Origin of the sequence: Pseudomonas nabeulensis, assembly GCF_004682045.1 — a bacterium.
In the GTDB taxonomy this organism is placed as follows: Bacteria; Pseudomonadota; Gammaproteobacteria; order Pseudomonadales; family Pseudomonadaceae; genus Aquipseudomonas; species Aquipseudomonas nabeulensis.
The window spans coordinates 1-55,023 of record NZ_QUZT01000030.1; the positions used below are offsets into that span (position 1 = coordinate 1).

Sequence of the window (55,023 nt, forward strand, 5' to 3'; positions counted from 1 at the left end):
CTAGCCTGCTTAAGGTGGGCATTGGATTTTGTCTCTATAGGCTTTGGGTGTAACGCCCAACTGCCGTTGGAATACCTTTCTCATGTGATCCTCCGAACCAAAACCACACGCTGCGGCGATGCGCTTCAACGCAGTGTCCCCGTCAACTAGCAACCGGCGGGCTTGCTCGAGACGTGCTCGCTCTATAAATTGAGACGGAGAGCTCTCTGTCTGTTGCTGAAAAACCCGCCTTAGGTTTCGACTACTCATATTCGCTTGGCGGGCGAGTACTTCGAGGCTGAGATCTTGTCTGAGATTCTGCAAGATCCATTTTTGTAGCTCTCTGATCCCGGAGTGTGGCGTCATCTGACTGTCGAGATGTTGGCTGAATTGAGATTGCCCCCCTGGTCGTTTCAGGTATACAACAAGCTCTCGGGCAATGTTCAGTGCTACTTCTTGACCAAGATCTTGTTCGACCAGGGCCAAGCTTAGGTCGATGGCAGCCGACATGCCGGCGCACGTCCAGATGCCTCCGTTCTGGATAAAGATGGCATCAGCATTGACATTGACAGCTGGAAATTCCGCCTCAAGCCTGTTGGCAACGCTCCAGTGAGTGGTTGCGTCCAAGCCATCTAATATGCCTGCTTGGGCTAAAAAGAAAGCTCCGGAACACACCCCTACTAACCTTTGAATTTTACTTCCCGAAGTCCTACACCAGTCGACAATTGTGCGGTTTTGTTTCACTGCGGTGTTGATGTCTCGAGCGCCCACGACTAGGGCGGTATGGGGTAGCCCTGTGTCGTGTAGTCGCTCAGCTGCCAGTTGGATAAATGTGTCAGACCGAACCAATCCCCCTTCGGGAGCTACGAGTTGAAGGGTGTACAGGGGCCGTTCCCCTTTTGCCCTCAATCGTGCGTTAGCGTAGTCAAATACTGTCAGTGCACCTACTGCTTCGAGCGACTTGAACCCTGGGTAGATGACGATGTGTACGCTTCGTCCACCGCTCTGGTCGTGGAGCCTCATTAGGAAATTCCTTACTGCGTCAATCGGACAGATTTCCGGTGGATCTGGCCAACCCGCCGAATACTGCCTGGCGGACGGCGACGTGTGATGTAGCATTGATATGTTATAACCTAACAGGTGACTATCATGAAAACACGTGCTGCTATCGCTTGGGGCCCCAATCAGCCCCTGCAGTTTGAGGAAATTGACCTTGAGGGGCCAAAGGATGGGGAGGTGCTTGTCAGGATCGTAACCACAAGCCTCTGCCATACCGATGTCTTTACCTTATCTGGGCGTGACCCTGAAGGTAAGTTTCCGTGCATCCTTGGTCACGAAGGTGTTGGGATCGTGGAGGACGTTGGCCGTGGCGTTACCTCCGTTAAGCCAGGTGATCATGTGATCCCTCTCTACACACCAGAAGATCCGAATTGCCCTTTCATTCAGTCAGGAAAAACCAATCTCTGCCAGTCGATTCGAAAGACTCAGGGTGAAGGACTCATGCCGGATGGCACCAGCCGTTTCTCCTACAAGGGGCAAACGATTTTCCACTACATGGGCACGTCGACATTCAGTGAGTACACGGTACTTCCAGAGATTGCGGTGGCGAAAATTGATCCTGCTGCTCCGTTGGCCAAGGCCTCGATCATGGGCTGCGCGATCCCGACTGGCATTGGAGCCGTGCGTAACACCGCAAAAGTCCGGCCAGGCGACACGGTGGCTGTTTTTGGCCTAGGTGCCGTTGGTATGGCTGTCATCCAAGGGGCGGTGCTCCAAGGCGCCGGACGTATCATCGGAATTGATGTGAATCCCAACAAATTTCCATTGGCTATGTCCTTGGGGGCGACGGAGTGCGTCAACCCGCGGGATTATCGTGAACCGCTTCAGAACGTCATCATCGACATGACTAATGGAGGAGTGGACTTCTCGTTCGAATGTGTCGGTAATGTTGATTTGATGCGTGCTGCTCTTGAGTGCTGCCACAAAGGCTGGGGTGAGAGCATCATCATCGGTGTAGCTGGGGCGGGGGAGGAGATTGCAACACGTCCATTCCAACTGGTCACCGGGCGTGTTTGGAAAGGTAGCGCGTTTGGTGGCGTGCTGGGGCGCTCGGAACTCCCAGGCATGGTTGACGAATGGCTTCGCGGGGAAATCAATGTGGATCCTTACATTACCCACAATATGGATCACGAAACCCTGAACCATGCGTTCGATTTGCTAAAGCGCGGGGAAGCGATTCGATCAGTAATTCACTATCAAGAAAGGGAAACCCTAAGTCACGACCTTCCAGGCGTAATACTCGATCGAGATGGACGGGTAATTCCTAGGCCTGACTCCACCCGTTACCCTGCATGAAAAAGTACTGGTAAGGCCTACTTGAACTGATCCAGTTGCACTATCCACTTGTGAGCCGAGTTCAGGTGTGGGTAGTGCACTTCAGATAATGGTCGCTGATTGATGAAAGAGCTCTAATAAAGTAGGACTGTTCTAGTGAGGTGTTTGATGACCGTGCAGGCACTGTGATGAGAATAATACTATGGCATTAAAAGAACTTTACTGGGCGAGCAGTCGTCCATTCATAGCGCCGCTTGTTTTGCAGGGTCGGCGTTTTGTCGGCATTTTAGTGTTCGTGATGGGGTGGGCGCTCATTGTGAGGGGGCTACTCATTCACCTGTTTTCCAAATAGTGTACTTTAGGGTTACACCTTTCAAGGGCGCGGGCTCATCTACTAATGGATGCTCGCAAAAGATTCCGTCGTCATAAGAGACAGAATAGGTAAGCATATGGGGCTTCCCACTGATACGCAGTCAGGGCGGAAAGATGAAAGCCGCACCCACCGAGGAATGAATAACACAACTATTAATTATATATTATACCGGGCGAATTGAACTCGCTTATTGCAACTCGCTTATTGAATTTAAACTGGAGCATCAGGATGCATTGCCATGGTTTTCTTCATCAATTCGTCTATGAATTCGATAGGACACTTAAGTCGAAGCGCTTACGCGGGCGCATATTCAGTGCAGATCGATGGTATTCAGCTGTTCCTGACTGTGTACCGATAGGTCTTTGCCCTTGGGCAGGTACTGGCGGATCAGGCCATTGATATTTTCGTTGCTGCCGCGTTGCCAAGGACTGTTCGGGTCACAGAAGTAGATCGCTATACCGGTTTTCTGGGTGATCTCGGCGTGTCGGGCCTTGGTCATAGTCTTGCGCATCGCCAGTGGCATGCTATGGAGTGCTGCACTGAAACCCTCCATTGCCGAGGTCGCCCTCGCGTCGTTCATCTTCTCAACCATCAGGTAGCCACTGGTGCGTTCCACCAGTGTGCCGACAGACGAGGCGTCGCCTTTACCCTTGATCAGGTTTGCCTTCCCAGTGTCCCGGCATCACTCGGTCTTCGATCTCCGGCGGGCGCACATGGAGGCTGACCATCTCAGGGATCTGGCCGCGCCGATCCACGCCGCCAGGGCGGCGTCTGCGCGTCGTCTTACCTTGGCGCAGACAGGTGTGATCAGTTCCTTGCTCAGTTCACCTACCGGCAGGGCGCAGATCGCGCTGTAGATCGTCTCGCGACTGACGTAGGCATCTCTGAGGCTGGGAATGTTCTGACCGCGCAGCTTGCCGGCAACCTGCTCGGGAGATAAACGCTTGCGCAGCATATGGGCCACCAACTCGAAGCGTTCGCTACCCGGCAACAGCTTTCGAATCGGTCGACAGGCCCGGCGGCAGGCCTGCATCTGCTGCTGGGCCGCGCGGGCCGAATAACCGCCACAGACATCTCGATTGCGGCGCAGCTCCCTGAAGGGAATCGGGTGATCAAGCCGGCAATCCTGTGCAGGCTGAAGCCTTGGGCATGACCGATTTGAGTGATGACGCGTTCTTCAACACTGAGTTCGGAATAAGACATAGAGGCAGCACCGTGTCGGAATGGTCAGGTGTTGCGCTCAGTTTTGCCGCCGCCCTGTGTCAATTTTCTGTGGTATTTTTCTCTCATGCATAAAAGAACGTGCAACTCGTTGCTTACAATCTCAGCGTGGTACCGAAGGATAGGTGCTGTGCTTGCTCTAGTCCGCCCTGGTTTGCCATCCGCTGGGCGGTGTCTCTGCCATGAGTAGCAATCCGGCTAGATGATCTCTCGGTTTCCTACGGCGCCAATGTTGCTATTTACCCAGTTTCAGAGGCGTTCAAGCAGGGAAGTTTCACTGCCATTGCCGGCCCAAACGGGCCGGTAAATCAACCCTTCTAAAAGCATTAATGGGCGAGTTTGTTACCACTGGCTCCATTGATCAGGGTGCTATACATACGCGAGACATAGGTTATCTCCCTCAATCCTCTCAATTGATCGTAGCTTTCAAATTACTGTGGCGGATGTCGTGGCTGAGCAGTGCGATGATTCCGCAAATAAGGGCAACAGTTGAAATAACGATGTTCTTCTTAATGATATCGCCATTCGTCGACTATGGCTCTATGCGACGTGCATTGGTTGCAACGCTCGCGCTTGGCTTGAGCTCCGAGCCTGTTGGCGTTAATGATCTGGTCAGCCCGGCACGGGAATCCCGGTAAATCTAGACTCACCGGGGTTCCAAATTTCGCTAAGGAGACTGCTAATGAACAGCTTGGTATTACTTGGTCTTGATTTTGGAAAAAGCACCTTTTACCTTAAAGGGTACGACATACGCGGCCATGAGCTTGGTCGCTGATGCTATGAGTCATGCGGTGATACCAGGAGCAGTTATCGGTTTCATGATTACTGGCGGGCTTTAATTGCCTGCTATGGGGTTTGGAGGGCTGATAGCAGGTTTGAGCGTTGCTATCAGGTTTGGTGAGACGGGTAACCTACACGTTGTAGCTTCGTGCGCCAAAAGCAGAATTTAAGGGCTAATCGTACGGCCTCAAAAAAACCGAAGGTACGGGTTGTTCGGCGGCACTTCATCAAACAGGTATTTGGGGTCTTCCAGCAGGTATCCGTGCAACCGGCGTGTCTTGCGCGGCCCGGTGACTTCGCAGGTCCAGATGTTCAACCCGCTGTTCTGCTTGCGATGCACCAGCAGTTTCTCGAAGCGTTTTTGTACCCACTGCCAGTCCGCCACGGCATCTTGCTTGGCAAGAGCTGCGGTTTGCGGATGCTCTTGTGCATAGCGCTGGAATACGCCAGGACTGACCAGGTAAACCGTGCCGTCTACGGTGTGCACCAGGGCCTTGGCATCGTTGATGATCAACTTTCGGCATGCAATGCCTTCCTTCAGCCAGACCATGAAGTGCTTGGCTGACGGGGTTGTCTGGGGTGACAGATTTTCCTCTGGCTCGGGTGCTGGTGTTGGCGTGCTGGTGGGCGCTGTCTCGCTTGTCATGAGGCCGGAAGCGGCCTCTTCGGCAACGGCCTCCATCGGTGGGGACGGGTTGCTAATCAACGACAGCAGATCCTCCATCGCATCGACTTGAACCGGTACGGATCCTGCTGGTGCGGGCTTGGCAATGGTTGCGTCAGGTGATGCAGTATGTGTGCCGCCCACGAACGGAGAGACGGAAGTCGATGAAGTGGTGGGGGAGGCGCCAGAATCCTCGGCTGCGTCGACGCCTGCTGCGTCTTCGGCCACGGTACCAGCGAAAGGCGCTGGTCGATCGGAAGGCTCCCAAATCAATGCTGGCGAGAGCTTGAGGAACGTGAAGCTGTGTGACCAGCCGGTGTCACTGGTGACAGTCGCCTTCCAAATGGCTTTGTCTTCAGGGGTGACTTGGAGCATGCCGTGGTCTTGCAACACATTGAATACTGCGGTGTTGCTGGACGGGATGCCATCAATACCCTGAGACAGCAAATACGCCCGCAACTTATCGGAGACGGTTTTGCTCACCAGCCATAAGGCGTTCTCCGTCAGCCAGCCATCCGACGCCTGGGGCTGGTTCAGCTTCAGTTCTTCCTTCAACAGATAGCGCAGGCCATCGAGCAGCTTGCGTTGCAAGGCGTGCCTGGGGGCTGCCATGGCCCGGCCGGGGTCTCCACCAAGCTCTTGGGCTACCGAGGCTCGGTCTGCCTTCACGACGAGTTCCCCCAGCACGCCGGCATGCTCATACTGCCCCGCCAATACATAGAGCAGCGAGGCCCATAGCGAAGGATATGCGCTGAGCCAGTCAAGGATCTCCCGGTCAAGGAGTTGGTGGTAAAGCACGCCAGCGGCCGCGCTGTGCAGGCGGTACTCGCGATCCTCGCGGTAGCGAAAGCGGTACGGGCGTGTCATTGGTCCATGCCAGGGATGCCAGATACTGCCATCTTCATACTCGACATGAAGGTCGACAACGATCTTGCCGATGTCGTGAATCAATGCCGCATAGGCTATCGCGGCTGTCCAGGCCTCAGCCTGCGCAGCCTGATCCTCGGGTGTGGTTCCAACTGGAAGCAAATGAGATTGCCGCAATTTGAGGGCATAGGCGACGATCTCAAGGCCGTGGTCGAGCATGCCCCCGTGGTATGCGTGGTGATGGCTTTCCGAGGCGGGAAATTGCTGGACCAGTGCTGCGTACCGTTCGAGCGGGGCAAGGTACAGGGCCTTGAATTGCGCGCGCGAGAGCGACGTGCGCTGCCATATGTACTCAAGCAGCTTTTTTCGACGAGGCGCGTCCAGCAAGGATGTGGCCGACTCCGGCCGAATCCACCCTTTGGAGATCTGTAGCGGGGGAGGCGTGACACTTGCTGAGGCTGAGACGGTCTTTTTGCGCTGGAACATTGAAAGCATGGAGTGCACCGATAGTTTCCAGGACGGTGGGCCTTTTCCTTTTCCTGATAGAGCCTTTCCCCTTACGCCCATTCCATTACCCTCTTTTAGGCCTTTTCCTTTATCAAAGCCTTTACATGTAGAACGACGGCCTAGTTCTGTCGATCAGGAATGTGGCATTGAGGCCGCCGTTTTGTTGGGCGATGGCCAGGTTCTTATTGAAACAATGCAGGAGGATATGCAATGCTCGCAGCGCGCCGCTCATCGGCGCCGGGTGTGAGAACCCGATTCAGGAGTCTGCGGGTCGCGTTATGGCGATCCGCAGGGCAGGCGTTCGCGCCTGGCCGGTGGACTCCTGCCGGTTTCTCACCCCTGCGGGTCGCCGCCATCCAACTGGGCGGCGGTGTAGGTAATGCGATCACAGGGGAAAGGCCGACATGGATCGTTTAGATGACCAAACACCTAGCATTTATGCCGAAACCGCATACCAACTCATCCTTTCAGGCGTGAATCAGTTCCAGTCCGAGCAAGATCAGCGAATGCTTTTAGACTCACTTCTGTGTCAATGCGTCGTGTTTGCCCGTGTGTTCGGCGGCAAACAGGCTTTTCAGGATTTATTGTGTCGGCTGAGAGAATTTGATTTTGACGCTGAGTTCGAAGAACCCGGTAGTCGAACACACTAAGCCTTCCTCAGACACTCGATGCCAAGGCCATGCTTTACAGTCTGGACGCAGAGGTCAACCAAGAAGGCGGAACGGGGCAAGCACAACGCCCTGAATTATCCCCAGGTCAGAACTCATCTTTGGTGGGGTTTACCGCATCTGGGCTTCCGTCGGGTGTGTGCTATCGAGTAGCCACACCCTCACCTGTTATCGGCCGGTAGTACTTCGGAGCGGGGGTGCGGATTTCCTGTGTCTTCGCTAGGGCTCATCCTGCCAACCCGCACCCAAGGCCTTGTATAGCGAGATGGCGCCGTGTACTTCTCCCAGTTGACTTAGCGCCAATGAATCTCTGGCCTGATTGGCGGTGCGTTGGGCGATGAGCACAGGAAGATATGCACTCAGGCCCGCTTGGTAGAGTCGGGTTGTGCGATCAACCGCCTGCTGGCTATCAGCGACTGCAGCAGCCAGCGAAACCTGCCTCTGACGTTCGCTGTTTAAGCTTGTCAACGCATCTTCTACGTCACGCAGCGCCAATCGCACGTCGCGTTGATACGCTAGCTCTGCTGCATTGGCGTTGGCTTGCGCGGCCGTGACACCAGCCCGTGCGTAACCACCGTCATAGAGCGTCTGGCTTGCTTGCATTCCTGCCGACCACGCCAGGCTTGCCCCCGAGAACAGGTCGCGTATCAGACTGGCAGTGGTGTCTATACCCAATGGAATGGTGAACCTGGGGAAGCGCGCCGCTTCGGCAACGCCGATTTGCGCCGTGGCGGCGGCCAAGCGGCGCTCGTCTGCCTGCAGGTCGGGACGCTTGCGAATGACTTCCGATGGCAATGAGGGCGGCAACGCGGGTGCGACAGGCAGTACTGGTGACGGCTCCGCCAAGGCTGCACGCCAATCGCCAGGAAAACCGCCCGCCAACACGCCGATGGCATGACTCAAGCGCGCAATGTCGGCCTCTAACACTGGCGGTTGTGCTTGGGCGGCTTCGCGCTCAGCCCGTGCCTGCATGACATCCGCGGTGGTGCCCAGACCGCGTTGCAATGCCCGCTGGGCCAAGGCCTCACTTTCACGCAAATTACGGATGTTGCCGTGCGCGATAGCTAGTCGCGCCTGCGCAGTCCGCAACTCGGCATAGCTGGTTGTCAATTCGGCCAGCAGGCTTACCTGCAAAGCCTGGCGGTCATGGGATAACGCCTCAATGCCCGCATCGGCTGATTCGACTGCGCGTCGGATTCCGCCGAACAAATCTAACTCCCAACTCGCATCAAAGCCTGCACGCCAAGTACGCGACCGACCACTCGATACATCGTCCAATCTTCCGCTGGCGCGGGAGGCTTCGCCGCCGCCCCCTGCGGCGACGATCGGCCCCTTGCCAGCCGCAATCTGAACACGCTCTGCGCGCGCCTGCTGCAGCCGTGCCAGGGCAATATCGAGATCCTGGTTTTTGGCCAGCGCCTGGGCAACCAATTGATCCAGCATCGGATCATTGAAAGAGCGCCACCAACTTTGCAGGCTTTCCTGGTTTGATGTTGGAAAACTCGGTTGTGGTTCATGCCAGCCGACAGGAAGATTGAGATCTTGCGCTCGATAGTCAGGCCCCACTGTTGTGCAGCCTACGAGGCAAGCAATCAGAAGGAGAGAAAGCATCGAGCGGGGATGGTTCCGTCCGATAGCGTATTGGAATGTGCGCATGTTTCCCCCTTACATCCAGCGATGTAGCAGCGTGATCAAACGCCCTTTGGGCACTGCGTCGTTTCCTTGCTGGCTGATCTCGATGCTACCGGTCATGCCAACAGCCAAGACGACATGGGCAGGCACTTGGTCGATTTCGATTCGCACGGGGATACGCTGTGCGAGACGAACCCAACTGAAACTCGGCTCTACATGCGGGAGGCCCTGAGCGTCGGCCTGTTGATTGGGGTCTGTGATGCCTCGACCGATGCTGGCCACGTGTCCCTGGATCAAATCGTCAAACCCCATCAGCCGGATTTGTGCCGCTGCACCAGGACGGATACCGCGCAGCTTGGTTTCCTCGAAATACCCTGTTATCCAGAAGCTGTTCGCCTTGAGTAGCGCGATGTTCTGCTGCCCGGCCACAGCATAGTCACCCTGATTCAACCGTACGTGTGTCACATATCCATCCGACGGAGCACGCAAGACAGTACGATCGAGATCCAATCGCGCCGCGTCCAGTGCGACCTGCGCGCGGCGCTGCTCCGCGCGGGCAATGGCAACGGCCCGGTTTGCCCGCTGAATGTCTTCGCCAGGCACAAGGTCATCCATGCCTCGGCGTCGTTTGGCATCCTCTATCTTCTGTTGCAGTGTCGCGGATGCGCCCGCCAATTCCGCCTCAGCCTGTGCGATGGCAAGTTGAAAGCGTGCGGGGTCGATGCGGTATAGCACGTCCCCACGTTTAACCTGCTGATCATCGGTCACGGCAACATCGACCACCGTTCCTGATACCTCCGGCGCGATTCGCACAACTTGAGCGCTCACGCGGCCATCGCGTGTCCAGAGTGCGACGACATAGGCACGCCAGAGCTCGCTCACTAAGATTGCTGCAGCGATGACAATGAGCAGCGTCAGCATTGCTTTCGCCGCGGGCTTTAATAAGGATGGAACATTAGCTTTAGACATAAAGTATCAGCATCGAAACCAGGCAAAGAGAAAGCGCGAACTCGAACAGCGCTGGATGCCAGACCCAGCGCAGCAGGCCGCTACGAGCCAGCAGGAAGCGCAAGCCCAGGAACAGCTGCAACGCGACGCAGGCATAGACAAAAAACGGTGGCAGGTAGACGCCCGCCACGGCCACTTCACTGAGCATGATTCCGGCTCCGAGATAGGTGGGAGAAATAGGCTGCGTGGCCTTCAAGCAATGCGGCGACGTCAAGCAGCGCCGCACTCAGACGCTGGCCGTCAGCCGTCCCGGTTTGCTGGACGGCGACCGTCCGCATCAGGGATCTGGCGCCACGGGACGCATGACGAGCGGCCTTCAATGGATCGTCCGCACGGTGAGCCATGCGCCGCAATGTAGTCGCCAATGGCAGATACAGCGGTGAGGTGCGTGGAGCCTGTCGCAGCCATTGTTGCAAGCGCAACAGCTCTCGCCCCAGATGCAGACTGGCCAGTGCATCGCCAATGGCGTGATCCATGGCGACAGGCTGGGCCTTCAGCAACGCGCCGAGCTGCGCCATGCGATGCTGCTGACGCAGTTGCCAGATGCGGCGATCTGCGCGCCCACCGCGCAAAACAGCCAGCGCATCGTCACGGATGCGCAGGCGTAGCCGATCAATATCCCGCGTCAGATTGCGCGGCAAGATGAGTCGAACACCAAGCAGCGTGAAGCATGTGCCCAGTATCCAAGCCACCGATGCATTCAAGAACACATTAAGGTCGTAATGCATGGGATTGGAAGCCGAAGCCAGCGTCGTAAATCCGACCAGATAGGTCACGCCTGCCAGACCGTACCGTGGAAAACTGGTTGCATAGATGCCGGGCAACCAGAACAGACCCAATACCACCAGCAGCAGCGGCAGGCCCTCGATATGTGGCAGAACCTGGAACGTGCAAAGAAATGCCATTAGCACGGCTGCCACCGTGCCCTTGATGAATTCAACGGCGCCGGCGGCTGGATTTGGGGCCGTCGCCAGCAGAGCGCAGCAGGCCGCAAGCGCAGCCAACATCATGTTGCCGTGTGGCCAGCCGGTGACGATCCAGAACGCACCGCCCAGCACCACGGTAAGCATCGCGCGCAATCCGTTCTGTATCGCAGCAGTCGTATCGCGGTAGAACGGCACGGGGGGCAACTTCGATTGCGGGCGTGGGCGATGTATCGCGCTGATGCCGTCCAGAGCCGCGAGATAATCGTCGATCTGCTCAACCAAGCGGTCACCCGTAATGAGCAGAGCAGCCTGCTCCCCCGGTTCGGGCAAGGACGTCCCGGCCAGCGTCTCGATCAGGCGCTCTCGTACCTCATGCAAACACTGCATCGCCTGCGCAATGCCTTGCGGACCACGCCCAATGGCTTGTCCAGCATCACGCCATGCCTGCTCGACTTCTGGCCGCAAGGCCCGCAGCGCGCGCATGCCAGCACTGTCTGGTTGACGCGGCGGCATGCCGCCAACCAGTGCGGCGAACAAAGAGGCCATCGCGTGCCGTACCGCCATTGCACGCTGCGCCAGATCCTCCGATTCCGCCTTTCCCAGCGCCAGTAAGTCATCCATGCCATAGACTTCAGTAATGAGGCTACGGCGAACCGGTGAAACGCGTGGAGAATCAGCATGCGCATCACCATCACTGATGGCATTGTGCTGTGTTGCCAGCGTTTCAGCAGTGGCTGCGGCCAGGCGCCTCAATTGCGCTTCGAGACGGGTGCGTACACTGCGGGTGCTGCATAGCGCAGAAACCAAACCGAGGCACGCCACGCCAACAAGCACGGACGTACCACGCCCCATCACGCTGTCGAAGGTCAATTGCGGGTGCTGCAGAGCGTCGTAAGCGGCCAGCCCCACGGTGTATCCGGCAAGCATGGCCCCATAGGCGCGGAAGTGACGCAACAACGTCATTCCCACCACACAAATGCCCAGCCAGAAGCCAAAGGCCAGAACGAAAAGCCATGGCATCTGTCCGAACGCACTCATTAGCACGAAGGCAGCCAACATGCCCACAAGCGTACCAAGCATGCGCCAAGTGCCTTTGCCAATCACCGCCCCCTGAACCGGGTTGATGACCAGCAGCACGCTAGATGCAGCCGCATAAGGCGCGTGCAGGTCGAGCAGGTAAGCCACGACCAGCGCCAAGCAGGCAGCAAGGACGGAGCGCAGTACGTAGGTGGCACGTGCCGTGGTGAGATCTATCTTCGACAGCCAGCGAATCAGCGCCGTGCGGAGGCGACTATTTGTTGGAGCAGGAGCACCAGGAGATGCTTGAGATGCCGACGGCACTGTCGCGGAACGCACGTTGAGACCCTCTTGCATTGACGATGTAGATCAATGTAAGAGCGGCACTCGATTCCGAAAAGTGAATTTATTGGAATCCAAGACTGCGTTTGACGCACTGATTGAAACTGACATTACACCTTGCTGCGCCTCTTAGCGGCGACCTCATCCTCATTGGCCAAGTCCCAGATCGTGCGCCGTAACCATTGGTGTGAAGGATCACCCTGCAAGCGAGGGTGCCAGGCTTGGGTCAATAACACTGTTTTTAGCGGTATGGGTAGCTCGAACAGGCGGACGCGCAACCCTGCAGTGATCGCGCTGTTCGCCAGATACTTGGGCAGCGGTAGCAGCAAGTCGGAATCCTGCAAGGCGAACAAGGCAGCATAAGGATTTGAGACCACAAGCGCGACGTGCCGGTGTAATCCCTGGGCTTCCATTGCCGCGTCGATGGGGCTGGTGGATTTGCCGCGTCGGGAGACATTGATGTGCTCCCAACGGGTAAGGCGTTCGAGCGTGATGTCGTCCTCGAAGACAGGATGATTCTGGCGAGCGACCCCAACAAAAGTCGTAGTGAAAAGCGACTGCACCCGGATCTCCGGGCCTAGCTTACGCGAAGCGCTGATGAACAGGTCGATGCGCCCACTGCGCAGCGCCTCATCGTCCACATCGTCTTCCTCGGGAGAAAAACGCAACGTGGCCCGCGGCATTTCTTTCGCCATTGCCTCCAGCAATCGGCCCAAGTGGAGACTCACGAATTCATCGGTGGCCCGCACATTGAAACGCCGTTGCAACGATTTGAGATCAACTTCTGCACTGGGTGCCAGCGCCTGTGTCGCCTGCTCAACCGCCGCTCGCACCTGCTCACGCATCGCCAGTGCTCTAGGCGTAGGCACAAGTTTGCGCCCCGCCTGCACGAAAACGGGATCTCCCAGCGTCTCCCTGATACGGCTCAACGTACGGCTCATTGCAGGCGGGCTCAAGTTCATGCGTCGCGCCGCACCAATGACGCTGCCTTCCTCCAGTAAAGCATCCAAGGCAAGTAACAAGTTGAGATCGGGTTGCGCCATAGCGCGTCTCCCATTGATTGCGTAAAGTGGAATCCTAACGCCATATTGATGGCGTGATAAGCAATCAAGGGCGGTATTTGTGCGGTACCGCCGAAGGGGGAGGCTGACATCCAGCAGATCCAAGAGCAACGTACCAGGCTCTTTGCAGCGTGACACCAGTTCTACTTGGTGCCGGCCTGGGACGATTTAATAAGCGGCATACGCAGATCTAGGCGCAGGTCGAGGCGACGTCGGCCTTGGTGGACATGCGTCGCGACCGGGTGGAGTAGCGCTACGCCACGAGTTGGGGGGCCGGACTGGCCACTGTAGTTGGCCGCTCATGGCGTAGCCGACGATGAGCGGGGCGAGCGGGGTGGCGCGTTCGAGGATGTCTTCCTGTCCTCGCCGAGTCGGTGTGCTCTCTTTATTGAATCAGTTTAGGACCGGCGTGGGCGCCATTGATTCTGTCGTGGCTGGGTAATCAGCGCATCTGCGATAGGAATCAGATTTCTCTAATTCCGAACATCAACCACCTTCACCGGTGTGTGACAGGGCATAGCGCGTGGGCCAGGGAATCGACCATCCTTTTTCATGTCACGGCGCGGGGCATCGGTCATGCGTGACAGATCAGCCCAGCACGTCACGCCTCATGAATAACTCTTTCTTGAACGAGCGCGCGCATCAGACCCGTGTGGCAAGATTGCAGTATTCCCCCTTGAAGTACAGCAAGGGCTGCGCAATGTCGGTTTGTTCTAGGTTCAACGCCTTGACCTCGCCAATCACTATCAGGTGATCGCCGGCGGCATGTTCGGCATGGATCTCGCAATCGAGCCAGTGCAGGCTGCCAGCAATAAGCGGATTGCCCAGCGGCGAATCCTGCCATTCGACGCCGTGCCATTTGTCCGCACCGCGCTGGGCGAACTGGTTGGAGATCCCCACCTGCTCGCCAGAGAGAATATTGACCGCGAAGCGACCAGCCTCGCGAATCCTCGGGTAGCTGCCCGAGCCGGACATCACGCTGAAGGACACCAGCGGCGGGTTCACCGATACGCTGTAGAACGACTGGCAGGTGAAGCCGACTGGGTCGTCGTCGATGCACGAAGTGATCACCGTGAGACCAGAAGCATAGTGCCCAAGCACCTCGCGAAAGCGCAGCGGCTCGATGGCAGTACTGGAAAGTGACATGGCAAGTCCCTACGGCATGGGTCAGTACTGGTTGAGAAGTTCGTTGCGGACGATCTCAGCCCCTGCACTCAACGCCTTCAGCTTGCCTCGTGCCACCTGGCGCGGCAGCGGGGTCATGCCGCAGTTGGTGCACGGATAGAGCTTGTCGGCATCGACGAACTGCAGTGCCTTGCGCAGGGTATCGGCGACTTCCTCCGGTGTTTCGATAACGTGGTTCGCTACGTCGATGGCGCCGACCATGACCTTCTTGCCGCGAATCAGCTCGATGAGCTCCATCGGGACATGGGAGTTGTGGCACTCCAGCGAGACAATATCAATGCTGGACTTCTGCAGCTTCGGGAACGTCTCTTCGTACTGGCGCCATTCCGAGCCCAGGCTCTTCTTCCAGTCGGTGTTGGCTTTGATGCCGTAGCCGTAGCAGATATGCACGGCGGTCTCGCATTTCAGGCCTTCGATGGCCCGCTCCAGGGTGGCGATGCCCCACTCGTTCACTTCATCGAAGAACACGTTGAACGCCGGTTCGTCGAATTGAATGATATCGACGCCTGCAGCCTCCAGCTCCCGGGCTTCCTGGTTGAGGATTTTGGCGAACTCCCAGGCGAGTTTTTCACGACTCTTGTAGTGGGCGTCGTAGAGTGTGTCGATCATGGTCATCGGGCCAGGCAGCGCCCACTTGATCGGCTGCCCGGTCTGCTGGCGCAGGAATTTTGCATCCTCGACGAACACCGGTTTTTTCCGGGCAACGGCACCCACCACTGTCGGCACGCTGGCGTCATAGCGATCACGGATACGCACGGTCTCACGCTTCTCGAAGTCGACGCCTTCGAGGTGTTCGATAAAGGTAGTGACGAAGTGCTGACGGGTTTGCTCACCATCGCTGACGATATCGATGCCTGCCTGTTGCTGTTCCTGCAAGGCCAGGCGCAGCGCATCCTGCTTGCCCTGGATCAGCTCTTCGCCTTCGAGTTTCCAGGGCGACCAGAGCGTCTCGGGCTGGGCCAGCCATGAAGGTTTTGGCAGGCTGCCGGCAGTCGAGGTGGGGAGCAGTTTTTTCATGAAAGGATGACCTTGTAGTTTCAATTATTCAAAAAGCGTGAGTGGCGGACCACTGCTGAAGAACAGCCTGGTAAGGCTTGATGAACTGTTCTTCGGCGAACTTACCCTGCTTTTTCGCTAGGCGGCTGCGCTCTTCCCGGTCATAGACGATCCGAGTCAATGAATAATCCTGGTGTTTAAGGCTTGGCTGGTAGGATGTACCTGCTGCGGAGTTCGCGTTGTAGATTTCCGGCCGGTAGATCTTCTGGAAGGTGTCCATGGTGGCGATGGTGCTGATCAGTTCGAGATTTGTGTAATCGCCGAGCAGTTCGCCGGAGAAGTAAAACGCCAGGGGCGCAACACTGTTTGGCGGCATGAAGTAGCGCACTTTTAGGCCCATCTTCCGGAAGTATTCGTCGGTCAGGGAGCACTCGTCCTGCTGATATTCGACACCCAACACCGGGTGCTGATTCTCGGTGCGGTGGTAGGTCTTGCTGCTCGACACGCTCAGGCAGATGACCGGCTGTTTGGCGAAATGCTCCTGGTAAGCGCTGGAGTTGACGAAGCACTTGAACAGCTTGCCGTGCAGGTCGCCGAAGTTTTCCGGGGTACTGAATCCGGACTGGTCTTTGTTATGCTCGGGCAACAGCACGCTGAAGTCGTAATCGCGCACATAGGAGGAGAAGTTGTTGCCAACGATGCCTTCGATACGCTCGCCGGTTTTCCGGTCGATGATATTGGTCTTCAGTATCTCGATCAGTGGCAGCGCACCACTACGGCTAGCTCCATCGATATTCATCTCGACGGAAATGATTTCAAGTTCGACCGTGTAGCGATCGCCTTTCGGATTGTCCCAGTGCGCTAGGGCATTGAAACGGTTGTCGATCATGCGCAGGGTATTGCGTAGGTTCTCTTGACGGTGGCTGCCACGGGCCAGGTTGGCAAAGTTAGTGGTGATGCGGGTACTGTCGGCGGGCCGATAGTTCTCGTCGAAATCAATACTCTTGATGGTGAAGCTGAATTCGTTGTACATCGCAATCCGGCGCCCTGTAACTTGAATAATTCCTGAACTTCGTGACCGGTCGGTCTTGATAGAGTGCATTTTAGAGTGGGAAGATCATGAGGAAAATTGAATTTATTTCAGCGTAATATTAGGTTGGCTCATGATTGGGGTGATCGCCCCATGCCCCTATTCCACTCTTCATGTCTAAAAATCGCTTCGGGGAAATCCACCCTAACTAGGTCGCTGGCGGCCGTACGCTCCGCCATCGTAATTAGCGAGGATCACTGGCTGGCCAGGCTGTATCGTCAGTCGAGCTTCTATAGTTCTTGTTGGTGCCGGTATTTGCAGGCATCAGGCTTTCCGGTACTTGCGAATGGTCTCCGCCTTAGATATACATTTGATTTTGTATATCCAAAGAGAGGTTATCTATGCAAGTCGCAAAATGGGGCAACAGCCTGGCCGTGCGCCTGCCCGCAACCTTGGTTGAGGCGCTTGAATTGCGCGAAGGGGACGACATCGAGATCATCGTGGACGATGCACGAACCTTCGCAGTGCGTAAGAAACCGGGCGCCGATACGTTGCTCGAACGTCTACGCGCTTTCCGGGGCAAGCTGCCAGCGGACTTCAAATTCAGCTGCGATGAGGCGAACGGGCGTGGCTGAAAAATATCAGACGTTTCTCGACAGCAACGTGGTGCTGTACCTGCTGTCGGCGGATTCGACCAAGGCAGACTGTGCCGAGAGCCTGTTAAAGACTCATCCGGTTATCAGTGTGCAGGTACTCAATGAAGTCACGCATGTATGCGTGCACAAGCTTCGTATGAGCTGGGATGAGATCGGGCAATTCCTGGAGCTGGTGCGCAGCTTCTGCAAGGTCGTGCCGCTAACTGAAGCGGCTCATGATCAGGCTCGGTTGATTGCTGAACGTCACCGCCTAGCCTTCCGTGATGCTTGCATCGTAGCAACTGCGACGGCAGCTGGTTGCCGCTCGCTCTATAGTGAGGACATGAGCCATGGTCAGATACTGGAAGAGAGTTTGGCCATCAGAAACCCGTTCGCTGCGGCTGGGTAAGTTCGGCAGATTGAAAGTCATACCGCTCTCTTGGTAGACAGGATCCCACCGAACGCTCTTGGTGGGAGTTCAGCAACTGGCGGAGGTGGTGGCTTAGAGACGTATACACACCCTCAGTGAGCTGCCGCATCCATTGCTTGAGTTGCCCTGCACGGATCCTTCCTAGTTGAGTAGAGGAACATCGGCTGCGACGGCCATCCATCGAGAGTACAATTTGTACAAAACGTACATGAGGATTCCATATGCGCGCCGTAACAGCAAGCGAAGCGAGGCAAGGATTTGCAGAGATCATTGAGGCCGCGCGGCGGGAACCGGTGGTCATTCGGCGCCAAAAGCGGGATGTGGCGGTATTGATGTCGATGGATGAGTATGAACGCCTAGTGCACCTGAACGTGGCTGAATTCCAGCGCTTCAGTGACCGTGTGGGTGCCAAGGCCAAGGACACCGGCATGACCCAGGACGTACTGCGAGGGCTCCTGAGCGGTGAGGACTGATCGTAAGCTGGTGAGTGATACCAACCTCTGGATCAGCCGCCTGCTCATGCCTGGTGGCACTGCGGCCTTGGCGGTGGATCATGGGCTAGCCTGGGGCATCCCGCTGATATCTGAGGAAACGCTGGCAGAGTTGAGCGAGATTCTAGGCCGGGACAAGTTCGACAAGTACATATCCCGTGAAGATCGTCAGCAGTTCCTGCGCCTGCTCGGCGGGATCGTACGGGTGGTGACCATCACCCAGCGGATTTCTGCGTGCCGCGATCCCAAGTATGACAAGTTCCTTGATGTGGCATTGAATGGCGAGGCGCATGTCATCCTTACCGGAGACCAGGATCTGCTGGAACTGCATCCTTTCCATGGCATCGAAATACTGAAGCCGGTCGATTTTCTGGACAGACCGATCGATTGAAAAATGCCGCGTTCAACGTTGACGGATCGGGGCAGAACCCGAATCTTGTGGAGCAATCAAGTGATACCGTAGGAGCAAGCCATGAACACGATAACTCGCAGCAGTACCGCAGAACGCTTTGGTCGTTGGCTCGGCCGTGGCTGGCGAGAGTACGTGCGCCGTGAGCGGGGCGTAGCTGGGTGGCTGGTCTCCAGGAGCGTGCCGGCTGGCGTTGTGACCACACTGCTGTGGATCACCAAGTTCGCCGTTCTGGCGGTGTTGCTCTACACGATGTTCTGGCTTGCGCTGCTGCTGGTATTTCTAATGTTTGTCGCCCGAGGCTACGATCCCGGCGATTTGACGATGCCCGAAGCGGAATGGCGGGACGGGTACGCCGGCTATGGTCTCTACTCCAGTGATGGATACCGTATTGACCAGCACGACCCCAATGATCCCCATAACACCTAGCTCTCTTGCCAAGCGCATGTGAGGAGGAGCTGCGGTAAGGGTATGCCCAAACCGCTATCGGATGGTGCGCTACTTCTTCTTGCTCGGCGTAGATGCCCACTTCATTGCATTGCCAAACGCCAGTTCTGCTCCCTTCCCGCCAGAGGCTTTCGCTCCCTCCGTTCCGCCAGTAAGCCCCTGCAATGCATTCCCGATGGAATGGCCCGCCCAACCCAGGGCAGTCACCCAGAACAAGGGCAGCACGATGAACATCGTCGCCATGACAAAATTCAGCAACATGTCGCCGAAAGCATTGTTCATGCCCATCACTGGATCAAAATTCGTGTGCGGCCGATTCCAGCCCCAACCCCAACCATAGAGCGCATCAAGGACAGTGCTGTCGATCCAGCGCGCGAGTTGGAACCAAAAGTCCACAAAAAATAACGCAAACTGCACCATGCTGACCGTCATAACCGTTTTGAGGTCGTAGGTACCGACCACAAGCACCAGCGGGATGCAAATGACCACAGCCATTTTCAATAGAGACAGCACCATTGGCAGCGCCTGGCGTACGGCATCCATGGCGGGGAAATAGGCAAGTGAACCCACCGCAAGCCCTACGTCGCTCGCCGCGCGGGTGATGATATTCGCGTCGGTCTTGTCGATCTGCCCACCATAATCCGTATAGACCGAACCCTGATTGAGCTTCTGCTGGCGCGGTGACGCGATCGCCCGAATCACCGAATCATCCACCTCGGCGCGACTCAGAAAACCAGCCCAGCCAGCCAACCGGGTCAGCAGGCTCGGATCAACTTGACCCAACAGGCGTGCACGCAGACCGTTGCCGGCATCGTTCCACCACTGGCGGCAGGTCGGATAGCCGGCACCGCTGGGCACTTGCGCAAGGCCGGCGTCCCGGTTGCTGTCATAGGCCCAGCCGTCGCGCGGCGTCTTGGCGCGATAGGTGTCGTAGTAGCCGCTGGTACCGACGAAGTAGTTTGAGCCGATCCAGGTCACGTCATGCATCTGCGCTTCATCGAGCTGCGGCCGCTGCATAAACAGCTTCGCGCGGGCCGGCCCGTAACAGTCGTGAGTGAAATCCGCGACTTCCTGCGCGAGAACCGGGTCGTCGATGCGTGTGGCGTTGATCTCCATCCTCATTTGCCTTAAGTCGGTACCGCAAGGGATGGCCGCCACCGAGGCGCCGGTGATCGCGCGCGACAACGCGTGCATGAAGGCCCACCATACCGGCACCTTGGCGCTCTGGTTGTTGAGGGTGCTGAAGGATTGCGACCAGCCGGTATCACTCGGTTGCGGCACGCTAACCTGGCATTGCGCCGAGCGCGCCTGGTCGTACCTGATGGTGTTGAGATCGACGTCGATGAACGGAATACCAGCGAACATGACGACGACGATGGCCACCCACACTCGATTCTCGATGCGCATCGAGCTCAGCACGCCTTTATTACCCTCGTCAGCACCCTCGGCGCGGGCCTTGAGCCACTCCTGAATGATCATCGCCACAAAGGGGATGGCGAACACGCCACTGGAGACGAGCACAGTCCAAATACCGTTGTGAACGACCCAGGCAACGAGTGTCAGGTAGTACTCCAGGTAATCCGTAGTGAAAAGCGTCATGATCCAGAGTTCCCCTACATGGACTGCGACAGCAGACTGGCTTCCAGCGCAACGATCGCGATGCAACCGGCTACTTCGGCCCGAATCACGCGGCGCCGAGCCTCTGTGCCGGGTTCACGGGCTAGTAACCGACGGCGCATCCATATCCAGCCATAGCCTGTTGCGCCGTAGAGGCAGAGACGCCACAGCATGAAGTAGCTGGCGGCGTCCGCAAGCCAGCGCTCCCAGCCAGCGATACTGCCGACGAAGTAGATGCCGACGACGTTCGCCGCGATGGCCAGGACAACACATAGCAGCGTCCACAGCAGCGCCCTCGCGACACGCAGGTTGAACAGCCATTGCAGCTGCAGTAAGACCCAGTTCATGGGGTACCTCCCGTGCTGGGCCGCTGCAGCTGGTTGAGGCGATCCGGCACCGGATCGCCTTCATAGACCCCGCGCGATCCTGCTGCGCGCGTGCCGTGCCGTTGGATAATCGCCATCGGGGAGTTGTTCGCCAACTCGCGCCTCAACTCCAGTTCAGTCTTGAGGTTGAGGATCTCGCGGTCCAATGTGTTGCTTTCCTGGTTCACCGCTTCGACGGCCAGTTGGTTGGCTGCGACATTGGGCTCCTTCTTCCCGGTCAGCAGGGTCCGCTGCAGCAGCAACGCCTTCTCCAGCACGCTCGCGAGCGCAACTTCTGAAGCCAGGCGCCGGGCGAGGACGTCTTGATCAGGCTCATCGCGCAGCGCTTCAATGACGCCGCGCGTAATCGGCAGCGAGACGCTGCCGGCCTCACCCAGGTTTGCCAAGGTCGTATGGCGCGTGCCACTGATCAACTCCTGCAGCACCTCCAATTTGGCGTCGTATTCTTCCTGGATTAGAGGCGTCAAGCCGACACCAGGCACTGTTTCGGTCTTGGTACAGCCCTCGCAAGTGCGTTGTTCCTGTTCACCCAGCACCCGGGTGGCCCAATCAGCCGCTTCATGGGGCGAGGTCCAGGTCTGGCAGGCTAGCGTTGTACAACTGGCTTGAGAAATGGACGAGGTATCGTTCACTCCGCGGCCATTAACCAAGTTGTAACCAGCCCGCGTTACGTCAGCTACCACTTTGATCGAACGTTGGCCAGCGCCACCCGCGTTATGGCCACCGACCCACGGCACGCCATCGTTGCCACGCCTGCTCTCTGCTTGCTCAATAGCCGAGACGGCATCCGTACTTGCCACGGCTTGGCGCAGCGCCATGCCCTCCGCAATTTGGTTCCAACCCATTTGGCCACCCGCAATATTGGCCATCCGCTCTGCCATTGACTGGCATGTGAGTTTAGAACGGTCGAAATCCAACCGGGCTTGCAGCACGCCGTTGCTGAGGAGGTTGTACAAACCTGGATCAGCCCTCTGAATGATCAGTGCCGGAAGCGAGGCAACCGCGCTGGTAGCGCTCTGGATCACGTTGCTCATGATGTTCTGGAATCCATTCGTCAGCCCATTGAGCTGGTTCTGAATCGTCGTGCTGATGCTCATATCGCCGCAGATCAGGTTGCTGTTCCAGCCAACCCCAACGCCGAGTGAGCGCATGCCAGCTGCACCACTCATGGAGACTGCATTGCCTCCACCGATCGAGTACATCACTTCGTCGCCGATCACGCTTCCGCTGTTCTGGAAGCCAGCGCTTTGGGCACATGCCAGACCGCTGGCCAACGCAAGCGCACAAGCCAATGCATGGAGACGCCAGGGGCTGCGCATGACGACGGAAAGATTCGTCAGATCAGGGTTTTTCATCGTTGCGCCCTCAGAAATCGACGCTGCCGAGGAACGTTTGTCCGCGGCGCTGGCAGCAGCTGTATGGCCGCCAAAGGGCCCACGCATAATCGCCCTGTTGCGCTTGAGTCAGCGGTTCGCTGTGGGGGAACACCGCGCAGGTGTTGGAGAGGCGCGGCGTCAGTTCCTGCCACTTGCCTGTAGAGGCGTCGTTCTCCACCAATGCTCCGGCTGGCCAGTAGCCATCGCGAGAGTTCGCGAGCAGCGGCTGATACACGTGCAGTTGCCCCCGCCGGGTGACGATGTCACCGGCGCGCTGGGCCACCACGGCGCTGGCCTTATGGTCGTCGACCTGGTGCAGGAAGCCGCCACGGGGGTATACAGCGCCCCACAAATTCAGTGAGGTGCGCGCGCCGATCTCGCGCAAACCAGGGATCAGTGCCTCGGGATACACGGCTTCTGGGATGTTGTAGCGCCACGCAATGGTATCGAGCGTGCTCAGCAGATAAGGCATGAACGCGGTGCCAGCGCCTTCGCAGATGTAGCCGGAAGCGGAGGCGAACTGGCTGAAGACGTAGCCGCCTGGGTGGCCGATCACATCGGCGTTGCGGAACTTGGCGAGGTTGTTCTCGTTGTCATGGTTGGTCGTGCCATCACCACCACCCTGGGCTGTCGTGTTGGGTGCGCTCATGGCCCGCACCTCGATCCATGGGTTTTCGCCCGTGTTGGCGTAGCTCGACACCACAGCATCGGGGATGTAATGCCTGACCTTGACCGACGTGCGCACCGAGCAGCCGAATTGGGTGCAGAACAGCCAGTAGCAGATCCCCGTGACCCGGTATTCGAGGCAATCGGGGGACAAGGTGGAGGAGATGATGGTGGCGGTGTTGAGGGCGAACGACGATCCAGTCGCCATCAGCAAGATGGTGGCGATGCCGGCGCGCAGGCGGCGTTGGAGTCTCATGGTTGAGCCCTCCGGTGCGCGTCGATGTGCGCGACCGCTTTGGCGACATCCGGCTCGCCATAAACCACATACCGTTGATCGACGATCACGGCCGGAATGGTGATGATGCCCATGCTCCAGGCATCAACGACCCCCTGATAGGCCTCGCCGATACGCTGCTGCAACGCCGGTCCGCCCTCTTTCAGGCGTTGTTGCACGATCGCTGCGGCGCGGACTGGATTTTTGGGAAGCTTGCCCGCCAACTCGGCCTCGATGCGCGAGGGGCGATCCAGTTCGATGACCCGGGCACTGCCCAGGTTCTGCATCGGGTGCCGGGCGTCGGTGACGACCAGGACGTCAGCGGCTTGTGCCAGCGGGCTCAGCAGCGCGGCGAGCAGGCCGGTGGCAAGCGTGTGCTGCCAGGGGGGAAAGGTAGGAGCAGGAACCAGCATGTCGGAGCACCACGAAGTTGATCATGGTGGTAGTCCACTCCAACAGCGGGCGGGAAACGACAAACAAACCGGAACTGGCGGTGACCGGTTTTATGGGAAGGTTCGGGATGGGCGGTGCGCCAATGTGAAAACGCCCCAGCCGAAGGGATGGGGCGCGTTGGCTCAAGCTGAGCCGGCGTGGCCGGCGACGGTGCTGGACTAAGGCCGTGACAGCCGTTCGAGCTGCTCGCTACGGCATATCATGCTCGACGTGGCTAAGACGAGGATATTCAGTTGATGGTTATGCAAAGGATTTCGTCAAGAAGGCATCGGGATGCCCTGTGCGGGTGGCCCGATGCCTGGCGAGAGTAGAAAGATCAGAGCAGTCCCATTTCGGCAAAAGAAAAAGGCTCTCCTTGGCCAATGATGACGTGATCGAGCACACGGACGTCAATAGCTGCCAGAACGGTCTTCAACTCAGCTGTCAGCACTTTGTCGACCTCGCTGGGCGTGGTCACGCCCGACGGGTGATTGTGAGAAAAAATGACCGAGGCCGCATTGTGCTCCAGTGCTTTGGCCAGCACGCCCCGTGGATAGACGACAGCCTGACTGACCGTGCCTTTGAACAGTTCCTCATAGGCGATCACTCTGTTCTGTGCGTCCATGAACAGCGCAACGAACACTTCATTGCGCTGCTCGGCCAGCTTGACACGCAGATAGTTTTTGGTCGCTTCCGAGTCGATCAACGAAAGGTCACGGCGAAAGACCCGCTGCTCTACGATCTCCATTGCACGGGCGACAATCCAGTCTTCGTGCTGGGTGCTTAGCATGTTGAACAGCTGAACGCTGTCTTGAATAGAAAGGGATGAGTTCATTTAGTTGCCTCCTTCGGTAGAGTTGGAGGCGCCCCTGGGAGGGCAAGCCCTCCAGGGTGATTGAAATGATGCATCCATCGCAATGCGATCGTCCGCGCATGGGACGCGAAGCGGACAGGTTTTCGGTCAGCCCGGCGTGTGCCGAACCGTAGCCTTGAAGACCAATGGCTACCTGGGCATGACGTCGATGGAATCGACGATCAGGACACGGTTGCTGCAGCAATGTCACCCCAATGGCGCATTTGCTGCCTGAGGGCCCATACGGCCCGATCGCGCCATGCTGGTGCCACGAGACATCCTTCGAGAAAGAGCAGACGATCGGCGATACGGTCCACGTGATCGCATCCCAGACGCTGCGCGGTCTCGCACTCGACCAGGTTGTCCTGGTGGATGAGCTCGACCGAGAGCCGCTCGATTTGCTGCGAGATGCTGCGCGCCTCCTTACGAGTGCGCGCAGGCATGCACCAATCCACCAGCTCGCCGAGCACGATGCCGCGTAGAATCAACGCTTCTTGGTCATCGAGGATATCCACATGCGTCGCCATGGCGACTGCGCTATCGGACTCGTATTGTTGCGCGTAGCGCCGCTCTGCCACGTAGCGTATCGACGCTTGCAAGGCGTCGGGGAGATGACCAAATCCCCCGATCTCCTCGGCGCAGGACAGCGTCCCATTCATAAAGTCGTGGGACGACGCGTCATCAACCAGACCATGGCAGATTGCGAGCAGCCTTGTCGGATTCGGTTGAGAGTGTGCACGTTTACTGGACATCGGGGTGATCCTCCTCTGCGATGGGGGATGAGAGCATGTCGATAGCCGATAGCAGCACATCGCCCGGAACCGGGCCTGGGAGCAGCAAGCTCTGGCCACTGTGGTTATCGATCAGGCGTAGCGAAGGTGTTGCTGTGATGCCTGATGTGATGGCTTCGTGCGCCTGTGTTTGTACAAGGCTCATGGCCTCGCCACTGCTCAGGCAGGTGTGGATGGCCTGGGATGCATCGGGAAAGGCCTCCAAGTCAGACACGCCCTGACCGCCAGTGCGGGTGTAGGTATAGATCCACTGAACGGCCGACCAAAACGCCTTATGCCCGCCAGCCTGGCCAACGCATTCCGCAAGCGATGCCTGGCGGCTTGCGGCCGGCTCATGCTTGGTCAATGGCAGGTGATGCCATTGCAGGTTGACGTCGGAGGTGGTGTCGATCCAGCGATACAGTTCCGGAAAATAGGCTTGGCAGTAAGGGCACTCAAGGTCGGCATACAGCACCACGGTGAAGCGCGCATTCGCCACCCCGTGGCGCCAGGGTGGGCCTTCGAGATGCTGCTGTACGGTAGAAGGTGTAGGCGGGCTGGTGGCATCACGCAGCGTGACGACAAGCAACGCCAACAGAAGCAGGATCAGGGTCATCACTGCGGACAGCAAACGCCGACGACGGTGCCACATGCGTTCGGGGGATGCGGGAGGTAGAGATCGTTGGGCAGTCATGTGAGGCTCCGTCGGTCAGGACAACACGTCGTCGAAAGCTAGTGGTGTGATGCCGCGGGCGCGGTCAATTTTTTCGGACACCTTGAACGCGGCTTCGAGCTCGCTAATGCCGAATTGCTGCATGAGTTGGTAGCGCTCGGCCTTCTCCTCGGGCTCGGTTTGCGCGAGTGCGAGGTAGAGGCTGGGTGGAACCGCCCGGAACAGCACTTCCATGCTCTTGGAAAGGATCACGCCTTCTGTGAATTTCCCGGATTCCTTACGAGCCGAGAGCATCAGCGCCTTTTGTGCGGGAGTGAGTTCCCTGAACCTAGCGATCTTCTCGACTTCGTCAGGGGGCATCGACAGACAGATCCACCATTCGATCATCGACAACATCGGCTCTGCGGCCTTCGGGAGATCGTCGACGTTTTGCGTAGCAAGCCAGAACCAAGCGCCCAATTTTCGCCACATTTTCGTGATCTTGACGATGTAAGGAGAAAGCAACGGGTTCTTCGTGATCACGTGCCCTTCATCGGTCACGTTGAGGATGGGGCGCCCCAAAAATTGATCACGCTCGGCGATATTGTTGACCGTGCTGATCAGCGAAATGTACGAGATGGAAAGCTGGGCGTTGTAGCCTTCGCGTGCGTACGTTGCCAGGTCGACGATGGTGATGTCGGCCTCCGGCCACGGCGTACCTGGGCGGTCGAACATCTCGCCATCGGTGCCTTGGCAGAACATATCCATCGCATCGGCCATTTCCAACAACCGTGCGCGGCGAGTCTCCGGCAGGGTCGCGTCGCGCCCGCGCTCGCGCAACGCATCACGAACGTCGCGGGTCAGTACGGTTCGGTCTTCGGCGACGCAGTGCTGAGCGGCATCGAGAATGCACTGGCGGATCAGCGAACGATCGGCGCGGGTCATGCGAGCTTCTTCGCGCTCTTCGCCCCCAGTGATCATTAGCCGAGCGGTGATTTCCAGCTCGCCAAGCACATCGCGCTGCTCGTCGGCTTCGCTGGTCTCGACCGGGATGGGCGGCTCGTCATCCAGCGCATCGGCATCAAGCGTCTGGACATCGCTGGGTGTTTCGATTAGACGGCGGGCGTCGGCAAAAGGAGCCAGGCTCACACCCGAACCAGGAGCCAGCTTGACCCGGTTGACTGTCATGCCAAGTTGCCGGGCAAACTCGGCAAACAGGCCAAACGAATTGCCTGCCTCGACGATGAAGATTCGCGGACGGTAGATGGCCGCGACTTGGTTCAACATGATGTTGAGCGTGGCTGACTTGCCTGAGCCTGTGGGGCCGAACAGGAAAAGATGAGCATTCATTTGCCTATCGAGGCGGTTGAACGGGTCGAAGGTGATGACGCCGCCGCCACGATTGAAGAAGGTGATGCCTGGGTTCCCTGTTCCCTCGCTGCGACCCCACACGGGACTAATGTTCGCTGCATGTTGGGCGAACATCAGTTGGGTGTACCACTGCTTGCGATCCTGAGCGGGGTTGTAGACGCCCGGCAACCAGCGTAGATAGCTATTGAGCGGGGCCACCTCGTCTTCTTCACGTACCGGCTGAAGGCCAGCGTTGAGCATCACGTTGGCCAGTTGCAAGCCGCGCCGATCGAGCTCGCTTTCATCGCGACCGCGCAGATAGAACGCGAGATTGCCGCGGTAAAGTTTGTGAGCGCTGCCGATCAGCGACCGGGCTTCGTTCACGTCGTTGAGCGTCTGCTCGGACGCCAGCGTGTCGCCAACCGCCTTCTTTGCCAGATGGTTGAGATGCGCCTCCAGCACGTCTTGCGGAGTCGCGACGAGTGTTAGGCACATGACCGTGTCTTCAGGCATTTGGTCGAACAGCGTGTTGATCGCGTCGCCTTTGCGAGTCTCCCCGGTCAAATGCCCGGTCGCTGGCGGCATGCGCAGGCGGTCCGTAACCATGACCCGATGCGGCATGTCGTCGAAGTACCACAGGCCCTGGGCGGCATCGGAGCGCGGCTGACCGAAGAACAAACGCTGGCTGAAATCCAGACCACTTGCCAATTCAATCTCTTCAGGCTCCAAGGCGTCTGGGTATGCGGTCAGCTTGTAGAATCGTTCGCGGTCTTCGGTGCTCGACCCCAGCAAGGCGGGGTGTGGATTGAACCAGCGCAGCAGCCAGTCATGAATCTGCGGTGCATCCAGGCGACGCGCGTGAATGCCGGCATTGGCCAGACCGCCGAGCAGGCGGTCGCAAACGACGTTCAAGGCTTGTTCGGGCGTTTGGCCACGCCGCGACACGCCTGCGCCCGCCCTGCGGTAAACCACCATGCGCACACGCCGGCTTTGGCCGCGCCAACCCAGGCGGGTGACCACCGTGTCCTCGAACAAGCCACCGGGTTTAGCCACGGCACGCAGGTGGTGCGCGAAGAAACGCAGATAAAAATCCGTGAAGCGAGTGTCCCGCGCACGGGGCTGCACGTAGTCGCGCAAGGTTTGCAGGTACTGATCGAAGTTGGTTTCGTCCTGGGCATATAGTTGCAGCACCCAAGGGTTTTCGTCCAACTCGTCGAAACTGTCCTGTAGGGCGTTCTCAAGCGAATCACGCGCCTGCGCCAGCCAGGCCGGTTCGCGGCCTTCGGTACCCAACGCGGTCAGCTCGAAGAAAGCCCCGACCGATTGCCCATCCTCCAGCAACATGCACTTCGATTCAGGCAGGTATTCCACCCAGGGCAGCAGTTCGACAAAGGATGGCAGCACACCGTACAGCGCCTGCTCATCGTCCAGTGTCGCCGGTCGACGCCCCTGCACGGCCGCACCGGGTTCCGGAATGCCGTGCTCGTTCAGGACTTCGACGTGCCGCTGCCAGGCGTCCGCTTGTGTATGTGCCTGGGTAATTCCGGCTTGTACTGAGGCCCGTTTGAACCACGGAAAACGACGGACCATCAGTAATCCTCCACACGCTCGCCCGGCATCGCGTACTGGACGCGCTGGTACAGGGGGAAGACCGTGGTGTAGCCGGGTACGGGCACCGGATCGGTGCCGGCCAGGTGTGGAAACACGTACATCTGCAGATCCGGATTCGGCAGCCGGTGGAACTGGCGGTGGATCTCGTTCGCTGCAGTACGTGTGTAGTGCATCTGTTCCACCGATGCGGTCTGTACGTCGGCATCGGTGAGTGGCCGACGCAGGCTCTGGCGAGCATCGAGCAATTGGCGGCGCGCTACTTGGCCACTGCCGCCTTCACCGTCGGCTTGGTACCAGATGTCCTGCATCGTGCGGTCACCGTGAGGCATCAATTCTTCCTTGCTGGTGGCGCAGCCGCTCATGGTTGCCACGGCCGCCGCCAGCAGCAGCGCTTTAATCCAGTTCGAGTGCATGGGTTTTTCCTGTGCGGTGATCGACTTTGCGACCCTCGGGGTCGTAGTCGATGGCAAGGGGTTTTTCGAGATGGACGGCGACCTTGGCGCCGGGTTGGACGTAAACGGCCGCGAAGGCCTGGCCGTACAACTTGTTGACCCATTCGGACATATCGTGCACGCCGCCGGCGAGGATGCGGCCCACGGCCTCGTTGCTGCTGATGCCCACGATGCCGATGGAGCCGTCGGCCCCTGCGTAGGACATCTGGCCGCTATCGGAGTCGATCAGCGATGCAGCCCCGGCGCCAGCCGCAGTGATCAGGGCCTGAGTCCCGAGATACTGTTGAGCATTGCTGCGACGCTCGCCGCTCACGCATGGGATACCGTACGGGTCGCTGATCCAGCCCAGCCCGTCTTGGTCGTTGTTCTGCTGGTTGCCGCGCTCGCTGTTTTCGGGGATGGTGCGGATGGTGCCGTCGTGGAACACGAACGTGATCGAACGCACCTGCCCCCTGACGCACGACAGCGTCCAGTCGCCGCTGGCAGTGCCGCTGAACACGGCACCGGCCACATCGGGAATATCAATGCCGTTCGCCGTCAAATTGTCGGGGCCGACCAGCACTTTGAACGGATACGGGTCGTTCACGGTTCCGTCGATCGGCACACGGCCAATCAATGCCGTCATCGCCACCGACCCCATGAGCGTCGAGTTTGTCGGCACCGTATAGACCGCCTTGGCCGTTGTGACCCCGGCTGCCTTGGCACCCGCATCGGCAACGTTCCCGACGGCGGTTTCCAGCGTCTTCTGCGCTGGCCCAAAACTGGTTGGAAAGCTCAGGGCGCTGTTGCTGTTGCGGCTATCGGCCTGCTTGGCATCGTCCGGCTCCACCCAGCGGATGCTGTCCTCGCCGCCGGATCCTGCGGCATCCCCATCACTCAGGCCCAGCCCCACAGGCAGATCAGGATGGTCGCCGCCACGTCCGCCGATGCTCTCCAGACGGCGCTGCAAGTCCTGTAACAAACCTTCGGTCTGCTGGCGTTCGCTGGCGAGCTGATCTTGGTCGCGGCGTAGGTTGGCGCGCTCAGTGTCGAGCGCGGTGCTGATCCGCTGGTCGATGGCACTTTCGCGCTGGCGTAGCCGCTGGTTTTCGTCGCGCTGGGTCTTGTTGTCGGTCGTCGCTGTCTGCAGCTCGGTGCGCAATTGCTTAACCTGGGCAACTAGTGTCGCGACCGTGTCGCGTGGGGTATCGCCTTCGATACCCAGTGCTTGCATTTCCTCGGGCGTGAGCACACTGCCCGCACCGGTATCACCCGACGCGGGTGAGCCGCCACCCGAGAACAAGCGGATACCGACGAACAGTACGAGCAGTGCGACTGGGATCATCAGCCACTTGAGCAGACCGTTACTGCGCATGATCGGTCTCCTGTGTGAAGTGCTCGGAGCCGGTCTGAGGCAGGTGCGCCGCCGGGTCGAAGCGCTGGATGGCTGGCAGCAGCGATTGCGCCAGGCCGCGTCCGCGCGTGACCAGGTAGAGGACGGTGGTGTCTTCTGGGGTGCCACGAGGACCAAGCGCCTCGTGTTGGAAAGTGGCGGTGAGGAAGTCGCCCTGCAGCAACCGAGGATCGAGCGTGAGCCAATCGCTACCGGTATGGGTCAGGCGTACAGCCGTTATCCACTGATCTTCCAGCCGCCATGACGCCAGTACGGCAGCGCGTACCGGCAAGGTCGGCAGCAGCGTGTCGAGCTTCAGATCACCGCGCAGGTTGACCCGTGTAATGCCGGGTACGGAATCGACCGTACGCAATGGAGCGTACAGATTCTGCGCTGCGAAACGCGTTAGCACGACGGGTACCGGGGTTTCGCGATGCGACAAAGGCGCCGAAGCCTGGCGCTCGGTATGGTAGGTCGATTCACCGTCGCTATCGCCAGCCTGTGGTTGGCCGTAGCGCTGAGGGATTGCGCTACCCTCGACGATACGCACCGGCTCCAGTGACGGTTCGCCGTCCTTGGAGGGATGGGCGGCGATGTCGAGCAGGATGAGCGCGCCATTGTCTGCATCTTGCAAATGCAGCCGCGTGGGTTCGAGGGGCGCGTTCGCACGCAGGTAGATCGCGCCGCCTGCGCTCTGTACACGCAGCCGGTCGCCGACACTGGTTGGCACACCGACACGCACATTCCTGTCGATGAACACGATGCGCTCCTGATCCACCACCAACGGCACGGCCAGCGGCAGGCGCTCCCAGCGGAGGATCTCCAAGGCCTGAGCGGCTGGAGTCAACGTCAAAGCCAGCACTCCCAACCACACCAAAACGTAGTGCTTCATGGCGTTTCTCCTTTCAGCTCCAGACCGCCGCGAATGGGGGCTTCCTGTGTGGGCGTGGTGATGCGCTGAGGGGCGCCGTCATAGCAGTCGAGGGCTAGACCGAATGGGTTGCGGGCTGGATCGACATCCATCCGCACGACTTTCACCGGGTAGCGCACCAGGGCGCGTTTGACTTGCTCCGATCCGTGGTACTCGTCTGCACTGAGATCGAGCGTCACGATCCAATCCCGGTCAGATACCGAGCGAACCCGCGCCGAAGGGTTGTCGCCATAGCCGCGGCCAGGAATTTCGTACACACCCCGTACGCGCTGGCGCAGCTCGCCGGTGCTGCGGCGGTAGTCATAATCCGCACGCAGGAATGCCTGGCAGGACGGCGTGAAGTAAGGCGATAGCGCATGCAGGTTGCGCGCATAGTCCTCTTCACCATTCGTGGGCCAACGGTTGAGCTGTTGGAACACGTAAAAGGTGAAGGCGTAGACCGATTCAGGTGGAACCTCCCACCATTTGCGCGTGCTGCCTGAGCGCAGGTCGGGCGGTACGTGGATCGTCAGGTCGCGCGGCGCGCTCCACCAACCACCGCCCATGACCAGGGCGAGCAGCAGCAACGCTGCAGCGCCGAGGCGCAAAGTAGCGATGTGCGCTTTCAAACTCGCGACTTCGTTTTTGAAGCGGCTCATCGCGCCGGCCTCCGATGAGACCAGTAGCCCGAGCGTGTAATCAGCACGTGTCCCCCGACCCAGCCGGCCAGCAGCGGAGAGCGGGTGGAGAGGCGCCACTGAAGTTGGCGGTACAGCCATGTGTCCGGCCGGCCACGTTTCTGCCGACGCAGAATGCCGCCACCGACGAACACTCCCAAGGCGATGCCGACAACGACGAAGGTTGGTGCCAACGCAATAGTGGAGAACAGCCACGACAGCGGCGCGCCAACCAGCAGGCCCGCCGCGCCGGACAGACCGCTGCAAATCCACAACTCGTCTGTTGTCAGGCCGCGCACGACGACTGGGTGACGATTTAACCGGTGCGGCAGAAACGAGAGGGTGCCATCCGCGCGGATATGCTGATGCTCGGACATGCGTCGGCCCCCTCAGAGGATCCCGGTTGCTTCGGTGAGCAACCAGATACCGATCACGAGCAGAATGGCGCCGACCGCGACAACCAAGCCAAACTGCCCCCAGGTTTTCCGACCGGTCTGCACCTCGGAGTACGTGCTGTAGGCGTGGTAGCACACGCCCACAAACATGGAGGCCACCACCAGCAGTGCGACCAGAAGAACAATGTCGTAGCCGTAGTTGCGGATCGTCTGCATGATGCCGCTGCCGGCACCCCGCGATGGGTTCTCCAACTGAGGCAAACCCTGTGCGAATGACAACGCAGGCAACGATGCGAGACCCAGCGCAATTGCAGTGCGCTGGACGAGACGAGCGGGGGAGAAGCGAGTTTCCATGGTCTGACCCTTTCTGGTTACGAGAGGAGGAAAAAAGTCAGCACCAGGTACATCGCGAGAAACCGCACGATGACGCCAAGGAACTGACGTTGATTAATCCGGTTCTCTGCCCAGCCGACGTAGGCCGTGCGAATCGCCCAGGCGCCCCACAGCAGCAGCACCGCGAACACCAGGCCGACCAGCACGGTCGCGAGGAGCGCGGGCGCAATACCGCTGTTGGCCTGAAAGGCGGAGAGTTGGGCGGAGGTCATGGCTGGCGCTCCCGGGAGGTGTCCGGGGCTGCAGCGTTGGCGCGGTAATCACCGGCCAAGTCGACGGGATCGCGAGGCTGCGCACGTGATGGCGTGAGGTGGGTCTGGATGCCGGCGCGTACCTGCGCCAAATCAGCAAGCAGGCGCGGATAGTCGAAGTGGTAGCGTTCGCCCGATGTGATCGGGGCGTTGGCAGCGCTTTGCGCAACAAACCGCTCCAGCGCATCAAGTTGCCGCATGGCGGCGACCAGCTCCTGGCGCTGCATCGGCGTTTCGGCGCTTGCGGTCATCGGCGCCACAGCCATCACAGTGGCCATGAACAGAAGGTATGCGCCGCGTTGCGCAGGCCTAATTGAGAGCACCATCGCGCTATGTCCTCGTTAGATCAGCAATGGCGTGATCGTGGCGAGACAGGCGCGCTCAGGCTGCAAACAATAGGAACTGGGAGGACACCGGATTCATGGTGTAACGCGCAGTGGAAGAGTCTGGACAGACGTGATGCGCGGATAGGCGGGGAGGCGCAGACGTCAAGGGGCTCGGAACCATGGATCCGTGCCGCAAGCGCAATAGCCTAATGAGCGGTTTGCACAAAAACCTAAAAATGGTTAAGCTCAATAACCTAATAATGATTCAGCGCCACAACCTAATGGAATTGCTCCATGGCCATGCCTTCAGACAAGCTTGCAACCGCCCTGGTCGCCCTCAAGCAGCTTCAGGATCAGGGACTTGTCGCCATCCGCAGCAGTCAACTCAGCCGCACCCACAGGGAGCGGCTGCAGAACAGCGGTTTTCTGGCCGAGGTGATGAAGGGGTGGTACATCCCGACGCGCCCGGACGAGACGCAAGGTGAAAGCACGGCCTGGTACGCGTCCTTCTGGGCGTTCAGTGGCAGCTACCTGACCGAACGATTCGGGGCTGATTGGTGCCTTGGACCTGAACAGTCCTTGAGCCTGCTCACCGGGGATTGGACTGTGCCTCGCCAGCTCATGGTCCGCTCGTCTAGGGGCGGCAACAAACCCTTGTCACTTCCGCACCAGACTTCGATCTTCGATATCCGAGTGGATTTACCACCGGATGCCGACTTGGAAGTGCGTGACGGTTTGCGTCTTTATACCCTGCCGGCTGCTTTGGTGACTGTTGGACCTGCGGCCTTCCAGACGCATCCCGTCACGTTACGCACGGCACTGGCTATGATCCGGGATGCCTCGGACGTTCTAGCGCGCCTGCTTGACGGCGGTCACAGTGTGGTCGCCGGACGGCTGGCCGGAGCGTTCCGCAGCATCGGCGGTGAACAGATTGCCAATGACATCGTCGACGCCATGCGTGCCGCTGGCTACGCCGTCAAAGAGACCAATCCGTTCGCGGACTTACAGCCGACCGTGGTCAGTCTGGGAGAGCCATCGCCCTACGTAAATCGACTTGGTATGACCTGGCAACGCATGCGAGAGCAGGTTCTGGATCATTTTCCACGTCCGTCCCAGACGTCGGTGGACAAGGATACCTACCTGAGGCAGGTCGATGACGTCTACATCACCGACGCTTACCACTCACTGTCCATCGAAGGGTACCGGGTCAGTGCCGAGTTGATTGAGCGCGTGCGATCCGGCTCCTGGAACCCTGACGACCAGGCTACCGATCGGAATCATCGAGATGCGCTGGCGGCCCGTGGTTATTGGCTGGCGTTCCAGCGCGTCAAGCAAAGTCTTGGAACCATCCTTGATGGCAAGAATCCAGGAGTGGTCGCGCAGCAGGATCATGGTGCGTGGTACCGGGAACTGTTCGCACCCAGCGTCACTGCTGGCATTTTGCGGCCAGGAGATCTGGCAGGTTATCGCAGCGGCCCGGTATACATCCGTCGTTCAAAGCATGTCCCGCCGCGCCATGACGCCGTGCGCGATCTGATGCCAGCATTCTTCCGGCTTCTTCAGGAAGAAAGCGACCCAGCCGTTCGAGTGGTGCTGGGACATTTCGTTTTCGTCTATATCCATCCTTATTTCGATGGCAACGGTCGCATGGGACGCTTCATGATGAATGCCATGCTGGCGGCGGGCGGCTATCCATGGACAGTGGTTCCGGTAGAGAGTCGCAGTGATTACATGGCGGCACTGGAGGAAGCGAGTGTCGAGGGCAATCTGGTTCCATTCAGCCAATTCATCGGGCAGCTAGTAGAGCGTGCGCCGGTGCACATTGGAGTCTCAAATCGTGCCGCGGGCGCGCCAGACCGGAACTAAGCATCCAAGTCGATCACCATGCGCGGAGACTGATATTTAAGGATCAATAGGCGAGTGCGTTTGCGCCTAAAGGTATTTTTTGAAACTGCCGGCCGTGAGATTCACCGCAAGCCCCAGTAAGGCAGCGCTGGGCAGCAGGATCCAAAGCGGGTGTAAGGAAATGGGCATTGCCAAGTAGACGATCCATGGCAACACTGCTAACGGCAGTAAAGAGGCTTTTGCGCGGTGGTAGATGAACCCTGATTCACGCCCCGCCCCGAACCGGCGCACATCGCGCCGAACCAAACCATCGATCAGGCCGACGAATGCAGCGGTGAGGATCATGGGCAGGGACAGCACCAGTACAAGCAGCCGCACCAGGAACGTGAGCGTCGTGAACGCAGCGGCAATCAGGTAGTTCTCAGACCAGACATAGACTTGGCTGATGAAGTACCGGAAGTTTCGTATCTCGCCCTGGCTTGCCGCACGGGCGTGTTCCGCGTTGCGGGTCATGCGATCGAGCAACCCCGTCCTGACGAAGACCCATTCGTAGCCAGTGTCCACCAATTGATGCGCTGTGCGCCCTGGCTCTTGAACAATCACGCTGCGAGTGAAGTGATTCGACAGATGGCTCAACTCGTACTGCAGCATGGATTGCGAATGGCGCCAGCCCTGATCTTTCCAAAACAAATGCATACCGACGCACTCCACGACAATCGAAATCAGCAGTGAGCCAATCAGTACTCCGACGATCCGAAATGGCAATGTGATGGTGCTGGCAATCAAGCCCTGACGTTGGTTCTGCTGTCGCTGGGCGGCCGAGGCAGCATCGCTCATGGTGCGGCCTCGTTGTTCTGGATTTCTTCATTGATCGTCGTGGTGGCAGTTGCGGTGGGTGTCTCGTCGAGTAGATCATCGGGCAATGGGTCATCCTGCAGTACAGGTGAGCCCAGGTTTTCCCACCAGTGCGCACTTTCGGTGTAACTCTGGCGCATGTAGCTTGCCAACTGTTGCAGATCCGCTGGCATCACTTCGTCTGGATCAGGGGCCGGTAATGGCATGCGCACTTTCCACAACTGCCCGCCTTGCATCAGGGCAAAGGCTTGGCCTTTCGGTAAGGCCACGATGTGCGATGGTTCAATCATCGGCACGCTCGACATGCTGATACGATCCTGGGTGTTCGAAGTGAAGTCAGTCGAACCGCGGATATCCGAGCTGTCAGTCGCACCGCTGACGATGGTTGTGGTGTAAACCTCCACTTTGGGCAGTTGCTTCGTGAGCAGCTCAGCGGTGGCGGTTTCCCTTACCCGGAGCATGATCAAATTATTAAAATTACCGATCACTTGGCCGGCTTTCGCCCTGTTACCGATACGCGCTTCGATGTCGCTGAGGGTCTGAGTGTAGGCGCTGACCTGAATCCCTGCGCCCCCGCCTTTGTTGATCATTGGGATGAACTCGCTACCCATCAGCTCGTTGAACTCGTCCGCATGAACGTTGATCGGTACCTTGGTGTTAGCGGATGCACCTGGTAGGCCATCGTCGATGCCATGCTTATAGATGTGCCCTGCAACCGACACCATGTCGCTAAACATGGAGTTACCGACCGCCGCTGCAACTTCTGCATCGGATAGAGCATCCAGGCCTATGTAGACGACGGCCCTTTTGCGGACGATTTGCATCCAGTCGAAAATGGGCCGGGGGTCGTTCAGATCCGAATAGTTCGGCGCCAACAACTGCGCGACCTTGCCGCTGGTGAGCTTTTCCAGCAGTGGCAGCAGGCTGGCGACGATCTTGTCGAAATACGTTTTGTCGTAGCGCACGGCACTACGCAGCCCGTCTAGTACTGGATCGTAGTTGCGCGCCTGCGAGAGATATTGCTCAAGCGCGATCACGCGCTTCTCGCGCCCGATCATGTTCCTGGGGATATTCTTGTCGTTCAGCTTTGCTTCGAGCTGGACAATGATTTCCCATGCCTTCGGCTCATGCTTTGCGAAGTAGTGCTGGGCATATTCCAGAAACAAAGCGTCGATGTTGATCACATGACGCTGGATCAGCATGTAGTCCGGGCGCTGCCCCAGCTCTACCAATGCCCGCGCGATGATGTTGACGAAGCGCCACGCGAACTCGCGAAATGCCGCTGAATTTCCCTCGCCCGAGAGCTGCCCTGCGATGCGTGTAGCGACTTCAGAGATGCGTCCGAACCGCCCTACAGCGTTGTAGCGTGCGGAAATCTCCGGCCAACCCAAGTGAAAAATATAGAACTCGTCTTCACGACCGGCACGCTTGGCTTCGACGTACATCCTTTTGAGCAAGTCCGCGTCGCCTTTAGGGTCAAAAACGATGACCACTTCATGCTCGCCAAGATGGTTCTTGCGGCGGATGTCTTGCGTGATGAACAACTCTGCCAGGCGAGTTTTACCCACGCGTGTGGTTCCCAGGATCAGCGAGTGTCCCACTCGCTCGCTCAGTGGCAGGCTGACGTCCACTTCCTCAGGTTCGATACCATGCAGGCGCGGCAGCCCACCAACGGGCGGAAGCGGCCGAATCGGATTGAACGGAACGTCCCAACTGGTGAGGCGAGGCAAGTACGAGAGGGGGAACGGTGCAAACTCCAGCCGCTCCTCCAGGCGGCGTGCCAAGCGGTACGCCGGCGTCGGCTCGACATAGCGCCGGAATTCGGGGCGATACGTCTGCATCAGCCGATGCGTGTGCTTCTGTTCCCAGAGAAAGCCCTTGCCGATGAACAGACGTTGCTGGCTGACCGGAACGTCGCGACTTGTCATCAAGTAACGGGGCAAGCGCCGGATATTGCGGCGATAGCGTAAGATCACCCTAGCGTCGCGCAGGCGAATGACCCCGAAGGTGGAGAATGCAAGCGCGCTGCCTGCGCCCATTGCTGGGCTTAGTGCAAGCGACCACGGTGCCGCGATACACAAAAAAGCGGCACCAGCACACGCTGCGACGGTGTATAGCTCCACTGCTGGGCGGAGCAGGACTTCCACGGGCTGGTTGCGCGCCATGGTGTCATTGCTCGATGCCGGTAGACGTGATCAGCACTGGGTAGTGGCGCAGCCCCAGACGCTCGGCGAGGTCGTCGGCGGCCACTGCCGACAACGGCACACCGGGAGCCAGATTGCGCAGACGCACCAGCCCCTGCGTGGTCTCGACATTGACCACTAGCCCGGCGGCACCGCGTTCACGCAATGATGTTGCGTGACGGCTTAGCCAGGTGCGCGAAATGTCGTCGTCTCCTACCAGGAAGAACGGCTGCAAGCCCGGCGCTTCGATGACCCGCCGCGCCACGACGCCTGGCGTAAGCTTTGCGCTGCGCACGGGCATCATGTCCGCCTCGTCCGCAGGTGTCGTCCGTGCATTGGGAATGACGATGGCAGGCTGCGTAGCGGTGCTATTACGCGGCTGTAGATCGAGCGCCTCATAGTACGGCAGCGCCGAAGTCCCTCCGCGATCTTCCACCACGATCAATGGCTCTGCGGCCTGCAATGGGCACAGCGGTGCGGTCACTAGCAGGATGGACAGGCCGCGCAGGGCCAGGCGGAATGTGATCATCGTACAGTCTCCTTGCGTGCGGTAAGTGCCGCACTGGATGGGGATTGGCCCAGCACACGGTTCAGGTGCTGGGAAACGCTGCGTCGGTAGCGCGCGGCGGGCTCGCCACCTGCGGGGCGGTGATACCGGCCGACCGCCAGTAGCCAGTCCTCGCCGGGGGTGTGTTGTTCGCGAAGGATGGCGGCGGCGATGGCGAGGTTGCGGTATGGATCGAGCAGGTCGCAGGGGCTGGTGAAGCGGTGTTCCTGGTAGCCGAGATTGATCTGCCCCAAGCCTGCGTCGATGCGTGTGGCAGGTGTATGGCGCAGCGCCTGTTTCAGGCCTTCGCAGGCTTCGGAACGTGTAGAGAATCGCTGTGAGGCACCGGCTACGTTCAGTGACCAAGGCCACGGGACGATGCGCCCGCTGCGCCGGACGCCGCTTTCCTGCAAGGCCACGGCGTAGAGCACCGTCGAGGGAATGCCGGCACGCTGCGCGGCGAGTTGATAGGCTGGCGGTGGAGTCTCTTGGGCATGAGCAATGCCAGCGAGCAGCCCCCCGGCCGCGAGAACTAGCGCTCGCAATGCCCGCACGGCGGGTACCGAAATCAAGGCAAACGCTGCCATTGACCGTTCACCTCGCGAACCGCTGCTGGCAGGTCGCCGGGCAGCCCCAGCGACAGCCAGCGCCCACCATCATGATTGAGTGTGATGCTGCCGCTGCGCACCCGTGCCGGGTCGATCTGCGCACGCCGGGCCCAGTCGCGGATGCGTGAATCCTCCTGGCGGCTGCCGACCATATACACATCGAACTCGGCTCCCGAGGTCTGCAGGCGCTGTACGAGCTGGCCACAAGATACGCAGCCGTCCCTCACGAAGACCGCAGTGCGGCCACTGCCACCCACGGCCGCAGTGCTCGGCGCGGCATCAGGTAGATTCACGCGCTGCATATCGGGATGCAGACGCTGCCAGGCCTCGTCGTAAGCGCGCTGGTATGCCAGCAATTTCTCGACACGGCGTGCCTCGGCCTGCACTTGCAATTCTGCATAGCGCCGCCGCTCCTCATCAGAGCGGGCCTCGACACCCAGCGCAGATAGAGGATCCAGATTGGGCGAGTAGATGCCGAGCGGCCCGTCCATCAGTGCACGGTAGCGGGTGAACTCTTCGTCTCGAAGGCCCCATGCCTTCGCCAACTCCCCGTCGCGGTTGTGTTCGATTTGGCTCAGTGTGTTGCGCGAGGGCTGGGCGTTAGAGGTTTGCTGTGCCGACGCTGGCAAATGCAACGTCGCCAGCAGCGACATGATCAGGATGGGATGGTGTTTCATCACATGGCCTCCGCGTCAGGGAATCGCAAGGCGGCGAGTCTGATCGCCGGCCTTGAACACGGCGGTCTTGCCGTCGATAGCCTGCAGGCGCCACTGGCCGACGACATCGCCCGGAAGCACCACCTGCACCTCGGTAGCGGTGAGTTCGCCCACGGCCGGTGCGATGGATACGCTGCGATGCCCAGCACGCAGTTCGACGCCCACTACGCGATAGGGAAACGGCGTCTCATGCGGCTTGGAGGCGGCGGGCTTGGGTGCGCGATTATTGGGTGGCAGAGCGGTGCGGGCGGCAGTCTGGCTCGCCTTGAACTGGTCGAGCTCAGAGCGAAGCGCCTGCAGATCATCCGTCGTAGCACGCGCTTCCAGCGCCTGCTCGATTTGCCCGATACGCATTTCCAACGTCTGACGGGCACTTTGCAGCGCAGCTTCCGTCGCCGGTACCGGCCGAGCCTCCAGAGCCTGCAAACTGTCCGCTAGCTCGGTGACCCGCGTCTGGAGTACTTGCAGTTGCCGCAGGCCAGTGTCGACGCGTTCCTGGTCGACCAGATCGGTCATCAGGCGATAACCCAGGCCCACCATGACGCTCAGGCCGATCAGCCAGCTCCACAGCAAGACCTGCATGACCAGGGTGGCGGTCGAACGTGAAGTGCTTTGCGCCACGGTCATGGTTGCCCCTCCATAATCGGAAAGGACTGAGCCGTGTCGTTTGAAGGAGATCCACTGTCTGGAACCTTCTCGACATCATCTTCTCCTACCCGCACGAAGCACACCTGACGCGCTCGGTCATCGACATGCAGATCCCAGGCGGGGCCGGCAAGCGTGAGCAGTGCATCGCGCAGGGTCATCGGGCCAAGTTGCAGATGTGCAGCCGGCAGCGGCAACGAGTACAGCTCAATGACGGTATGTGGTGTCTCGCAAAGTTGGTAACCGCTGCGCTTGAGGACGTGCCGCAGTCCGTCGCCAACCGAAGCGCGAGCGTCTTCGGGCATCGAGACATCGACGATTTGCAGCAGCAGGTCGCGCTGCGCCGGGGTGGGCGTTAGCTCCACAAGGCTGTAGCGACCGTAGCGAACCACCGGAATGAGCTCGGGGGTATCAAGCTCAGGGACGCGGAAGACCTCCTCGGTGTCGGAAGGCTCGACAGGCTCCGCGATAGTTGCGCAGCCCGTCACGGTCGCAGTGGCAACCTGCAGGGCGCAACCGATCAGACGCTGCAATGGGGAGATGGTTGGCATGGATCGGCTCTCTGTTGCAATGAGCCGATACCATCGCCGGGCGGGGAGACGCGGTCAGTAAAGAATACGAACTACGAGCGCGCCGTATTGTTAAGCCTATTTGAAAAATCGCGATAAGGTATGCAACGGTGATTAAGACATCCGATGGTGGGTATCTATAAACAAGACACCCCCTCCTTGAGATGAAAGAAGTGCAGCCATGCCCACGGGAATACGGACATGGCTGCAGATGAAAAGAAACGATAGAGCTGGCGGCACAAGGCCGGCGTGTGGCGGGAACTCTGGCGGCGACTAGTGGCAGGGTCATGGTGCTGGTTAAAAAGACTGGGAGCACCACTCCCAATGGCAGTGATGTACCCGCGTATAGAAGTAAGAAGCGGCGCAAGGCTGACTAGGAAAGATCAGTAGGTGTAACGAGTATTGCTGCTGAGTGCGTTAGCGCTCGGATGGCAGCGTGATATGCGTCTAAATGCGATTCGATTCGGTAAAGATGCGAATACTCAACTCACGATGTACTATCTAAAACGATTCAAGTGAGCCGCCCTGCTGCAAGAGGGGCCGCTGCCAGGTTGCAGGCGATGCTGGACTTGCCGACGCCATCTTTCTGATCGAGTATGACACGACGCATGGTGCAGTTCATCCCTGAAATGTGCTGCTCGGACGGTGCGCTGAGAATGTCAGATCAGGGACAATCCTATGAGGGAAGCATGACAGTAATAAGGCAAGCCTTGTTACATTGTGCTGCGGTGTGGTCAGTCGCCAGCTTGGCTTACGCTCACCTGATTGCGCCCAGCACGCTTGGCAGCGTAAAGCGCCTGATCGGCCTTGCTTAGGGTAGTTGCAGGCTGCTCATCGCCACTGGCCTGCCACTGCGCAACACCCAGCGAAACGGTCACCCCGCCAACTGGTGCAATAGCGGTGTCTTGTACGCAGATTCGCAGCCGCTGGGCGACGGTACTAGCGATTTCCAGCGGCGCGCCGGGCAGCAATATAAGAAACTCTTCACCGCCTGTGCGACACAGCACATCACCTTCGCGGCAGCAGCGGCGCATCAGCTCGGCCAACCGGCGCAGCACCTGGTCGCCAACATCGTGACCAAAACCATCGTTGATCCTTTTGAAGTGGTCGACATCCATCACGATGACCGAGAAGCCACGCCCCTCAGCCTCCAGCAGCGACAAGCTGAACTCTAGACTGCGGCGGTTGCCCAGCCCGGTCAGCGCGTCGGTCTGGACGTCGCGGTTGAGCCGGCCGATGCGTTCTTGCAGCAGATTGAGGCCAAACAATAAGGCGCGCTTGAGCTCGGCAGCTTCGAAGTACCAAGCCTTGACCCGGTGCAGCCGCTCTGCGGTTTCGGCGCGGTCCAGTGCACGCGCCCCGGCGGCCAATTGCCAGAGCGGGAGGGTGATGGTCAGCGCCAGCCACCACAGCAAAAGGCTGCCGACCAGCGCCAGCGGGACAGAGATAAAGATCACATTGAGGATCAGCTGGCGCAGCGGCGCTATGGTTTGCGTCAAAGGCTGTTGCGCCACCACCCCCCAACCAGTGCTGGGCACTGTGGCAAAACCGGCCAGCATCTGCACGCCGACGCTGTTGGTCAGCTGACGGGTACCGTCCTTGAGGGTGGCGAGCTGATCAATCAGTTCATTGCCGCTGACTACCGTGCCCACCCGCTGCGCATCAGGGTGATAGAGCAGGCGCCGGTTGCGGTCGACGACATACAGGTAGGAGCCGTCCTGGTAATAGTGCCGGCCGAGCAAGCTATTGAGGATGTTGTGCTCGCGCAGGTACAGGCTGCCGCTGACATAGCCCAGGTAATTGCCCTGGCTGTCGAACATCGGCTGCGACAGCGCCACCACCAGATTATTGGCTGATGACAGGAATGGTGTGGATACCAGCGCCCGGCGTTCACGCAATGCCTCTTGCGAGCCTGGAGAATGAACCGTGGAGCCGAGCAAGTGGCGCAGTGAGGCGGGCGAAACCGCTCGCAGCATGCCTTGTGCGTCTATGACGAACGTTGAGTTGAAGGCGCGGCTTTGGCGCAGCAAGCGTTCGGTTTCTTCCTGCAGCGCTGCCTTGTGGTTCAGTTGCAACGCTTGAACCGCGGCGCTGAAGCTTAGCTGTTGTAGACCATTGCCCAGGAAGGTATCGGTAATCGCCGCAAGCTTGGCGGCATACACCCGGTTGGACTCCAGTGAGTGGTCGATCAACAGCTGGCGCTGTACCCGGTAGCTGGCGAAGTAACTGGTCAGCAACATGAGCATGGCGGTAAGCCCCGAGAGCACTAGGATGAGTGTGCGCAGATCCAGGCGCAGTCCTTTTTTGGCGTGTGGCAATCCTGACCTCACTGACAGGCCGAGCGAGGATAACCTTACTCGCTCTGCGCCATCGCAGCTATGTGGGCGATGAAACAAGAAAAACTGATGGGGTGCGTGAGCAGCGGCTTTCAGAAAGCTCCGAAGTCACTGGCTCTGGTTCAATTCATTTTCCACTTGCTGCATGCGCTCCTGCGCCAGCGCTTGGACCTTTTCATCCCGGGCACTTTCGCGCATCAGCCCGGTGAGCTTCTCGCTCAGCTGCTTGCCCTCGGCAGTTTCCCCTAGTGCCTTACCCTTGGCTGGATCCTGGGTGGCCTGGACGACGGTGTTGAACTCGGCATCGCTGAAGTTCTTTTCGCTGTACAGCTTGAACAGGTCGTTGCGTTGGTCTTCGACGGTCAGGTATTTGCGCAGCACGACCTTGATCTGCTCTTGCGCCACCTGCGGATGGGTCATGGCGAGCAACGCGGCCATGCGCCCTATGTTGTGCTCATAGGCCTCCTGCAGTGGCAGGTTGGCAAGGATCTGCTCTTCACGAGTCGGTCTCTTGTCGCAAGCGGCGAGAGCACCGAGCAGGAGCAGGGGCAGCAGTTTGGGCAGGCGGATCATCGACAGGCAGGCCTTGGACGCGTGAGAGACGGCTAGTTTACCGGTTTTTTCCTCGCTAGCAGCACACGCCAGCCTGTCGGAATCAGTCCTTTTTTCGGCTTGGATTAAACGCATGGTTTTTTGACACCACCTTCCCGCATCCACCTGAATAGGCCAGAAATCAGGGGCTTAGGCCCTAATATGGCTATCGGGGAGAGACGCTATGAAAAGGTGCATGGTGCAGGGCGCCATGCTTGCAGATAGCACGTCCGAGCAGTCTCCGACGGTTACGTTGTGCAAGGCAAGGAGTGCATTCGCGAGGACGAGCAGTCAGGGCCAAACCGGCAAACTCTTGTAGTCGAAGTTGCCAACGACTGCGCGCTCAATGACACCTGTGAATGACACGGTAACCAAGCATGAACCCAACCATTTTCGGTGGCGCTGACGGTGCGCGGCTGATTGCAGGCAGGGCCGCCAACGCTCGGTACTGTTCGTTTCTGCATGCTTGCTGCAGCCGAGCAAATGTGATCATCCGCTGGCGCGTCGGCAACTGTACTTGAACTACGGTGCCTTGGGCCTGGCCACGCTGTGTGAGGTCAATGGCCTGGATACCATGATGGTACATGGCGAGCATGAACACCCCTCGCCGCTGGTGCTGCGCCTGCGCCAGTAGGGACGGATCAGTGCCGATACCCAGGTGTTGCTGTCGATCCCGAGTTTCTATGCTCTGGAGTGGTCGCGTCTTTTCTGTGAAGGAGTCAAGCATGCCGACCCGGGTGCACGGATTATGGTCGGTGGGCGCTGGTTACAGGTCCGGACAAGGCTTGGCTGCAGGGATTGCTGCCGCACGCGGATCTGATTGTTCAGGGGGGAGGCGAGGCGCTCTTGCCCAGGCTGCTGGTTTTCCATGGGCAATGGCGAGCGCCGGCTGAATCATCGCCTGGTCGAAGGCGATGCACGCTACCAGCCAAGCATTGAAACCTCTCGTGGTTGTGGCCGCGGCTTCGCGTTCTGCGAAGAGCGATACCCCTGGAGGACATCAAGGCTCCAGCGCTGATCGTCAAGGAGCTGTAACGCATCATCGCCGATTATGGTGATCAAACGGTGTGCTCGTACTTTCAATCATCCTACTTGGTGCCTAAGCGACGTTGGGCCGAGCAGCTTGCCGAGCAGGTGCAATGCGCGGGCATCAATGTCATCTGGCGCTGCGAAAGCCGGGTCGACAGCGCGAAGCCCAACGCCGTGGCCGCACTGGCGGCGGCCGACAAATGGCAGTTCGCGCCGCTTGAATAGGCGTGGAAGCATGATGATCAAGTCCTCAATGAAGTGAGGGGCGCACCGCCCGCAGGGGCAGTGAATCCCCGTGAGGGATGAAAATGCGCAGTGCCCGGAGCGAATGCACCGGCTGTGTCGCAGGTGACGTCAGGCTGTCAGTTCAGCGAACGAACCATCGGCCTCATGCTTGACGACACGGTTACCGATATTCCTTAGTGAATCGCGTAGAACTTGGGCGATCATGCTGGCCGGTACGACGATCCGAAAATGACGAAGCACTTCATCGAAGTACTCCAGGTCATGGCCGAAAGCATTGGCGTCGTACAGGTTGCTGTACAAGACCTCGTCGTCATGAAAGTACTTGGGGTCTCCCATCAGCTCGACCGGCTTCTTGATGACCAGAAAGAAGTGTTGCATCGGCCTGTCCCAGCCGAGAATGACGGTGATGGGAAATCCCTTGTGGGACGTCTCGAAGTAGTGCTGACTCATGAAGAAGCTCCTCAATTGAATTTTCCGGGAGCCTCCCCATCGGGTCGACCCGACGGGTGTGTGAGATAGCCACGGATGCGGCGACGAAAAACCAACAGAGCCTGCGTATCAGGCCACCAGCGTTGCTGCTGCTTCTGCGGACGAGCGGCGCTGCGCATGATAGGCACGGACTTTCTCGCGCCACTCGGGCGAGATTTCCTTGGCCATCTCCAGATAGCGCAGTGGGCAGGTGTAGTAGAACGGATGCACGGATTCGTCCATGCCCTTGTACCCCCACTGGCCGCCACTTCGCTGCAACAGATCGCAGCGGATGTAGCGGGTGGACTGACCTGGGGCAAGATCCTTGTGGACGCCCTCGGCTTTTGCTGTGACTTCGACGACGGACCAGAGCACATTGCCGCGCAGGGTGTGCGCAACAACGCATACGCTTGCACGCGCGTGGTCTTCGGGTTGAATCAGGTCGTGGATTAGTTCCGAACGGGATCGGGATGAGAAAAGCCAGCCCATAAGAGGCCTCCTGAGAAGTATCCGGAGTCCTCCCCGGCGGGGACGAGCCCCGGTGGGTGGATGAAGAAAACCGCAGGATGCAGCGCCCATGGTTCGGACGGCATCCGTTAGATGAAGAAGAAGCGGACCGCGCCCACAAGGGGCGTGGTCCATGGGCACTCAGGCCTTCAGTTGGCGTAGGCCTTCGGCTAACATCCACAACGATCGGTTGAGACGGACGTTCTGATCAATGCCTTGCACCTCACGGGTACGCTGGCGGCGGCCATTGGCCGTGCGGCTAGGAAGGCCGCCCTTGATCATGTTCTCCTGCACGCGATTGAAGGTCGCCCACAGGTCTGGGCGCCGGTCATCGAAGCGTCGAGGGAGCAGGATCTGGCTTTCCGTGACAGGCGTGGGCTTGTCGGGATCGTCGTATTTTAGCGCCAGAGCGGAGCGGGCGAAAACCTCGGCCTCACCTTCGTCGAGGGTGATAGCGCGCATCGCTTCGCGCGACTCCTGGACCCGTTCAAAGCCTTGCAGGACTGCGTAGGCACCTTCGATCACCTGCCCTGTCACATCACCCTTATGGGGTACGCGGATGTCGGCGGTGGTATCTCCGCAGACCAAGCCGTTGTGGCAGACAAAACGGAACAAGCCAGCGAGCATCTGGTAACTGCTCGTGCCGTCGTGACTGTTGAGAAGGATGATCTCGTTCGCTTCCGAGCCATTGATCTGGCTCGCATGACGCAGGCGAATGAGGTGTTTGGTGTACTCGCGCCGATCCTCGTTGCGGACGCGGGTCTGGCACACCATGAAAGGCTCGAAACCTTCGTCACGCAACTTGGTGAGTACGGTCGCGGTTGGTATGTAAGCATACCGCTCAGACCGGCTACCATGCGGAGCATCGGCGAAGATGGAGGGCGCGACGGCGCGGATCTGGTCGTCCGACAGCGGACGATCCGCGCGCAGCACGGGGGAACGATGTGAGAAACGGCTTGCAAGAGACATGACAGTTCTCCTGGATGAATGCAGCAGCTAGCGCGGCCTATAGGGGCCTGCGAGTTGCATGGGATGAAAAGACGAACGCATGCGCCTCCCCGAAGGGAAGTGCATGGGCTCTGGGAGGACGTGATAAGGCCCCTGAGGCGGGGCCTTGTCGGGTTAGAACGAAGCAGCCATCGCCGGCTCCAGTTCCTCCGCCGTGACTTCAGGCTCGCGCTCGGCGGGCTCGGGCTTCTGGACGGAAACAACGTTGTCGGCACTGCCATCGGATTCGGGCGCGGTTGCAACCTGGGCCGGTGGCGTCTCAGCTTCTGCCGGAGCGGCAGGATAGACCTGCTGGCCATCGACCTTGATCAGACCGATATGAACCAGCGTCGACTTCAGGCTTGCCGCCGGTTGTCCGGCTTTCTCACCCTTGGTGCGGATGTACGGATCGGCCGTCATGTCATTGAGACGGAAGGCGATAAGCACTTTGCGGTCAGCTTCGACAGCTTGTGCGTACTGACGGACGAGGTCTTGCGCATCCTCGGTAGTGACAACGGTATCGAAGTAGCGATAACGCCGCTTCTTGGCATCGACCTTGCCCGTCAACGCCGCGATGGTGCAAGCCAGGAATGGCTCGCCCTCGTTCGGCTTTACTTCGATCGGACGGCTCAGGTAGCCAATACCTCGGGTAATCAGCTCATGCTGCTCGATCTTCGCCAGTTCGACTCGATCGATCATCTCAGCTTTCAGCAAGCGGCCCTTGAGCGATGCTGCGACCTCGCCTTTGCGTTCGCCTCTGGGACGAATGTAGGCATCCGGCCATGAGTCCCCGATCCGAAACCGAACCAGGGGGCGCCGCTTGGGATCATCGACGCCGATATACTTGCTGACCAGTTCCTGGGCCTCGGCACCGGAAACCCTGACGTCGAAGTAGCGGTAAACCGGGTCGGCTTTGGGGCCGACCAGTGCCGCAACCGTAACAGATAGATAGGGGTCGGCATCTTCGACGTGAACTTCACGGGCCCGTTGCAAGAAACCGATGCCAGAGGTGTGCAGATCGAAGTAGGACTTGGCCTGATTGGATGTGGTGTTCATGGTGAATCTCCATACGATGAAAGCGGAGACACACCGATCCCACCATGCGGGGAGAGGTGCGTAACCCCGCGGTGGGTTGATAAGTCAAATGCATCCACCATCAGTGGGTTGATGGTCGTTCGCGAGTGGATGCGGTGCGAACTGGTCCGGTCACGCAGCAGGTGCTGCGCCGCAACCTGGAAGACCGTGGTTGCGTGGCATGTTGCTGACGACGTCAGCAGAACATGGAGATAGCCTGCCCGGATGCAGATAGCGATACGACGATCAATGCGAATCTGCGCATCCCCTATTTCGGAGCGCCAACTCAGACTGTGGGATAATTAGTTGATGGAACTGGGCGGGTTGGAACGCTGGTGTCGTACTGGTGTGACAGATCCTGATTGACACCCCCGCGTTCGGCGGAAGATCTACTGGTGACCGCTAGTTCATCTGCAACCGGCCATCGGATTCATCATGATTTAAGCCTTTTGCGAACCTCCAGGACAGGAAGCTGCCCTTGAGAAGCTGGATAAAAAAGCCCCTCGACTATCGAGGGGCGGTAGCGAGGTCAGAAGTCCTCATAGATGAAGTAATGCAGGCGCTGCGCCGGGAAGAACACATGCTTCCAGCGATCGCCATGGGTGTTGCCGCCGTCGAACAGCACCATCTCGTAGGTTTGGATATCTGCATCGAGTAGGCTGAGCGCCTCGATCTCGCGCATGCGCAAACTGCTATGGTCGCGATCAAATACCAAAGTCTGGCCCACGGCATCGTCCTGCGACATCGCGTTGATGCAGATGTCGAGTTGCTGGTCGAAGTCCGGCCCAAGGTCATGCTCGCGTAGTAGATCGGTAACGATGCCCTCTAGGTTGAGGGCATTGACCAGACGATGCTTGTCGAGCTGTCGGTAGCACAGGTCGCGGATGGTCTTCGCGAGCTGCAGCAGCAAGCTGTGCAAGGCCACGTTCTGATGAGACATATTGATACTCCTGAACAGTAGCGGGTCACCCCTTTGCGGGGGTGGCCCGCAAGGACGGTGGATTGCTCTTGTGGAGCGCAAAGGAAATACGGCTACAGCTTTGTTTCAACGATCCACCATTCCGACTTTGGCAGTGGCAGGCCATTGAAGGGATGTCTGTCGATCAATTCAGCGATTGCTGACCAACCGTGAGCCGGGCGATAGGCACGCACATCACCCCCACCATGCCAGCGGCGTGCGCGCACTGTGCCGGTGGGGTAAATGGGTTGCTAAGTAGAGGAAGTCGGTGGCTTCGCGCGTTTGCGGGAAGCACCATGGTGCTGAGACATGATGATGCTCCTGATATTGGAGCGGGCTACCCCCTTCTGGGGGAATCCGCAAGGACGGTGGAATGCCCCAAGGGGCATGATGAGGGCTAGCGGACTGGCTCGTCAGGCCTCGTCCTCATACACGGATAAGCCATCGAGCACCGAGGCGTCGGCATCGAAGACCAGGATGCGCACATCCGCCAGACCGGCCAGGTACAAGACGTTCGCCAAGTCCTTAGGCATACCCTTGGACAGGTGCTCCTGGCGCAACTGGTCAGCGGTGATGCCTTCGATGTCCATCAGATTCTCATCCGTCCAGGGCGTGGCGATCAGCTTGACACCAATTGCCGGGCTGTAGGGAATGCGGAACGCGACAAACAGGAAGCCGGTTGGCATGGCGATGTCCGCCATTTCGCACAGATAACGGCCTGAGACCTCGGTGATGTGTGCCGTGCTGATCTCCCAGGCACGGCTGTAAAAGCCCGTCTCGAACTGCAGATTGCGCACCACTGCCTGGGCTGATTCCAGTGTGTAACTGTTACCCACATGGATAAAGCCTCTATCCAGGGTTCGGCCATAGATGCTGTAGTAGACGGCCTGGACAGAACCGCTACCGCCGCAGAGAGCGTCGAGCTCGGGCGGCACCGCTTGCCCATAGCTGATCAGTGCAAAATCGTCATTGAAGATGCACGCTTGGTACACCACTTGGTCATCAGCTAGGTGGGCCTGTGACGGATGCAGTGGCAGAAAGGTTTGCGGGTGGCGCTCGTCATAGCTGATGACGACAAGGCGCTGAATCTCGAAACCGTAATAGCCGCATTCGAAAGGGTTGGATGAATGGTCCATGGGATGATTCTCCGGTGAGGATTGACGCAGGGCCAGCCCTACCGGGGATGAGCCCCGCCGGGAAAGAAGACAGCACCGGAATTCGGTGTGACTTCGATGAGATACAGACTGCTTTGGTGGTGCGATCTGTTAGCGCAGCAAGTCGGAAAGACGCTGTTTGAGTTGTGCGCGCTGTGCGCCGTCATTCACGCCAGCCAGCAAGCACTGGGTTTCGCGCACGAGCACGTCGGCGGCACCGTCAAGGTCGTTGACGAGCAATGCCTTGCGAAGGTCGTTGCCGAGCCGCAGCGACTGACCAGAGGTGCGGTACACCTCGCATTCGCGGCTGAGGAAGTACCCATCCCCACCGAACTCGAAGAGCCTTGGCTTGCTGGAATGCCAGCATCCCTCCATGCGGATTTCCTTAAGGCTGTGACCATCATTGAACCGCGTTGCGATCAGGAACAATGCGTCGAGGCTGATGGCATCTTCGAACGGGTGATGCTCGATCAGATTTTCCAGCTCTTCATCCTGATCAGCCCCGAAGTGCTGAGAGAGCACTTCTAAAACCTGATCTAGCGAAGGCGTCTGCTCATCGGGCATTGATAAACCCAGCGACATCGCCAGTGTTGCCAGGTCTTCGCAGATGGTGTCCCAACTTGGGCAACTCTCATCGTAGATGAGGCTGATGTAGGCCTGACCGTCGCCTGGATAAGAGGCATTCAGTTTCAGTCTGCCGAACAGTGCGGTGATGACCGGAGTAACTTGATCAAGCACGAGGACGCCGTTGGCATCGTAGTAGTTGTTTGCCATGGGATAGCTCCTTGGTAGATGAAGCGGAGCCAGCCCATGCGGGTATGGCATCCGCAGGGGTGAACCCGAAACCGTGGCTTCGGAAGTGGGGAGAAAATGCTATTCGCCGAAGTCGCTCTGGTCACCCAGGGATTGCAGCAGTTCGATCAGACCGCAGTTGGCCTGTAGATATATATCGTTGTAATCGTCACCAGTCGGCGAACGCTCTGCAGCGTCGATGTCGGCATCCAAATCCAGGATGGACTGACGCACACGATGGGCGATCGCCAGTGGAGCCGGCATCTCGTCCTGCACTGGTTCGTCCAGCGCAGCAAGAACGACCCTCGGTGACAGTGCATCCGGAAGGGACTCGAACACGGTGGGCGTGTCACTGCGGCATAGCGCTTCGGCTTTGGTATTGCCGATGTCGAAACGGACGATTTCGTCGTCGGCCGCGCCCTCGGTGTCATAGTCCACCACTACGAATGGTGGCAGCGGGAGATGATCGGGCCAGTCCTGCACGACAATGGCCTGAATTAGGCCACCCTCAAGGACGATGGCAAAGGATGGATTTTGGTACATGGAATCACTCCTGTGGGATGAATGGAGGGACACCGCCCCGAAGGAACGGGTGTCCCTCACTGGGGTGAAGAAAATGCGGGATGTGCCAGTCAAGCGCGCCAATGGCTGTAGTTCATTAGCAGGTCGGCGATGATCTGGCGCCGTTCCAGGTCAAGGTCTCCCAGGTCGGCAAGGCCCTCGAATCTGCAACGGCGCAGCATCGCGGCACCTTCACGCGCATTGAAGAAGCTGACCATTAGTGAAAGGAACAAGCCCTGGTTGCTGCTCAGGGTGCGGAGGGCGTCGTTGAGTCCAAGCATGTCGGGGCGTAGATCCTCAATGCTGACGGCGTGACGCAGGCCTTCGTGTGTTCCGTCGCCGAACCACTGCGGGCCGACCACTTTTACACCACGTTTCCAGGCTTGAAAAAATGCAGTGGGAGCACAGGCAAAATGCCGTTGCTCTCGTGCAAGCAGATCAATGACTTCCACAGGCAGAAGCTGACTCATAGCGTTCTCCTTACACAGTGATCAAGTGTTACGCAGTTGAGTCCAGCCACCCCTTGAAAGGGCTTGCTGGGCAGCGGCCGCACTGCGGAAGTATTCGGCGGACTCGCGAGAGACCGGACCTTCATGGTCACGCGTGCCGATGTAGTGACCTGCAGCGCTGTGCAAGACTTCGAGTGGCAAGTACTTGCCGGCGTAGTTGAGGGCCAGATGGCCGAACGAGGCTGGACGGGGCATGGGCATCTCCATAGCTGAGGCGGGGAGACGGCCTGATCCCTTGTCGGGATGGCAGCTCCCGCAAGGGTTGAAGAAAGAAGCATCGGCACCGCAAAGGTGCTCGTCCGCAGGGGGATGCGATGGCGGACTGGCGGGTCGAGGGGATTGTCCCCGGCGCAGCTTGAGACCCCGCTGCTGGCATGGCGCTGACAACGTCAGCAACACATGAGCGCAGATTGCCCGGCGATTCGGTGGGTGTCAGTTGGGAAAGGGAGTTCGTCAGACCCGCATTGATGAGGCTAATGTATCGATTGGGGCTAGAGATGCGTTTTCGGCTGTCCGGTGCGCCACGGACAGGATGCTCTTAGGCCTGGGGTGGAATGTGCTCAGAGTCCGGGAGGTAACTTGGAGGCCATCATGCGGCGGCGGTCATAGCGGCAGCCATCCGCGATGAAGGTTCCGTCGCCTACGGCATGGATGACGCGGCGCTCGGTTCGTTGACGGTCGAGGTAAGCGGCCAAGCCTTCCAGAATGATGATGCCGTGCGGTTCAACGATGTCAGTCACCCGACACTCGATGTTGGCAAGGCAGCCCAGGATCAACGGGGCTCTAACGTGTCTGGCTGGCTTGGTGGATAGGCCAAACGCGGTGAACTTGTCGGTGTCCGTCCCTGAGCAGATGCCGATGCCGACGACGGTATCGAGCATGTCGATGGTGGGGATGGCGATGACGCATTCACGCTGTTCGCGCAGGGCAATGAACGAGTGATTCCAGGCCCCTGTGGTGATTGCGAAGACCGGCGTGAAATCCACGACCATCGTCCAGGAGATGGTCATGACGTTGGCCTTGTGCCCATCGTACGTACAGACCAATACCACCGGGCCGGACTCCAGCAGGGTAAAGGCTTTGGATAGCTTGAGCGCTCGCATGAAATCTCCTTTTTGCCAGACAAGGAAAAGCCCCGACGAGCGGGGCTTGGGATCAGGCGAATTGCAGCCGTGCAATCGGCGGATGCTCGCGGTGCTCGGCTTGCCATAGGTCGAAGGCTGCCTGCTCGGCGAGATACTGCCGCGCACTGCCGAGACCTGCCAGTTCCAGCCGGTGCGCCAGATCCGCGCTGATCGCCGCGTGGCCGTTCAGCACGGTGGAGAGCTGCCCTCGCGAATAACCGATGTGCTGGGCCAGGCCCGCCACCGTCATGTTGATCGCTGGCAGAACGTCCTCGCGTAGCGATTCACCCGGATGGGGAGGATTGTGCATAGCCATGTGGGCCTCCTGCTCAGTGATAGTCGAGGTAATCGACCAGCTCCGCATCGGAGCCGTCGAACCGGAAAATGACGCGCCAGTTGCCTGACACACAGACCGCCCAGTAACCGGCGAGCTTCCCTTTGAGGGCGTGCAGCCGGTTGCCGGGACGATCCATGTTTGGGGCGTGGAAAATTGTGCACAGCCTGCTTCAGGCGGCCACGGTCTGGAGTTTACCTGCCTCATCGAAGATCAGGCGGACGATGGCACCAGCGAGTTTCGGTTGCTCGGTAAATCGCAACGAGTCCGGTAACAAGGCAGCGACAACGTGATCGACTGACTGCGAGCAACCTACGGCGATGAAGGTCATGATGGTGCGTGCGTCTTCATCTTCGCGATCCTCGTCATAGCGATCATCGAACACATAGTCAGAAACCAACTCGGTTCGCCCTCCAGCGTTCGGGGTAAGGAAGAGCGTGTTTCCCTTGCGCACGGCATCCACTGAATAGTCTGCATGCCCTGCAAGCCCGATACGTAGGGTTTCGACCAATTCCAGCTCCACCTCGTAGTCAGCCAGATATGGATTGGCGTCCCGATGAAGGGATGTTCCAGTCCTGACTTGGACTTGGCCTGGGGTGATTGGTTGGATCAGACGTTTG

Annotated in this window: 59 protein-coding genes and 4 pseudogenes (1 of these 63 only partly in view); 11 read left to right on the forward strand and 52 right to left on the reverse strand. The window is 58.9% G+C overall.

The window, feature by feature from the left end; all coding sequences use genetic code 11:
* Positions 1-9: 9 nt before the first annotated feature.
* Complete coding sequence (locus DYL61_RS16570; protein ID WP_338053106.1) at positions 10-1,098, reverse strand: GlxA family transcriptional regulator; 1,089 nt, start codon at positions 1,096-1,098, stop codon at positions 10-12.
* A gap of 27 nt (positions 1,099-1,125) precedes the next feature.
* Here DYL61_RS16570 and DYL61_RS16575 point away from each other — a divergent pair, with 27 nt between their 5' ends.
* A complete protein-coding gene (locus DYL61_RS16575; protein WP_238704578.1) occupies positions 1,126-2,334 on the forward strand; it encodes an S-(hydroxymethyl)glutathione dehydrogenase/class III alcohol dehydrogenase in 1,209 nt (402 codons plus the stop codon).
* A 562-nt stretch (positions 2,335-2,896) separates the two neighbouring features.
* Here the strand turns inward: DYL61_RS16575 and DYL61_RS16580 are convergent.
* Positions 2,897-3,889, reverse strand: a pseudogene (locus DYL61_RS16580) (IS30 family transposase).
* A gap of 512 nt (positions 3,890-4,401) precedes the next feature.
* Between DYL61_RS16580 and DYL61_RS31905 the strand changes: the two are divergent.
* Positions 4,402-4,821 (forward strand): annotated as a pseudogene (locus DYL61_RS31905) (hypothetical protein); the annotation flags it as partial.
* A gap of 53 nt (positions 4,822-4,874) precedes the next feature.
* Here the strand turns inward: DYL61_RS31905 and mobH are convergent.
* On the reverse strand, positions 4,875-6,713 hold the full coding sequence (mobH, locus tag DYL61_RS16595; protein ID WP_135309218.1) for a MobH family relaxase: 1,839 nt from the start codon (positions 6,711-6,713) through the stop codon (positions 4,875-4,877).
* A gap of 416 nt (positions 6,714-7,129) precedes the next feature.
* Here mobH and DYL61_RS16600 point away from each other — a divergent pair, with 416 nt between their 5' ends.
* Positions 7,130-7,375: a hypothetical protein gene (locus tag DYL61_RS16600; RefSeq protein WP_135309219.1), complete on the forward strand. Its 246-nt coding sequence runs from the start codon at positions 7,130-7,132 to the stop codon at positions 7,373-7,375.
* 237 nt (positions 7,376-7,612) lie between these two features.
* Here DYL61_RS16600 and DYL61_RS16605 read toward each other — a convergent pair whose 3' ends face one another.
* The 8 genes from DYL61_RS16605 to DYL61_RS16645 form a co-directional block, all read right to left on the reverse strand.
* Complete coding sequence (locus DYL61_RS16605; RefSeq protein WP_135309220.1) at positions 7,613-9,049, reverse strand: efflux transporter outer membrane subunit; 1,437 nt, start codon at positions 9,047-9,049, stop codon at positions 7,613-7,615.
* A gap of 9 nt (positions 9,050-9,058) precedes the next feature.
* Entirely contained in the window at positions 9,059-9,946 is an 888-nt protein-coding gene (locus DYL61_RS16610) for an HlyD family secretion protein (protein WP_238704576.1), read from the reverse strand.
* 40 nt (positions 9,947-9,986) lie between these two features.
* A complete protein-coding gene (locus DYL61_RS16615; protein ID WP_106495566.1) occupies positions 9,987-10,181 on the reverse strand; it encodes a DUF1656 domain-containing protein in 195 nt (64 codons plus the stop codon).
* Complete coding sequence (locus tag DYL61_RS16620) at positions 10,171-12,333, reverse strand: FUSC family protein (RefSeq protein WP_228392629.1); 2,163 nt, start codon at positions 12,331-12,333, stop codon at positions 10,171-10,173. Before DYL61_RS16620 ends, DYL61_RS16615 begins: the two co-directional genes overlap by 11 nt.
* Positions 12,334-12,428: 95 nt before the next feature.
* Positions 12,429-13,361 carry a LysR family transcriptional regulator gene (locus tag DYL61_RS16625; protein WP_135309222.1) on the reverse strand — a complete coding sequence of 311 codons (933 nt, stop codon included), beginning with the start codon at positions 13,359-13,361 and terminating at the stop codon, positions 12,429-12,431.
* A gap of 660 nt (positions 13,362-14,021) precedes the next feature.
* Positions 14,022-14,525: a flavin reductase family protein gene (locus DYL61_RS16635; protein ID WP_135309223.1), complete on the reverse strand. Its 504-nt coding sequence runs from the start codon at positions 14,523-14,525 to the stop codon at positions 14,022-14,024.
* A 21-nt stretch (positions 14,526-14,546) separates the two neighbouring features.
* Entirely contained in the window at positions 14,547-15,581 is a 1,035-nt protein-coding gene (locus DYL61_RS16640) for a methionine synthase (RefSeq protein ID WP_135309224.1), read from the reverse strand.
* A 28-nt stretch (positions 15,582-15,609) separates the two neighbouring features.
* Entirely contained in the window at positions 15,610-16,593 is a 984-nt protein-coding gene (locus DYL61_RS16645) for a DUF1852 domain-containing protein (protein ID WP_135309225.1), read from the reverse strand.
* 398 nt (positions 16,594-16,991) lie between these two features.
* Here DYL61_RS16645 and DYL61_RS16650 point away from each other — a divergent pair, with 398 nt between their 5' ends.
* From DYL61_RS16650 to DYL61_RS16670, 5 genes are all read left to right on the forward strand, one after another.
* Positions 16,992-17,225, forward strand: coding sequence for an AbrB/MazE/SpoVT family DNA-binding domain-containing protein (locus DYL61_RS16650; RefSeq protein ID WP_106476450.1), 234 nt, complete (start codon positions 16,992-16,994; stop codon positions 17,223-17,225).
* Positions 17,218-17,634, forward strand: a complete 417-nt coding sequence (locus DYL61_RS16655) for a PIN domain-containing protein (RefSeq protein WP_202978036.1) — start codon at positions 17,218-17,220, stop codon at positions 17,632-17,634. The genes DYL61_RS16650 and DYL61_RS16655 overlap by 8 nt, the downstream gene beginning before the upstream one ends.
* Before the next feature lie 242 nt (positions 17,635-17,876).
* The gene (locus DYL61_RS16660) at positions 17,877-18,128 is read left to right on the forward strand and encodes a type II toxin-antitoxin system Phd/YefM family antitoxin (protein WP_135309227.1); all 252 of its coding nucleotides are present in this window, start codon (positions 17,877-17,879) and stop codon (positions 18,126-18,128) included.
* 10 nt (positions 18,129-18,138) lie between these two features.
* Positions 18,139-18,537, forward strand: coding sequence for a putative toxin-antitoxin system toxin component, PIN family (locus tag DYL61_RS16665; protein WP_202978037.1), 399 nt, complete (start codon positions 18,139-18,141; stop codon positions 18,535-18,537).
* Positions 18,538-18,618: 81 nt separating this feature from the next.
* Positions 18,619-18,984: a DUF3742 family protein gene (locus DYL61_RS16670; protein WP_135309229.1), complete on the forward strand. Its 366-nt coding sequence runs from the start codon at positions 18,619-18,621 to the stop codon at positions 18,982-18,984.
* A 69-nt stretch (positions 18,985-19,053) separates the two neighbouring features.
* Here DYL61_RS16670 and DYL61_RS16675 read toward each other — a convergent pair whose 3' ends face one another.
* The 17 genes from DYL61_RS16675 to DYL61_RS16755 form a co-directional block, all read right to left on the reverse strand.
* Positions 19,054-20,601: a conjugal transfer protein TraG N-terminal domain-containing protein gene (locus DYL61_RS16675; protein ID WP_135309230.1), complete on the reverse strand. Its 1,548-nt coding sequence runs from the start codon at positions 20,599-20,601 to the stop codon at positions 19,054-19,056.
* Between the two features lie 14 nt (positions 20,602-20,615).
* Positions 20,616-20,966 (reverse strand): hypothetical protein, encoded by a 351-nt coding sequence (locus tag DYL61_RS16680; RefSeq protein WP_135309231.1) that lies wholly within the window; start codon positions 20,964-20,966, stop codon positions 20,616-20,618.
* Entirely contained in the window at positions 20,963-22,360 is a 1,398-nt protein-coding gene (locus DYL61_RS16685; protein ID WP_135309232.1) for an integrating conjugative element protein, read from the reverse strand. The genes DYL61_RS16680 and DYL61_RS16685 overlap by 4 nt, the downstream gene beginning before the upstream one ends.
* A 10-nt stretch (positions 22,361-22,370) precedes the next feature.
* On the reverse strand, positions 22,371-23,303 hold the full coding sequence (locus DYL61_RS16690; protein ID WP_135309233.1) for a TIGR03756 family integrating conjugative element protein: 933 nt from the start codon (positions 23,301-23,303) through the stop codon (positions 22,371-22,373).
* Positions 23,300-23,734 carry a TIGR03757 family integrating conjugative element protein gene (locus tag DYL61_RS16695; protein ID WP_135309234.1) on the reverse strand — a complete coding sequence of 145 codons (435 nt, stop codon included), beginning with the start codon at positions 23,732-23,734 and terminating at the stop codon, positions 23,300-23,302. The genes DYL61_RS16690 and DYL61_RS16695 overlap by 4 nt, the downstream gene beginning before the upstream one ends.
* Positions 23,735-24,090: 356 nt before the next feature.
* The gene (locus DYL61_RS16700; protein WP_135309235.1) at positions 24,091-24,588 is read right to left on the reverse strand and encodes a JAB domain-containing protein; all 498 of its coding nucleotides are present in this window, start codon (positions 24,586-24,588) and stop codon (positions 24,091-24,093) included.
* 200 nt (positions 24,589-24,788) lie between these two features.
* Positions 24,789-25,358: a hypothetical protein gene (locus DYL61_RS16705; RefSeq protein ID WP_135309236.1), complete on the reverse strand. Its 570-nt coding sequence runs from the start codon at positions 25,356-25,358 to the stop codon at positions 24,789-24,791.
* Positions 25,348-26,070: a DsbA family protein gene (locus tag DYL61_RS16710; protein WP_135309237.1), complete on the reverse strand. Its 723-nt coding sequence runs from the start codon at positions 26,068-26,070 to the stop codon at positions 25,348-25,350. The genes DYL61_RS16705 and DYL61_RS16710 overlap by 11 nt, the downstream gene beginning before the upstream one ends.
* A gap of 15 nt (positions 26,071-26,085) precedes the next feature.
* The gene (locus tag DYL61_RS16715) at positions 26,086-28,968 is read right to left on the reverse strand and encodes a conjugative transfer ATPase (RefSeq protein ID WP_135309238.1); all 2,883 of its coding nucleotides are present in this window, start codon (positions 28,966-28,968) and stop codon (positions 26,086-26,088) included.
* Positions 28,968-29,402 (reverse strand): TIGR03751 family conjugal transfer lipoprotein, encoded by a 435-nt coding sequence (locus tag DYL61_RS16720; RefSeq protein WP_135309239.1) that lies wholly within the window; start codon positions 29,400-29,402, stop codon positions 28,968-28,970. The genes DYL61_RS16715 and DYL61_RS16720 overlap by 1 nt, the downstream gene beginning before the upstream one ends.
* Positions 29,383-30,795, reverse strand: coding sequence for a TIGR03752 family integrating conjugative element protein (locus DYL61_RS16725; protein WP_135309240.1), 1,413 nt, complete (start codon positions 30,793-30,795; stop codon positions 29,383-29,385). Before DYL61_RS16725 ends, DYL61_RS16720 begins: the two co-directional genes overlap by 20 nt.
* A complete protein-coding gene (locus DYL61_RS16730) occupies positions 30,785-31,705 on the reverse strand; it encodes a TIGR03749 family integrating conjugative element protein (RefSeq protein ID WP_135309241.1) in 921 nt (306 codons plus the stop codon). The genes DYL61_RS16725 and DYL61_RS16730 overlap by 11 nt, the downstream gene beginning before the upstream one ends.
* A complete protein-coding gene (locus DYL61_RS16735) occupies positions 31,702-32,382 on the reverse strand; it encodes a PFL_4703 family integrating conjugative element protein (RefSeq protein ID WP_135309242.1) in 681 nt (226 codons plus the stop codon). Before DYL61_RS16735 ends, DYL61_RS16730 begins: the two co-directional genes overlap by 4 nt.
* Positions 32,379-32,777, reverse strand: coding sequence for a TIGR03750 family conjugal transfer protein (locus DYL61_RS16740; RefSeq protein ID WP_135309243.1), 399 nt, complete (start codon positions 32,775-32,777; stop codon positions 32,379-32,381). Before DYL61_RS16740 ends, DYL61_RS16735 begins: the two co-directional genes overlap by 4 nt.
* 12 nt (positions 32,778-32,789) lie before the next feature.
* The gene (locus DYL61_RS16745) at positions 32,790-33,149 is read right to left on the reverse strand and encodes a TIGR03745 family integrating conjugative element membrane protein (RefSeq protein ID WP_135309244.1); all 360 of its coding nucleotides are present in this window, start codon (positions 33,147-33,149) and stop codon (positions 32,790-32,792) included.
* A 17-nt stretch (positions 33,150-33,166) separates the two neighbouring features.
* Positions 33,167-33,400 (reverse strand): TIGR03758 family integrating conjugative element protein, encoded by a 234-nt coding sequence (locus tag DYL61_RS16750; protein WP_135309245.1) that lies wholly within the window; start codon positions 33,398-33,400, stop codon positions 33,167-33,169.
* Positions 33,397-33,765, reverse strand: a complete 369-nt coding sequence (locus DYL61_RS16755; RefSeq protein ID WP_135309246.1) for an integrative conjugative element protein, RAQPRD family — start codon at positions 33,763-33,765, stop codon at positions 33,397-33,399. Before DYL61_RS16755 ends, DYL61_RS16750 begins: the two co-directional genes overlap by 4 nt.
* A 294-nt stretch (positions 33,766-34,059) precedes the next feature.
* Between DYL61_RS16755 and DYL61_RS16760 the strand changes: the two genes are divergently transcribed.
* Entirely contained in the window at positions 34,060-35,631 is a 1,572-nt protein-coding gene (locus tag DYL61_RS16760; RefSeq protein ID WP_135309247.1) for a Fic family protein, read from the forward strand.
* Between the two features lie 66 nt (positions 35,632-35,697).
* Here the strand turns inward: DYL61_RS16760 and DYL61_RS16765 are convergent, their stop codons facing one another.
* The 10 genes and pseudogenes from DYL61_RS16765 to DYL61_RS16810 all read right to left on the reverse strand — a co-directional run bounded on the left by DYL61_RS16765 (position 35,698) and on the right by DYL61_RS16810 (position 44,642).
* On the reverse strand, positions 35,698-36,447 hold the full coding sequence (locus DYL61_RS16765; RefSeq protein WP_135309248.1) for a TIGR03747 family integrating conjugative element membrane protein: 750 nt from the start codon (positions 36,445-36,447) through the stop codon (positions 35,698-35,700).
* On the reverse strand, positions 36,444-38,630 hold the full coding sequence (gene traD, locus DYL61_RS16770) for a type IV conjugative transfer system coupling protein TraD (RefSeq protein ID WP_135309249.1): 2,187 nt from the start codon (positions 38,628-38,630) through the stop codon (positions 36,444-36,446). Before traD ends, DYL61_RS16765 begins: the two co-directional genes overlap by 4 nt.
* 4 nt (positions 38,631-38,634) lie before the next feature.
* Positions 38,635-39,177 carry an integrating conjugative element protein gene (locus DYL61_RS16775; RefSeq protein ID WP_135309250.1) on the reverse strand — a complete coding sequence of 181 codons (543 nt, stop codon included), beginning with the start codon at positions 39,175-39,177 and terminating at the stop codon, positions 38,635-38,637.
* The gene (locus DYL61_RS16780) at positions 39,174-39,782 is read right to left on the reverse strand and encodes a transglycosylase SLT domain-containing protein (RefSeq protein WP_135309251.1); all 609 of its coding nucleotides are present in this window, start codon (positions 39,780-39,782) and stop codon (positions 39,174-39,176) included. Before DYL61_RS16780 ends, DYL61_RS16775 begins: the two co-directional genes overlap by 4 nt.
* Positions 39,764-40,480 carry a TIGR03759 family integrating conjugative element protein gene (locus tag DYL61_RS16785; protein WP_135309252.1) on the reverse strand — a complete coding sequence of 239 codons (717 nt, stop codon included), beginning with the start codon at positions 40,478-40,480 and terminating at the stop codon, positions 39,764-39,766. The genes DYL61_RS16780 and DYL61_RS16785 overlap by 19 nt, the downstream gene beginning before the upstream one ends.
* A gap of 15 nt (positions 40,481-40,495) precedes the next feature.
* Entirely contained in the window at positions 40,496-41,146 is a 651-nt protein-coding gene (locus DYL61_RS16790; protein WP_135309253.1) for a hypothetical protein, read from the reverse strand.
* A complete protein-coding gene (gene pilL2 / locus DYL61_RS16795) occupies positions 41,143-41,715 on the reverse strand; it encodes a PFGI-1 class ICE element type IV pilus protein PilL2 (protein WP_135309254.1) in 573 nt (190 codons plus the stop codon). Before pilL2 ends, DYL61_RS16790 begins: the two co-directional genes overlap by 4 nt.
* A gap of 532 nt (positions 41,716-42,247) precedes the next feature.
* Positions 42,248-42,343 (reverse strand): annotated as a pseudogene (locus DYL61_RS31615) (ParA family protein); the annotation flags it as partial.
* Positions 42,344-42,467: 124 nt separating this feature from the next.
* Entirely contained in the window at positions 42,468-44,051 is a 1,584-nt protein-coding gene (locus DYL61_RS16805) for a sensor domain-containing diguanylate cyclase (RefSeq protein WP_135309255.1), read from the reverse strand.
* 126 nt (positions 44,052-44,177) lie between these two features.
* The gene (locus DYL61_RS16810) at positions 44,178-44,642 is read right to left on the reverse strand and encodes a hypothetical protein (RefSeq protein ID WP_135309256.1); all 465 of its coding nucleotides are present in this window, start codon (positions 44,640-44,642) and stop codon (positions 44,178-44,180) included.
* Between the two features lie 484 nt (positions 44,643-45,126).
* Between DYL61_RS16810 and DYL61_RS31305 the strand changes: the two genes are divergently transcribed.
* Both DYL61_RS31305 and DYL61_RS31310 read left to right on the forward strand, forming a co-directional pair.
* The gene (locus DYL61_RS31305; protein WP_153326603.1) at positions 45,127-45,294 is read left to right on the forward strand and encodes a hypothetical protein; all 168 of its coding nucleotides are present in this window, start codon (positions 45,127-45,129) and stop codon (positions 45,292-45,294) included.
* A gap of 461 nt (positions 45,295-45,755) precedes the next feature.
* Entirely contained in the window at positions 45,756-45,914 is a 159-nt protein-coding gene (locus DYL61_RS31310) for a hypothetical protein (protein WP_153326605.1), read from the forward strand.
* Positions 45,915-46,043: 129 nt separating this feature from the next.
* Here the strand turns inward: DYL61_RS31310 and DYL61_RS16815 are convergent, their stop codons facing one another.
* The 14 genes and pseudogenes from DYL61_RS16815 to DYL61_RS16885 all read right to left on the reverse strand — a co-directional run.
* Positions 46,044-46,385, reverse strand: coding sequence for a hypothetical protein (locus DYL61_RS16815; RefSeq protein WP_135309257.1), 342 nt, complete (start codon positions 46,383-46,385; stop codon positions 46,044-46,046).
* A gap of 108 nt (positions 46,386-46,493) precedes the next feature.
* Positions 46,494-46,892 (reverse strand): hypothetical protein, encoded by a 399-nt coding sequence (locus tag DYL61_RS16820; protein ID WP_135309258.1) that lies wholly within the window; start codon positions 46,890-46,892, stop codon positions 46,494-46,496.
* A 159-nt stretch (positions 46,893-47,051) separates the two neighbouring features.
* The gene (locus DYL61_RS16825; RefSeq protein ID WP_135309259.1) at positions 47,052-47,879 is read right to left on the reverse strand and encodes a DUF932 domain-containing protein; all 828 of its coding nucleotides are present in this window, start codon (positions 47,877-47,879) and stop codon (positions 47,052-47,054) included.
* Between the two features lie 153 nt (positions 47,880-48,032).
* Positions 48,033-48,953, reverse strand: a complete 921-nt coding sequence (locus DYL61_RS16830; RefSeq protein ID WP_135309260.1) for a DUF3577 domain-containing protein — start codon at positions 48,951-48,953, stop codon at positions 48,033-48,035.
* Between the two features lie 547 nt (positions 48,954-49,500).
* On the reverse strand, positions 49,501-49,911 hold the full coding sequence (locus DYL61_RS16840) for a hypothetical protein (RefSeq protein WP_228392630.1): 411 nt from the start codon (positions 49,909-49,911) through the stop codon (positions 49,501-49,503).
* A 431-nt stretch (positions 49,912-50,342) separates the two neighbouring features.
* Positions 50,343-51,065, reverse strand: a complete 723-nt coding sequence (locus DYL61_RS16845; protein ID WP_135309261.1) for a DUF5983 family protein — start codon at positions 51,063-51,065, stop codon at positions 50,343-50,345.
* A gap of 129 nt (positions 51,066-51,194) precedes the next feature.
* Complete coding sequence (locus DYL61_RS16850) at positions 51,195-51,857, reverse strand: hypothetical protein (protein WP_135309262.1); 663 nt, start codon at positions 51,855-51,857, stop codon at positions 51,195-51,197.
* Positions 51,858-51,956: 99 nt separating this feature from the next.
* On the reverse strand, positions 51,957-52,418 hold the full coding sequence (locus DYL61_RS16855) for a hypothetical protein (protein WP_135309263.1): 462 nt from the start codon (positions 52,416-52,418) through the stop codon (positions 51,957-51,959).
* Positions 52,419-52,507: 89 nt separating this feature from the next.
* Positions 52,508-52,906: a hypothetical protein gene (locus tag DYL61_RS16860; protein WP_135309264.1), complete on the reverse strand. Its 399-nt coding sequence runs from the start codon at positions 52,904-52,906 to the stop codon at positions 52,508-52,510.
* Positions 52,907-52,927: 21 nt separating this feature from the next.
* The gene (locus DYL61_RS16865) at positions 52,928-53,140 is read right to left on the reverse strand and encodes a hypothetical protein (protein ID WP_135309265.1); all 213 of its coding nucleotides are present in this window, start codon (positions 53,138-53,140) and stop codon (positions 52,928-52,930) included.
* Positions 53,141-53,505: 365 nt separating this feature from the next.
* Positions 53,506-54,048 carry a flavin reductase family protein gene (locus tag DYL61_RS16870; RefSeq protein WP_135309266.1) on the reverse strand — a complete coding sequence of 181 codons (543 nt, stop codon included), beginning with the start codon at positions 54,046-54,048 and terminating at the stop codon, positions 53,506-53,508.
* Positions 54,049-54,100: 52 nt separating this feature from the next.
* Positions 54,101-54,385, reverse strand: coding sequence for a HigA family addiction module antitoxin (locus tag DYL61_RS16875; protein ID WP_106705231.1), 285 nt, complete (start codon positions 54,383-54,385; stop codon positions 54,101-54,103).
* 13 nt (positions 54,386-54,398) lie between these two features.
* Positions 54,399-54,545: pseudogene (locus DYL61_RS16880) on the reverse strand (type II toxin-antitoxin system RelE/ParE family toxin); the annotation flags it as partial.
* A gap of 30 nt (positions 54,546-54,575) precedes the next feature.
* Positions 54,576-55,023: the end of an ATP-binding protein gene (locus DYL61_RS16885; protein WP_135309268.1), read on the reverse strand. The gene runs 1,115 nt beyond the window's last position; the window shows 448 of its 1,563 coding nt (coding positions 1,116-1,563); its start codon lies beyond the right edge, outside the window; the stop codon is at positions 54,576-54,578.

What these genes read in the sequence shown, in the direction of transcription:
- DYL61_RS16825 (WP_135309259.1), bottom strand. Translation starts at nt 47,879, where the DNA reads ATGTCTCTTGCAAGCCGTTTCTCACATCGTTCCCCCGTGCTGCGCGCG.
- DYL61_RS16685 (WP_135309232.1), bottom strand. Translation starts at nt 22,360, where the DNA reads ATGAAAAACCCTGATCTGACGAATCTTTCCGTCGTCATGCGCAGCCCC.
- DYL61_RS16840 (WP_228392630.1), bottom strand. Translation starts at nt 49,911, where the DNA reads ATGTCTCATCAGAACGTGGCCTTGCACAGCTTGCTGCTGCAGCTCGCG.
- DYL61_RS16600 (WP_135309219.1), top strand. Translation starts at nt 7,130, where the DNA reads ATGGATCGTTTAGATGACCAAACACCTAGCATTTATGCCGAAACCGCA.
- DYL61_RS16645 (WP_135309225.1), bottom strand. Translation starts at nt 16,593, where the DNA reads ATGTACAACGAATTCAGCTTCACCATCAAGAGTATTGATTTCGACGAG.
- DYL61_RS16720 (WP_135309239.1), bottom strand. Translation starts at nt 29,402, where the DNA reads ATGCACTCGAACTGGATTAAAGCGCTGCTGCTGGCGGCGGCCGTGGCA.
- pilL2 (WP_135309254.1), bottom strand. Translation starts at nt 41,715, where the DNA reads ATGCCAACCATCTCCCCATTGCAGCGTCTGATCGGTTGCGCCCTGCAG.
- traD (WP_135309249.1), bottom strand. Translation starts at nt 38,630, where the DNA reads ATGGCGCGCAACCAGCCCGTGGAAGTCCTGCTCCGCCCAGCAGTGGAG.
- DYL61_RS16860 (WP_135309264.1), bottom strand. Translation starts at nt 52,906, where the DNA reads ATGAGTCAGCTTCTGCCTGTGGAAGTCATTGATCTGCTTGCACGAGAG.
- DYL61_RS16760 (WP_135309247.1), top strand. Translation starts at nt 34,060, where the DNA reads ATGGCCATGCCTTCAGACAAGCTTGCAACCGCCCTGGTCGCCCTCAAG.
- DYL61_RS16615 (WP_106495566.1), bottom strand. Translation starts at nt 10,181, where the DNA reads ATGCTCAGTGAAGTGGCCGTGGCGGGCGTCTACCTGCCACCGTTTTTT.
- DYL61_RS16670 (WP_135309229.1), top strand. Translation starts at nt 18,619, where the DNA reads ATGAACACGATAACTCGCAGCAGTACCGCAGAACGCTTTGGTCGTTGG.
- DYL61_RS16870 (WP_135309266.1), bottom strand. Translation starts at nt 54,048, where the DNA reads ATGCGAGCGCTCAAGCTATCCAAAGCCTTTACCCTGCTGGAGTCCGGC.
- DYL61_RS16745 (WP_135309244.1), bottom strand. Translation starts at nt 33,149, where the DNA reads ATGGAAACTCGCTTCTCCCCCGCTCGTCTCGTCCAGCGCACTGCAATT.
- DYL61_RS16875 (WP_106705231.1), bottom strand. Translation starts at nt 54,385, where the DNA reads ATGGCTATGCACAATCCTCCCCATCCGGGTGAATCGCTACGCGAGGAC.
- DYL61_RS16660 (WP_135309227.1), top strand. Translation starts at nt 17,877, where the DNA reads ATGCGCGCCGTAACAGCAAGCGAAGCGAGGCAAGGATTTGCAGAGATC.
- DYL61_RS16740 (WP_135309243.1), bottom strand. Translation starts at nt 32,777, where the DNA reads ATGTCCGAGCATCAGCATATCCGCGCGGATGGCACCCTCTCGTTTCTG.
- DYL61_RS16725 (WP_135309240.1), bottom strand. Translation starts at nt 30,795, where the DNA reads ATGCGCAGTAACGGTCTGCTCAAGTGGCTGATGATCCCAGTCGCACTG.
- DYL61_RS16695 (WP_135309234.1), bottom strand. Translation starts at nt 23,734, where the DNA reads ATGCTGGTTCCTGCTCCTACCTTTCCCCCCTGGCAGCACACGCTTGCC.
- DYL61_RS16675 (WP_135309230.1), bottom strand. Translation starts at nt 20,601, where the DNA reads ATGACGCTTTTCACTACGGATTACCTGGAGTACTACCTGACACTCGTT.
- DYL61_RS16620 (WP_228392629.1), bottom strand. Translation starts at nt 12,333, where the DNA reads ATGCAAGAGGGTCTCAACGTGCGTTCCGCGACAGTGCCGTCGGCATCT.
- DYL61_RS16810 (WP_135309256.1), bottom strand. Translation starts at nt 44,642, where the DNA reads ATGATCCGCCTGCCCAAACTGCTGCCCCTGCTCCTGCTCGGTGCTCTC.
- DYL61_RS16680 (WP_135309231.1), bottom strand. Translation starts at nt 20,966, where the DNA reads ATGAACTGGGTCTTACTGCAGCTGCAATGGCTGTTCAACCTGCGTGTC.
- DYL61_RS16865 (WP_135309265.1), bottom strand. Translation starts at nt 53,140, where the DNA reads ATGCCCCGTCCAGCCTCGTTCGGCCATCTGGCCCTCAACTACGCCGGC.
- DYL61_RS16610 (WP_238704576.1), bottom strand. Translation starts at nt 9,946, where the DNA reads ATGCTGACGCTGCTCATTGTCATCGCTGCAGCAATCTTAGTGAGCGAG.
- DYL61_RS16750 (WP_135309245.1), bottom strand. Translation starts at nt 33,400, where the DNA reads ATGACCTCCGCCCAACTCTCCGCCTTTCAGGCCAACAGCGGTATTGCG.
- DYL61_RS16640 (WP_135309224.1), bottom strand. Translation starts at nt 15,581, where the DNA reads ATGAAAAAACTGCTCCCCACCTCGACTGCCGGCAGCCTGCCAAAACCT.
- DYL61_RS16815 (WP_135309257.1), bottom strand. Translation starts at nt 46,385, where the DNA reads ATGAGTCAGCACTACTTCGAGACGTCCCACAAGGGATTTCCCATCACC.
- mobH (WP_135309218.1), bottom strand. Translation starts at nt 6,713, where the DNA reads ATGCTTTCAATGTTCCAGCGCAAAAAGACCGTCTCAGCCTCAGCAAGT.
- DYL61_RS16715 (WP_135309238.1), bottom strand. Translation starts at nt 28,968, where the DNA reads ATGGTCCGTCGTTTTCCGTGGTTCAAACGGGCCTCAGTACAAGCCGGA.
- DYL61_RS16730 (WP_135309241.1), bottom strand. Translation starts at nt 31,705, where the DNA reads ATGAAGCACTACGTTTTGGTGTGGTTGGGAGTGCTGGCTTTGACGTTG.
- DYL61_RS16755 (WP_135309246.1), bottom strand. Translation starts at nt 33,765, where the DNA reads ATGGTGCTCTCAATTAGGCCTGCGCAACGCGGCGCATACCTTCTGTTC.
- DYL61_RS16635 (WP_135309223.1), bottom strand. Translation starts at nt 14,525, where the DNA reads ATGTCACTTTCCAGTACTGCCATCGAGCCGCTGCGCTTTCGCGAGGTG.
- DYL61_RS16710 (WP_135309237.1), bottom strand. Translation starts at nt 26,070, where the DNA reads ATGACTGCCCAACGATCTCTACCTCCCGCATCCCCCGAACGCATGTGG.
- DYL61_RS16705 (WP_135309236.1), bottom strand. Translation starts at nt 25,358, where the DNA reads ATGTCCAGTAAACGTGCACACTCTCAACCGAATCCGACAAGGCTGCTC.
- DYL61_RS16780 (WP_135309251.1), bottom strand. Translation starts at nt 39,782, where the DNA reads ATGGCAGCGTTTGCCTTGATTTCGGTACCCGCCGTGCGGGCATTGCGA.
- DYL61_RS16850 (WP_135309262.1), bottom strand. Translation starts at nt 51,857, where the DNA reads ATGGCAAACAACTACTACGATGCCAACGGCGTCCTCGTGCTTGATCAA.
- DYL61_RS16820 (WP_135309258.1), bottom strand. Translation starts at nt 46,892, where the DNA reads ATGGGCTGGCTTTTCTCATCCCGATCCCGTTCGGAACTAATCCACGAC.
- DYL61_RS16855 (WP_135309263.1), bottom strand. Translation starts at nt 52,418, where the DNA reads ATGTACCAAAATCCATCCTTTGCCATCGTCCTTGAGGGTGGCCTAATT.
- DYL61_RS16735 (WP_135309242.1), bottom strand. Translation starts at nt 32,382, where the DNA reads ATGAGCCGCTTCAAAAACGAAGTCGCGAGTTTGAAAGCGCACATCGCT.
- DYL61_RS16570 (WP_338053106.1), bottom strand. Translation starts at nt 1,098, where the DNA reads ATGCTACATCACACGTCGCCGTCCGCCAGGCAGTATTCGGCGGGTTGG.
- DYL61_RS16845 (WP_135309261.1), bottom strand. Translation starts at nt 51,065, where the DNA reads ATGGACCATTCATCCAACCCTTTCGAATGCGGCTATTACGGTTTCGAG.
- DYL61_RS16605 (WP_135309220.1), bottom strand. Translation starts at nt 9,049, where the DNA reads ATGCGCACATTCCAATACGCTATCGGACGGAACCATCCCCGCTCGATG.
- DYL61_RS16690 (WP_135309233.1), bottom strand. Translation starts at nt 23,303, where the DNA reads ATGAGACTCCAACGCCGCCTGCGCGCCGGCATCGCCACCATCTTGCTG.
- DYL61_RS16790 (WP_135309253.1), bottom strand. Translation starts at nt 41,146, where the DNA reads ATGACCGTGGCGCAAAGCACTTCACGTTCGACCGCCACCCTGGTCATG.
- DYL61_RS16700 (WP_135309235.1), bottom strand. Translation starts at nt 24,588, where the DNA reads ATGAACTCATCCCTTTCTATTCAAGACAGCGTTCAGCTGTTCAACATG.
- DYL61_RS16650 (WP_106476450.1), top strand. Translation starts at nt 16,992, where the DNA reads ATGCAAGTCGCAAAATGGGGCAACAGCCTGGCCGTGCGCCTGCCCGCA.
- DYL61_RS16765 (WP_135309248.1), bottom strand. Translation starts at nt 36,447, where the DNA reads ATGAGCGATGCTGCCTCGGCCGCCCAGCGACAGCAGAACCAACGTCAG.
- DYL61_RS16625 (WP_135309222.1), bottom strand. Translation starts at nt 13,361, where the DNA reads ATGGCGCAACCCGATCTCAACTTGTTACTTGCCTTGGATGCTTTACTG.
- DYL61_RS16785 (WP_135309252.1), bottom strand. Translation starts at nt 40,480, where the DNA reads ATGAAACACCATCCCATCCTGATCATGTCGCTGCTGGCGACGTTGCAT.
- DYL61_RS16830 (WP_135309260.1), bottom strand. Translation starts at nt 48,953, where the DNA reads ATGAACACCACATCCAATCAGGCCAAGTCCTACTTCGATCTGCACACC.
- DYL61_RS16775 (WP_135309250.1), bottom strand. Translation starts at nt 39,177, where the DNA reads ATGATCACATTCCGCCTGGCCCTGCGCGGCCTGTCCATCCTGCTAGTG.